This window comes from Mangrovactinospora gilvigrisea, assembly GCF_001879105.1.
Taxonomy (GTDB): Bacteria; Actinomycetota; Actinomycetes; order Streptomycetales; family Streptomycetaceae; genus Mangrovactinospora; species Mangrovactinospora gilvigrisea.
This window is the reverse complement of record NZ_MLCF01000009.1, coordinates 1-54,913: the sequence shown is the minus strand read 5'-3', so window position 1 is coordinate 54,913 and position 54,913 is coordinate 1. Positions and strand designations below refer to the sequence as shown.

The 54,913-nt window shown below is 74.1% G+C and carries 54 protein-coding genes; 22 read left to right on the top strand and 32 right to left on the bottom strand.

All coding sequences use genetic code 11. The annotated features are described in order from the left end of the window. Positions 1 to 70 precede the first annotated feature (70 nt). The 7 genes from thpD to BIV57_RS03155 all read right to left on the bottom strand — a co-directional run bounded on the left by thpD (position 71) and on the right by BIV57_RS03155 (position 6,613). On the bottom strand, positions 71 to 967 hold the full coding sequence (thpD, locus tag BIV57_RS03185; RefSeq protein WP_071655069.1) for an ectoine hydroxylase: 897 nt from the start codon (positions 965 to 967) through the stop codon (positions 71 to 73). A 4-nt stretch (positions 968 to 971) separates the two neighbouring features. Then, positions 972 to 1,370, bottom strand: a complete 399-nt coding sequence (locus tag BIV57_RS03180) for an ectoine synthase (protein ID WP_071655068.1) — start codon at positions 1,368 to 1,370, stop codon at positions 972 to 974. 41 nt (positions 1,371 to 1,411) lie between these two features. Next, the gene (gene ectB / locus BIV57_RS03175) at positions 1,412 to 2,698 is read right to left on the bottom strand and encodes a diaminobutyrate--2-oxoglutarate transaminase (protein ID WP_071655067.1); all 1,287 of its coding nucleotides are present in this window, start codon (positions 2,696 to 2,698) and stop codon (positions 1,412 to 1,414) included. Between the two features lie 87 nt (positions 2,699 to 2,785). Next, on the bottom strand, positions 2,786 to 3,325 hold the full coding sequence (gene ectA, locus BIV57_RS03170) for a diaminobutyrate acetyltransferase (protein ID WP_071655066.1): 540 nt from the start codon (positions 3,323 to 3,325) through the stop codon (positions 2,786 to 2,788). 373 nt (positions 3,326 to 3,698) lie between these two features. Further along, positions 3,699 to 4,466, bottom strand: coding sequence for a sugar phosphate isomerase/epimerase family protein (locus BIV57_RS03165; RefSeq protein ID WP_071655065.1), 768 nt, complete (start codon positions 4,464 to 4,466; stop codon positions 3,699 to 3,701). A 93-nt stretch (positions 4,467 to 4,559) separates the two neighbouring features. Next, entirely contained in the window at positions 4,560 to 5,483 is a 924-nt protein-coding gene (locus BIV57_RS03160; protein WP_071655064.1) for a sugar phosphate isomerase/epimerase family protein, read from the bottom strand. Next, positions 5,480 to 6,613, bottom strand: a complete 1,134-nt coding sequence (locus BIV57_RS03155) for a Gfo/Idh/MocA family protein (protein ID WP_071655063.1) — start codon at positions 6,611 to 6,613, stop codon at positions 5,480 to 5,482. Before BIV57_RS03155 ends, BIV57_RS03160 begins: the two co-directional genes overlap by 4 nt. Positions 6,614 to 6,785: 172 nt before the next feature. On the opposite strand from BIV57_RS03155, the gene BIV57_RS03150 reads away from it, so the two are divergent. Together BIV57_RS03150 and BIV57_RS03145 are read left to right on the top strand one after the other, a co-directional pair. Continuing rightward, complete coding sequence (locus BIV57_RS03150) at positions 6,786 to 8,030, top strand: ROK family transcriptional regulator (RefSeq protein ID WP_079169959.1); 1,245 nt, start codon at positions 6,786 to 6,788, stop codon at positions 8,028 to 8,030. A 109-nt stretch (positions 8,031 to 8,139) separates the two neighbouring features. Then, positions 8,140 to 9,237 carry a Gfo/Idh/MocA family protein gene (locus BIV57_RS03145; protein WP_071655062.1) on the top strand — a complete coding sequence of 366 codons (1,098 nt, stop codon included), beginning with the start codon at positions 8,140 to 8,142 and terminating at the stop codon, positions 9,235 to 9,237. Between the two features lie 270 nt (positions 9,238 to 9,507). Here the strand turns inward: BIV57_RS03145 and BIV57_RS03140 are convergent, their stop codons facing one another. After that, entirely contained in the window at positions 9,508 to 10,617 is a 1,110-nt protein-coding gene (locus BIV57_RS03140; RefSeq protein ID WP_071655061.1) for an aminotransferase class V-fold PLP-dependent enzyme, read from the bottom strand. A gap of 82 nt (positions 10,618 to 10,699) precedes the next feature. On the opposite strand from BIV57_RS03140, the gene BIV57_RS03135 reads away from it, so the two are divergent. The 3 genes from BIV57_RS03135 to BIV57_RS03125 all read left to right on the top strand — a co-directional run bounded on the left by BIV57_RS03135 (position 10,700) and on the right by BIV57_RS03125 (position 15,247). Beyond that, entirely contained in the window at positions 10,700 to 12,388 is a 1,689-nt protein-coding gene (locus BIV57_RS03135; protein ID WP_071655060.1) for an ABC-ATPase domain-containing protein, read from the top strand. 59 nt (positions 12,389 to 12,447) lie between these two features. Continuing rightward, positions 12,448 to 13,536: an amidohydrolase family protein gene (locus tag BIV57_RS03130; protein ID WP_071655059.1), complete on the top strand. Its 1,089-nt coding sequence runs from the start codon at positions 12,448 to 12,450 to the stop codon at positions 13,534 to 13,536. A gap of 256 nt (positions 13,537 to 13,792) precedes the next feature. Continuing rightward, entirely contained in the window at positions 13,793 to 15,247 is a 1,455-nt protein-coding gene (locus BIV57_RS03125; RefSeq protein ID WP_071655058.1) for an FGGY-family carbohydrate kinase, read from the top strand. 510 nt (positions 15,248 to 15,757) lie between these two features. On the opposite strand, the gene BIV57_RS03120 is transcribed toward BIV57_RS03125, so the two are convergent. Together BIV57_RS03120 and BIV57_RS03115 are read right to left on the bottom strand one after the other, a co-directional pair. Beyond that, on the bottom strand, positions 15,758 to 17,242 hold the full coding sequence (locus BIV57_RS03120; protein ID WP_245797397.1) for a hypothetical protein: 1,485 nt from the start codon (positions 17,240 to 17,242) through the stop codon (positions 15,758 to 15,760). A gap of 91 nt (positions 17,243 to 17,333) precedes the next feature. Continuing rightward, a complete protein-coding gene (locus BIV57_RS03115; RefSeq protein WP_071655057.1) occupies positions 17,334 to 18,461 on the bottom strand; it encodes an alpha/beta hydrolase in 1,128 nt (375 codons plus the stop codon). 113 nt (positions 18,462 to 18,574) lie between these two features. On the opposite strand from BIV57_RS03115, the gene BIV57_RS26720 reads away from it, so the two are divergent. The 3 genes from BIV57_RS26720 to BIV57_RS03095 all read left to right on the top strand — a co-directional run bounded on the left by BIV57_RS26720 (position 18,575) and on the right by BIV57_RS03095 (position 24,257). Continuing rightward, positions 18,575 to 20,011: a bifunctional adenosylcobinamide kinase/adenosylcobinamide-phosphate guanylyltransferase gene (locus tag BIV57_RS26720; RefSeq protein ID WP_217651677.1), complete on the top strand. Its 1,437-nt coding sequence runs from the start codon at positions 18,575 to 18,577 to the stop codon at positions 20,009 to 20,011. A gap of 42 nt (positions 20,012 to 20,053) precedes the next feature. Further along, positions 20,054 to 20,164 carry an adenosylcobinamide-GDP ribazoletransferase gene (locus BIV57_RS03100; RefSeq protein WP_071655099.1) on the top strand — a complete coding sequence of 37 codons (111 nt, stop codon included), beginning with the start codon at positions 20,054 to 20,056 and terminating at the stop codon, positions 20,162 to 20,164. Between the two features lie 346 nt (positions 20,165 to 20,510). Next, complete coding sequence (locus BIV57_RS03095; protein WP_071655056.1) at positions 20,511 to 24,257, top strand: ABC transporter ATP-binding protein; 3,747 nt, start codon at positions 20,511 to 20,513, stop codon at positions 24,255 to 24,257. Between the two features lie 41 nt (positions 24,258 to 24,298). On the opposite strand, the gene BIV57_RS03090 is transcribed toward BIV57_RS03095, so the two are convergent. Beyond that, complete coding sequence (locus BIV57_RS03090) at positions 24,299 to 24,631, bottom strand: YnfA family protein (protein ID WP_071655055.1); 333 nt, start codon at positions 24,629 to 24,631, stop codon at positions 24,299 to 24,301. Between the two features lie 105 nt (positions 24,632 to 24,736). Next, the gene (locus tag BIV57_RS03085; RefSeq protein WP_071655054.1) at positions 24,737 to 26,266 is read right to left on the bottom strand and encodes an MFS transporter; all 1,530 of its coding nucleotides are present in this window, start codon (positions 26,264 to 26,266) and stop codon (positions 24,737 to 24,739) included. 67 nt (positions 26,267 to 26,333) lie between these two features. Here BIV57_RS03085 and BIV57_RS03080 point away from each other — a divergent pair, with 67 nt between their 5' ends. The 4 genes from BIV57_RS03080 (at position 26,334) to BIV57_RS03065 (ending at position 30,097) form a co-directional block, all read left to right on the top strand. After that, positions 26,334 to 26,924 carry a TetR/AcrR family transcriptional regulator gene (locus BIV57_RS03080; RefSeq protein WP_071655053.1) on the top strand — a complete coding sequence of 197 codons (591 nt, stop codon included), beginning with the start codon at positions 26,334 to 26,336 and terminating at the stop codon, positions 26,922 to 26,924. Between the two features lie 202 nt (positions 26,925 to 27,126). Next, positions 27,127 to 28,725 (top strand): ribosomal protection-like ABC-F family protein, encoded by a 1,599-nt coding sequence (gene abc-f / locus BIV57_RS03075; protein ID WP_071655052.1) that lies wholly within the window; start codon positions 27,127 to 27,129, stop codon positions 28,723 to 28,725. A gap of 237 nt (positions 28,726 to 28,962) precedes the next feature. Beyond that, complete coding sequence (locus BIV57_RS03070) at positions 28,963 to 29,187, top strand: helix-turn-helix domain-containing protein (RefSeq protein WP_071655051.1); 225 nt, start codon at positions 28,963 to 28,965, stop codon at positions 29,185 to 29,187. Between the two features lie 124 nt (positions 29,188 to 29,311). After that, complete coding sequence (locus BIV57_RS03065; RefSeq protein ID WP_071655050.1) at positions 29,312 to 30,097, top strand: enoyl-CoA hydratase/isomerase family protein; 786 nt, start codon at positions 29,312 to 29,314, stop codon at positions 30,095 to 30,097. A 57-nt stretch (positions 30,098 to 30,154) separates the two neighbouring features. Here the strand turns inward: BIV57_RS03065 and BIV57_RS03060 are convergent, their stop codons facing one another. From BIV57_RS03060 to BIV57_RS03035, 6 genes are all read right to left on the bottom strand, one after another. Continuing rightward, positions 30,155 to 30,712 carry a hypothetical protein gene (locus BIV57_RS03060; protein ID WP_139275410.1) on the bottom strand — a complete coding sequence of 186 codons (558 nt, stop codon included), beginning with the start codon at positions 30,710 to 30,712 and terminating at the stop codon, positions 30,155 to 30,157. Between the two features lie 18 nt (positions 30,713 to 30,730). Next, positions 30,731 to 31,726: a DUF6286 domain-containing protein gene (locus tag BIV57_RS03055; RefSeq protein WP_079169957.1), complete on the bottom strand. Its 996-nt coding sequence runs from the start codon at positions 31,724 to 31,726 to the stop codon at positions 30,731 to 30,733. Between the two features lie 130 nt (positions 31,727 to 31,856). Further along, on the bottom strand, positions 31,857 to 32,618 hold the full coding sequence (locus BIV57_RS03050) for an SDR family oxidoreductase (protein WP_071655048.1): 762 nt from the start codon (positions 32,616 to 32,618) through the stop codon (positions 31,857 to 31,859). A 5-nt stretch (positions 32,619 to 32,623) separates the two neighbouring features. After that, positions 32,624 to 33,445: an SURF1 family cytochrome oxidase biogenesis protein gene (locus BIV57_RS03045; protein WP_071655047.1), complete on the bottom strand. Its 822-nt coding sequence runs from the start codon at positions 33,443 to 33,445 to the stop codon at positions 32,624 to 32,626. Between the two features lie 74 nt (positions 33,446 to 33,519). Next, positions 33,520 to 34,533: a DEDDh family exonuclease gene (locus tag BIV57_RS03040; protein WP_071655097.1), complete on the bottom strand. Its 1,014-nt coding sequence runs from the start codon at positions 34,531 to 34,533 to the stop codon at positions 33,520 to 33,522. A 44-nt stretch (positions 34,534 to 34,577) separates the two neighbouring features. After that, complete coding sequence (locus tag BIV57_RS03035; protein WP_071655046.1) at positions 34,578 to 34,781, bottom strand: hypothetical protein; 204 nt, start codon at positions 34,779 to 34,781, stop codon at positions 34,578 to 34,580. A gap of 151 nt (positions 34,782 to 34,932) precedes the next feature. Here BIV57_RS03035 and moaA point away from each other — a divergent pair, with 151 nt between their 5' ends. Then, positions 34,933 to 35,931, top strand: coding sequence for a GTP 3',8-cyclase MoaA (gene moaA, locus BIV57_RS03030; RefSeq protein WP_071655045.1), 999 nt, complete (start codon positions 34,933 to 34,935; stop codon positions 35,929 to 35,931). A gap of 41 nt (positions 35,932 to 35,972) precedes the next feature. On the opposite strand, the gene BIV57_RS03025 is transcribed toward moaA, so the two are convergent. After that, entirely contained in the window at positions 35,973 to 36,194 is a 222-nt protein-coding gene (locus tag BIV57_RS03025) for a hypothetical protein (protein WP_071655044.1), read from the bottom strand. A gap of 158 nt (positions 36,195 to 36,352) precedes the next feature. Further along, positions 36,353 to 36,661 (bottom strand): DUF3099 domain-containing protein, encoded by a 309-nt coding sequence (locus BIV57_RS03020; RefSeq protein WP_419185682.1) that lies wholly within the window; start codon positions 36,659 to 36,661, stop codon positions 36,353 to 36,355. A gap of 247 nt (positions 36,662 to 36,908) precedes the next feature. On the opposite strand from BIV57_RS03020, the gene fabG reads away from it, so the two are divergent. The 4 genes from fabG to BIV57_RS03000 all read left to right on the top strand — a co-directional run bounded on the left by fabG (position 36,909) and on the right by BIV57_RS03000 (position 39,465). Further along, positions 36,909 to 37,613 carry a 3-oxoacyl-[acyl-carrier-protein] reductase gene (gene fabG / locus BIV57_RS03015; protein ID WP_071655042.1) on the top strand — a complete coding sequence of 235 codons (705 nt, stop codon included), beginning with the start codon at positions 36,909 to 36,911 and terminating at the stop codon, positions 37,611 to 37,613. A 5-nt stretch (positions 37,614 to 37,618) separates the two neighbouring features. Next, positions 37,619 to 38,395 (top strand): enoyl-ACP reductase FabI, encoded by a 777-nt coding sequence (gene fabI / locus BIV57_RS03010; RefSeq protein WP_071655041.1) that lies wholly within the window; start codon positions 37,619 to 37,621, stop codon positions 38,393 to 38,395. 165 nt (positions 38,396 to 38,560) lie between these two features. Then, positions 38,561 to 38,749, top strand: coding sequence for a hypothetical protein (locus BIV57_RS03005; protein WP_071655040.1), 189 nt, complete (start codon positions 38,561 to 38,563; stop codon positions 38,747 to 38,749). Between the two features lie 194 nt (positions 38,750 to 38,943). Further along, positions 38,944 to 39,465, top strand: coding sequence for a SixA phosphatase family protein (locus BIV57_RS03000; RefSeq protein WP_071655039.1), 522 nt, complete (start codon positions 38,944 to 38,946; stop codon positions 39,463 to 39,465). Positions 39,466 to 39,480: 15 nt separating this feature from the next. Here the strand turns inward: BIV57_RS03000 and serB are convergent, their stop codons facing one another. Continuing rightward, a complete protein-coding gene (gene serB, locus BIV57_RS02995) occupies positions 39,481 to 40,701 on the bottom strand; it encodes a phosphoserine phosphatase SerB (RefSeq protein ID WP_071655038.1) in 1,221 nt (406 codons plus the stop codon). Positions 40,702 to 40,813: 112 nt separating this feature from the next. After that, on the bottom strand, positions 40,814 to 42,256 hold the full coding sequence (locus tag BIV57_RS02990; RefSeq protein WP_071655037.1) for a purine-cytosine permease family protein: 1,443 nt from the start codon (positions 42,254 to 42,256) through the stop codon (positions 40,814 to 40,816). A 68-nt stretch (positions 42,257 to 42,324) separates the two neighbouring features. On the opposite strand from BIV57_RS02990, the gene BIV57_RS02985 reads away from it, so the two are divergent. After that, positions 42,325 to 43,497, top strand: a complete 1,173-nt coding sequence (locus BIV57_RS02985) for an NADH-quinone oxidoreductase subunit D (RefSeq protein ID WP_071655036.1) — start codon at positions 42,325 to 42,327, stop codon at positions 43,495 to 43,497. An 84-nt stretch (positions 43,498 to 43,581) separates the two neighbouring features. Here BIV57_RS02985 and BIV57_RS24855 read toward each other — a convergent pair whose 3' ends face one another. From BIV57_RS24855 to BIV57_RS02960, 5 genes are all read right to left on the bottom strand, one after another. Then, complete coding sequence (locus BIV57_RS24855) at positions 43,582 to 44,421, bottom strand: hypothetical protein (protein ID WP_175548641.1); 840 nt, start codon at positions 44,419 to 44,421, stop codon at positions 43,582 to 43,584. A 301-nt stretch (positions 44,422 to 44,722) separates the two neighbouring features. Further along, positions 44,723 to 45,715 carry an ABC transporter substrate-binding protein gene (locus BIV57_RS02975; RefSeq protein ID WP_071655034.1) on the bottom strand — a complete coding sequence of 331 codons (993 nt, stop codon included), beginning with the start codon at positions 45,713 to 45,715 and terminating at the stop codon, positions 44,723 to 44,725. Then, positions 45,712 to 46,488: an ABC transporter permease gene (locus BIV57_RS02970; RefSeq protein WP_079169955.1), complete on the bottom strand. Its 777-nt coding sequence runs from the start codon at positions 46,486 to 46,488 to the stop codon at positions 45,712 to 45,714. Before BIV57_RS02970 ends, BIV57_RS02975 begins: the two co-directional genes overlap by 4 nt. Further along, on the bottom strand, positions 46,488 to 47,168 hold the full coding sequence (locus BIV57_RS02965) for an ABC transporter permease (protein WP_071655096.1): 681 nt from the start codon (positions 47,166 to 47,168) through the stop codon (positions 46,488 to 46,490). Before BIV57_RS02965 ends, BIV57_RS02970 begins: the two co-directional genes overlap by 1 nt. 70 nt (positions 47,169 to 47,238) lie before the next feature. After that, the gene (locus BIV57_RS02960; protein ID WP_071655033.1) at positions 47,239 to 48,762 is read right to left on the bottom strand and encodes an FAD-dependent monooxygenase; all 1,524 of its coding nucleotides are present in this window, start codon (positions 48,760 to 48,762) and stop codon (positions 47,239 to 47,241) included. A gap of 52 nt (positions 48,763 to 48,814) precedes the next feature. Between BIV57_RS02960 and BIV57_RS02955 the strand changes: the two genes are divergently transcribed. From BIV57_RS02955 to BIV57_RS02940, 4 genes are all read left to right on the top strand, one after another. Further along, entirely contained in the window at positions 48,815 to 49,048 is a 234-nt protein-coding gene (locus BIV57_RS02955; RefSeq protein WP_071655032.1) for an RNA polymerase sigma factor sigma-70 region 4 domain-containing protein, read from the top strand. A 2-nt stretch (positions 49,049 to 49,050) separates the two neighbouring features. After that, positions 49,051 to 49,506, top strand: coding sequence for a Clp protease N-terminal domain-containing protein (locus BIV57_RS02950; RefSeq protein ID WP_071655031.1), 456 nt, complete (start codon positions 49,051 to 49,053; stop codon positions 49,504 to 49,506). 11 nt (positions 49,507 to 49,517) lie between these two features. Next, a complete protein-coding gene (locus tag BIV57_RS02945; protein ID WP_071655030.1) occupies positions 49,518 to 50,693 on the top strand; it encodes a betaine/proline/choline family ABC transporter ATP-binding protein in 1,176 nt (391 codons plus the stop codon). Between the two features lie 224 nt (positions 50,694 to 50,917). Continuing rightward, positions 50,918 to 51,412 (top strand): SsgA family sporulation/cell division regulator, encoded by a 495-nt coding sequence (locus BIV57_RS02940; RefSeq protein WP_175548640.1) that lies wholly within the window; start codon positions 50,918 to 50,920, stop codon positions 51,410 to 51,412. 124 nt (positions 51,413 to 51,536) lie between these two features. Here the strand turns inward: BIV57_RS02940 and BIV57_RS02935 are convergent, their stop codons facing one another. From BIV57_RS02935 to folP, 5 genes are all read right to left on the bottom strand, one after another. Continuing rightward, complete coding sequence (locus tag BIV57_RS02935) at positions 51,537 to 52,019, bottom strand: DUF3180 domain-containing protein (RefSeq protein ID WP_071655028.1); 483 nt, start codon at positions 52,017 to 52,019, stop codon at positions 51,537 to 51,539. A gap of 10 nt (positions 52,020 to 52,029) precedes the next feature. Then, entirely contained in the window at positions 52,030 to 52,623 is a 594-nt protein-coding gene (folK, locus tag BIV57_RS02930) for a 2-amino-4-hydroxy-6-hydroxymethyldihydropteridine diphosphokinase (protein ID WP_071655027.1), read from the bottom strand. After that, entirely contained in the window at positions 52,620 to 53,006 is a 387-nt protein-coding gene (folB, locus tag BIV57_RS02925) for a dihydroneopterin aldolase (RefSeq protein ID WP_071655026.1), read from the bottom strand. The genes folK and folB overlap by 4 nt, the downstream gene beginning before the upstream one ends. Positions 53,007 to 53,362: 356 nt before the next feature. Then, complete coding sequence (locus tag BIV57_RS02920; protein WP_071655025.1) at positions 53,363 to 53,920, bottom strand: nuclear transport factor 2 family protein; 558 nt, start codon at positions 53,918 to 53,920, stop codon at positions 53,363 to 53,365. After that, on the bottom strand, positions 53,917 to 54,867 hold the full coding sequence (folP, locus tag BIV57_RS02915) for a dihydropteroate synthase (RefSeq protein WP_071655095.1): 951 nt from the start codon (positions 54,865 to 54,867) through the stop codon (positions 53,917 to 53,919). Before folP ends, BIV57_RS02920 begins: the two co-directional genes overlap by 4 nt. Positions 54,868 to 54,913 lie beyond the last annotated feature (46 nt).

Here is a 54,913-nt window from a genome sequence, read left to right as displayed (position 1 = left end):
CAGAGCATGACCGGCCGGGGAAGCGGCAACCCCGATGCCCTTCCCCGGCCGGTCGTTCAAGGGATCCGCGTCAGCGGATCGGTGTGAAGTCGCGCGCCCCGATGAAGTCGGGCCGCGGCACGGGCGCCGCGAACGGCTCCTCCGCCGCGTTCTCCACGCTGTTGAAGACGAGGAAGACGTTGCTGCGCGCGTACGGCGTGATGTTGTCGCCGGAGCCGTGCATGCAGTTGCAGTCGAACCAGGTCGCCGAGCCGGCGCTGCCGGTGAACTGCCGGATGCCGTAGTCCGAGGCGAGCGAGGTGAGCGCCTCGTTCGACGGGGTGCCGGCGTCCTGCATCTGCAGCGACCGCTTGTAGTTGTCCTTCGGGGTGGCCCCCGCGCAGCCCAGGAACGTCTTGTGCGACCCCGGCATGATCATCAGACTGCCGTTGGTCGGGTAGTTCTCGGTGAGTGCGACGGACACCGAGACCGCCCGCATCCGCGGCAGCCCGTCCTCGGCGTGCCAGGTCTCGAAGTCGGAGTGCCAGTAGAACCCGCTGGCCCCGAAGCCCGGCTTGAGGTTGATCCGGGACTGGTGGATGTAGACGTCCGAGCCGAGGATCTGCCGGGCGCGCTCCACCAGGCGCGGGTCCGAGGCGAGCCGGCCGAAGACCTCGCTGATCCGGTGGATCTCGAAGACCGAGCGGATCTCCTGGGACCGCGGCTCGACGATGGAGCGCTCGTCGGCCTTGATCCGCGGGTCCCCGGTGATCCGGTCCATCTCGGCCCGCAGCTCGGCCACCTCCTCCGGCCCGACCAGCTGGTCGACGGCGAGGAAGCCGTCCCGGTCGAAGGCGGAGAGGTCGTCGGCCGCGATCGGCCCCGGCGTGCCCGGCGCCGACCAGACGACCGGGTCCTGCCGAGGGGTCGTCTCCTCGGCCGCGCCGCGGGTGGGGTAGAGGTCGGTGCGTATCGGTGCGGTGGTCATTCGGTCAGCCCTCCTCGGTCATCAGCGGGTAGACGCCGTTCTCGTCGTGCACCTCCCGGCCGGTGACCGGGGGGTTGAAGACGCAGACGAAGTGCAGGTCGGTCTTGGGCCGCATGGTGTGTCGGTCGTGCTTGTCCAGCAGGTAGAGGGTGCCCGGCGTGATCCAGTGCTTCTCGCCGGTCTCCTCGTCGGTCAGCTCGCCCTCGCCCTGCACGCAGTAGACGGCCTCGATGTGGTTGGCGTACCACATCTCCGTCTCGGTCCCGGCGTACATGATCGTGTGGTGGACGGAGAAGCCGACGCCCTCCTTGGCGAGGATGATGCGGCGGCTGCGCCACGTGCCGGTCTCGGCGGTGACGTCGCGGTCGGTTCCGGTGACCTCGTCGAGGGAGCGTACGAGCACGGGGGTGAACCTCCAGGTTCTTCGGGGGACGTGGTGGCGGGTCAGGCGGCGACGGGCTCGCGGCGCCGGTCCACCGCGCTGCGGGCGGCGTCGGCGAGGATGTCCAGGCCGCGGTGGAGCTCCTCGGCGCTCACGGTGAGCGGCGGCAGCAGCTTGACGACCTCGCTGCGCGGGCCGGACGTCTCCAGCAGCAGCCCGTTGTCGAAGGCGGCGGAGCAGATCTCGTCGGCGATCTCCTCGTCGTCGAAGGCGAGGCCCCAGACCAGGCCGCGGCCGCGGACGTCGATGCCGAGCCCCGGGCGGGCGGCGTCCAGCTCCTCCTGGAGGGAGGTCAGCCGGTCGTGGACGAGCCGGCCCTTGGCGAGCGTCTGCTTCTCCATGGTGCCGTCGGCCCAGAAGTGGTCGAGCGCCGCGGTGGCGGTGACGAAGCTCGGGTTGGGCCCGCGGAAGGTGCCGTTGTGCTCGCCCGGCTCCCACACGTCCAGCTCGGGGCGGAAGAGGGTGAGGGCCAGCGGCAGGCCGTAGCCGCCGATGGACTTCGAGAGGGTGACGATGTCCGGGACGATCCCCGCCTCCTCGAAGGAGAAGAAGGCGCCGGTGCGGCCGCAGCCCATCTGCACGTCGTCGACGATCAGCAGCATGCCGCGCCGCTTGCACAGCTCGGAGAGGCCGCGCAGCCACTCGGCGCTGGCGACGTTGACGCCGCCCTCGCCCTGGACGGTCTCTACGATGACGGCGGCGGGCACGTCGATGCCGCTGCCGCTGTCGTCGAGCACCGACTCCAGCCACAGGAAGTCCGGGGTGCGGCCGTCGAGGAACCCGTCGAACGGCATGGCGACATGGTGGTCCAGCGGGACGCCCGCGCCGGAGCGCTTCATGGAGTTGCCGGTGACGGCGAGCGCGCCGAGCGTCATGCCGTGGAAGGCGTTGGTGAAGGAGATGACCGTCTCGCGCCCGGTGACCTTGCGGGCCAGTTTGAGCGCGGCCTCCACGGCGTTGGTGCCGGCCGGGCCGGGGAACTGCACCTTGTAGTCGAGGCCGCGGGGGTGCAGCACCACCTCGTGGAAGCGCTCCAGGAAGCTGCGCTTGGCGGCGCTGAACATGTCCAGGCTGTGGGTGATGCCGTCGCGCTGCAGGTAGTGCAGCAGCGCCTCCTTCAGCACCGGGTGGTTGTGGCCGTAGTTGAGGGTTCCGGCGCCGGCGAAGAAGTCGAGGTAGGCGCGGCCGTCCTCGTCGTGGATCCAGCTGCCCTGGGCGCGGTCGAAGACGGCAGGCCAGCCGCGGCAGTAGCTGCGGACCTCGGACTCGAGCGCTTCGAAGACGTTCATCGGGCGTGCGGCTCCTTCGGGGAGTCTCGGACGTGCGGGACGTGCGGATGTGCGTGGGGACGCGGGCTCGGGGCGGGCGCGGAGTCGTCAGTGGAGCGGGATGCGGTGCAGCTCCTCGGCCGGGTGGCCGTCGGGGAAGAGCGCGTCGTCGAAGAGCACGCGCCGTTCCACGGAGGTGCCGCGGCGCCGGGCGAAGGCGCTGAACAGGGCGATGGAGGCAGCGTTGTCGGCGGTGATGGTGGTCTCGATCTCCCGCACCGGCGAGCCGGGTTCGGCGTCGCCGGCGACCCGGTCGGCGAGGTGGTCGAGCATCCGGCCGGCGAGTCCCCGGCCGCGTTGCGCGGCGTCCACGGCGACCTGCCAGACCACCAGGGCGCGGGGCTCGTCGGGGCGGACGTAGCCGGTGATGAAGCCGGCCGGCTCGCCGTCGGCGGATCTGGCGATGACGGAGGTGCGGGCGAAGTCCCGGCACCACAGCAGGTAGCTGTAGGACGAGTTGAGGTCCAGGGTCTTCGAGTCGCGTGCCAGCCGCCAGATCGCGGCCCCGTCCTCGACCCCCGGAACGTCAAAAGAATCTGCGTCCGATGCGGCTTCGGGGGAGGTGATTTCGGGTCTTGCGGAGGTCATGCATAAAGAACTTACCGAGAGGATCGGGGGATTGCACCGCCAGGCGGGGTTCCGGAGGGCGGAGAATTGTGTTAACCGCCGGAAACATGGCAGTGTGGTGCCGGTCACAGCGACCACGAGTTTCTGGTCGGACATAGGGTGATTTGTCGCCGCCAACTCGGCATTAGGTCACGGTTCGGTAACAGCACTTGCCCGTTTGGGTGAGCCCTTTCATTCGTGTGAAGGAACCCGATGGTTTGGGGTTTTCGGATCGGGGCAGGAGAGCTGACGGCAATGCCCCTTCGTGGGGATTCACGCGGAAAACCACGGAGCCCGGTCCGCGCGACCGAAGGGCGCGGACCGGGCTCCGTGGGTGCCGGCAGGGGGGCGGGTGCTACGCCTTGGTGCCCAGCTCCAGCAGCTTGGCGCGGTTGGCGGCGAGCAGCTCCAGCTCGTCCTGCTCGGTGGTGTCGATCTCCGCGATGTGCCAGTCGAGCCACGGGGCGGCGGCGATGGCGGCGGGCACGTCGACATCGCCGGTGCCGATCGGCGTCTGCGGCTCGCCCTGCTTGGCGGGGCCGTCCTTGAGGTGCACGGCGACGCAGCGCTCGCCGAGCGCGGCGAGCAGCGCGGCCGGGTCCTGGCCGGCGACGGTCGCCCAGTAGACGTCCAGCTCGGCGAGGACGCGGTCGTCGGCCTGCGTCCAGAAGGACTCGTAGCCCGGCCACTCGAAGGCGTGGTTGTGGTAGCCGAGGCGGATGCCGGAGTCCGCGAGCTCGGCGGCGGCGGCGTTGACGCGGGCGGCGAAGGCGGAGAGCTTCTCGGCGTCGCCGAACACATCGCCCTCGAAGCCCTGGAGGAGGCCGGGGACCGGGATGAAGACGGTGTCGGTGCCGAGGATGCGGCACTCCTCGACCAGGCCGGAGAGGTCGCCCGCGGCGACACCGGCGTGCACGGAGGAGACGGAGAGGCCGGCGGCGTCCAGGTCGGCCTTGAGGCCGCGGGCCTCCTCGGCGCGGACCTCGGCGGGCTTGTCGAAGCTGCCGAGCCCGAAGGGCTCGACGGTGCGGTAGCCGATCTCGGCGACGCGCTTGAGCGTGGCCGCCCGGTCGGCGGAGAGGTGGTCGCGGATGCTGTACAGCTGAAGCGAGAGGGTCGACATGCGCAGTCGGATCCTTTGGTTGCGATGGTTCGGCGGCTCGCGGTTGAGTTCACTCACCCGCGCAGTTCCTCGCGCCCCTGACGGGGCATGCGGTCACGCGACGATCAGCGGCCGCAGCGTGCGGTGGGCGATCTCCAGGCCCTGCGTCACCTTCTCGGGCGTGCCGCCCCAGACCGGGTCCTCGTGCTCGACGGAGAGCGTGCCGGTGAAGCCGGCCTCGTAGAGGCGGTCGACGACCGCGGACCAGTCGACCTGGCCCAGGCCCGGCACGCGGTAGCGCCACCAGCCCATGTCCCACGGGTTGCCGGTGCGGTCCAGCGCCGGGCCGAAGTGGCCGTAGCGGTTGCGGTCGCGCGGCCGCAGCTCGACGTCCTTCGCCTGGGCGTGCACGATGCGGTCGATGTACGGCGCGATCGTCTCCACCGGGTCGATGCCGATCCAGGTGAGGTGCGACGGGTCCCAGTTGAGGTAGAGGCCCAGCCCGAACATCCACTCCCACAGCTCGGGGGAGTAGGCGAGGTTGCCCGGGTAGCCGTCCGGGTGCCACCCCTCCATCACGCAGTTCTCGACGATGATCTTGACGTCGCGCTCGCCCGCGTACTCCACCAGCTCCGGCAGGATCCGCTCGGCCTCGCGGAGGTTGTCGGCGACCGGCTTCGTCCAGTCGCGGCCCACGAACGTCCCGACATAGGGGACGCCCAGCAGCTGCGCCGCGTCGATGGCGTGCTTGAGGTGGGTGCGGATCTCACCGCGCCGGTCGAGGTCCGGGTGCAGGTTGTTCTCGTAGTAGGCGAAGGCGGAGAGCTCCAGCCCGTGCTTGTCGAAGAGCGCGCGGGTCTCGTCCGCCTCCTTCTCGCCGAAGGAGGCCACCGGCAGGTGCGAGGCCTCGAAGTCGCGTCCGCCGGTGCCCGGCCAGACGGCGACCTCCAGGGCCTGGTAGCCCTGGCCCGCCGCCCACTTGGCGATCGTGTCGAGGTCCCACTGCGGGAGGCAGGCGGTCAGCATGCCGAGCTTCATGAGGCAGTCACCTTGGTCCAGTTGCCGGTTGCGGAGGAGGAGAGGAAGGCGTCGACGATGCGGGCGGAGCGCAGCCCGTCCGCGAACGTCGGCAGGCCCTCGGGGGCGGAGCCGGTGGCGATCGCCGCGAGCACGTCGGCCACGAAGGCGTTGAAGCAGTCGGTGTAGCCCTGCGGGTGCCCGGCGGGGAGCACGGAGTACGGCCCGTGCACGGTGTCGCGGTGCACGATCCGGTCGCCCTCGGGGCCGGCGCCGCCCAGCCACACCGTCTCCGGGTTCTCCTGGTCGAAGACCGCGCTGCCGCGCTCGCCGTCGACCTCGAACCAGAGCCGGTTCTTGCGGCCGGCCGAGACCTGGGAGACGGTCGCGGTGGCCAGCGTGCCGCCCGTGGTGCGCAGCAGCAGGGCGGCCGCGTCCTCGGTGGTGACGGCGGAGGTGGGGGCGTCGCCCGCGCCGGCCGCGCCGCTGAAGGACTTGGCGGTCGCCGCGGGCCGCTCGGCGACCACCGTGGAGCGGGCCGCGCTCAGCTCGGCGAACCGCTCGCCGGTGACGAACTCCACCAGGTCGCACCAGTGCGAGCCGATGTCGGCGAACGCCCGCGAGGCGCCGCCCAGTTCGGGGGCGACGCGCCAGCCGGACGCCTCCGGGGCGAGCATCCAGTCCTGGAGGTAGCTGCCGTGGATGAGGTGCCAGGCGCCGAACTCGCCGCTCTCGCGGCGCGCCCGCAGCTCCCGCACCAGCGGGTGGTAGCGGTAGACGAACGGGACGGCGGCCACCTTGCCGGCGCGCTCGGCGGCCGCGGCGAGGCGCTCGGCCTCGGCGGCGGAGACGCCCAGCGGCTTCTCGCACACCACGTGCCTGCCGGCGTCCAGGGCGCGTTCGGCCTGCTCGGCGTGGAGGTGGTTGGGGGTGCAGACGTGCACCACGGCGACGGAGTCGTCGGCGAGCAGCTCCTCCAGGGAGGCGTAGCCGCGGGTGCCCCAGGCGGCGGCCGTCTCGGCGGAGCGTTCGGGGGTGGACGCGAGCACGCCGGCGAGCTCGGCGCCGGCGGCGCGCAGGGCGCGCCGGTGCACCTCGGCGATCATCCCGGCGCCGATGACGGCCGCGCGGGGCGGTGGGTATGGGGCCACGGCGGGGGTGTTCCCTTCGGTGGGTCCTGCGGATGCAGATGCGGAAGCTGTCGCTCCGGCTTGGTGTCTCGTCCCGCGAGAACCATAAATCGGGCGCATTAGCGCTATCAAGGGGGAATATTCTGCATCTTGAGAGTCGTAATCATGTACGGCGGGACGTACAGTTGCGGTCATGGACGACAGCCCCGCGCCCCGACTCACCGTGCCCGCCCTGCGCTTCCGGGACGGCGGCGGTCTGCTCTACTCCACGCTCGCCCGGCTCGTCGCCTCCGACGCCGCCGCCAGCCGCGCCGAACTCGTCACCGCCGCCGGGCTGGCCCGCTCCACCGTCACCCGGCACCTCGACGCGCTGATCGAGGCCGGGGTGATCACCGAGGGCGGGCCGGTGCGCCGCGGCACCCGCGGCCGGCCCGCCGCCCGCCTCGCCCTCAACCCGCGCGCCGGGCTGGTCGCCTCGGCGGACGTCGGCGCCCGGGACGCCCGGGTCGCCGTCCTCGACCTCGGCCAGGACCTGCTCGCCGAGACCACCGTCGCACTCGACCTGGAGTCCGGCCCCGACGCCGTCCTCGGCCGACTCGCCGACACCGTCCGGGAGTTGCTCGACCGTGCCGCCGAGCGCACCGCGGCCGCCCGGCTCTGCGCGCTCGCCGTCGGGCTGCCCGGCCCCGTCGACCACGCCGCCGGCACCCCCGTCCGGCCGCCGATCATGCCCGGCTGGGACGGCCACCCCGTCGGCCGCGACCTCTCCGCCCGCCTCGGCTGCGCCGTCCTCGTCGACAACGACGTGAACCTGATGGCGCTCGGCGAGGCCCGCACCCTGCCGGCCGGCCAGACGCCGCTGCTCTTCCTCAAGGTCGGCACCGGCATCGGCGGCGGCCTGGTCTCCGCCGGCGGCGAGCTGCACCGCGGCGCGGACGGCGCCGCCGGCGACATCGGCCACATGCCCGCGCCCGGCGCCGAGGGCGTCGCCTGCCGCTGCGGCAAGACCGGCTGCGTGGAGGCCGTCGCCTCCACCGCCGCGATGCTCGACCGGCTGCGGCAGGACGGCGCCGTCCAGGACGCGGACGGCCTCGCCGGCACCGGCGACCTGGTGCGGCTGGTCCGCCACGGGGACGCGGCCGCGCTGCGCGTGGTCCGCGCGGCCGCCGAGCGGATCGGCGAGGTCGCCGCGCTGCTGGTGCACGTCTACAACCCGGCCCGGCTGGCGATAGGCGGGGCGCTCGCCGCGGCCGGCGACGAGCTGATCGCCGGGGTGCGGGCGGTGGTCTACCGGCGCGCGCTGCCGCTGGCCACACGCCACCTGGAGCTGGCGCCCAGCGAGCTGGGCAAGCGCGCGGGGTACGTCGGCGGCGGGGTGCTGGCGGTGGAGCAGGTGCTCTCCCCGGACGGCATCACGGGGCTGATGGGGCCGGGTTGACCGGGCCGACCGGGTTGACCGGGAGCGGCCGAAGGTGCTTGCATGAGGGCCGCTCCCGGCCGGGTCTCGTCCCCCCTTGACCCGATCTTCTGCGCAGGAGCACCAACCCATGGGCGAGACCCGCACGTTCAATGTCGGCATCGTCGGCACCGGATCCATCTTCAAGGCGTACGCCAACGGCCTGGCGGGCATGCCGCACCTGCCCGTGGTGCGCGTCGCCGACCTCGACCAGGAGCGCGCCCGCGCCGCGGCCGAGCAGTACTCCATCCCCAACTGGGGCACCACCGACGAGCTGCTCGCCGACGAGTCGATCGACATCGTCGTCAACATCACCCCGCCCGCCGCGCACGCCGCGGTGACGGACGCTGCGCTGCGCGCCGGCAAGCACGTCTACGTCGAGAAGCCGGTCGCGGCGACGGCCGAGGCGGCCCGCCGCAACATCGCGACCGCGGACGAGGTGGGCCGGGTGCTCGGCGGCGCGCCGGACACCTTCCTGGGCTCCGCCGGGCAGACCGCCCGCGCGGCGATCGACAAGGGCCTGATCGGGCGGCCGTTCGCGGCCACCAGCTTCGTGCGCTCCAGCCGGGTGCAGGTCTGGCACCCGGACCCGGCGTTCTTCTTCCAGCCCGGCGGCGGCCCGGTCCTCGACTGGGGGCCGTACCACGTGGCGGCGCTGGTCAACCTGCTCGGGCCGGTGGCGGAGGTGGCCGGCGCGTCGGTCATCGCGGAGCCGGAGCTGCCGGTGACGTCGCCGGAGGCGAAGGTGTCGAGCGTGCCGGTGAACGTGCCGACGCACGCGACGTCGCTGCTGCGGTTCGCGTCGGGGGCGCTGGCCACCACCATGTACAGCTTCGACGTGTGGGACACCGAGCTGCCGCACATGGAGATCTACGGGACCGAGGGCACGCTGCAGGTGCCGGACCCGAACGTCTTCGACGCGCCGGTGAAGGTGAAGCGGCGCGGGGACGAGGAGTGGACGGAGGTGACGCCGGCGATCGCGCGGGTGTCGCCGGTGGACCAGCCGTTCCGCGGGGCGGGCGTGGCCGACCTGGCGTCGCATGTGGCGTCGGGGACGCCGCATCGCGCGTCGGCGGGGTTCGCGTACCACGTGCTCGAGGTTCTGGAGGCGATGGAGGGGGCGTCGCTGGAGGCGGGCGCGGTCAAGATCGCCAGCGCGCCCGAGCGGCCTGCCCCGGCGGCGGGCTGACGCGCTGCCGCTCCGCTGGGGGCGGCCGGCGCGGTGCGGGCGCCGTCGTCGGCTGACGGGCCGGCGCGGTGCCGTGTTGCCGCCCCTCCGCCCCGGCACCCCACCCGGGACCGGCCCGGTGCGGACGCCGCCGGTGCCCGACGGGCCGGCGTGGAGCGCTCGGCCTGAGGCCCGCCCGGGGTGTCCGGCTGACGGCCCGTCGGTCCCTCTGTCCCGCCACCCCACCCGCCCCGCTCTGCGGGGCGTTGGTGGGGGCGGGGGTTTCGGGTGCTACTCGGACTTGTGCCAGGCGGATTCGGCGGCGGTGAGGGAGGCGGAGGGGTCCGTGGCGAGCGCGGCGGCGAGGGACTTGAGGGCGGTGGCGACCAGCGGGAGCGTCGCGTGGGGGCCGTAGTGGTTGAGGCGCAGGGAGGGGGCGCCCATCGCCGTGAGAGGGAGCCCCGGGAACGCCGACGTCGCGGCAGCGACGACCTCGCGGGCGTCGGTGCCGTCCGGCGTCCGCAGGGTCGTGGCGACCGGCGCCGCGTCCTGGTCGCGGACCACGTACGGCGTCACCCCCAGCGCCCGCGCCCCCGCGCGCGTCGCCGCGGCCGCCGCGCGGTGACGCGCCATCAGCGCGTCCACCCCGCCGCCCGCCGCGATGCGGTCCAGCGCCGCCTCCAGCCCCAGCGTCTCCAGCGCGCTCGGCGCCGCCAGGAACGCCGAGCGCCCCCCGTCGAACCAGCGCTCCTTCCAGTCCAGCAGGGAGAGGAACGAGCCCCGCGGCGCCGCCGGATTGTCGGCCATGCGCTGCCAGGCCGCCTCGCTCACCGACACCGCCGAGACCCCCGACGGCCCGCCCAGCGCCTTCTGCGGGCCGATCACGCACAGGTCCACGCCCCACTCGTCGACCAGCACCGGCTCCGCGCCCACCGAGGCCACCGCGTCCAGATAGAAGAGCGCGCCGTGCGCCCGCACCGCCTCCGCGACCGCGCCCACCGGGTTGGTGTTGCCGGTCGCCGCCTCCGCGTGCACCAGGCTGACGAAGTCCACGTCCGGATGGGCCTCCAGCGCGACCTCCACCTCGCTGCTGGAGACCGCCCGCTCGTACGGCACCTCCAGGTCGACCACCTGCGCCCCGCAGGACCGCATCCACCGCCCGAAGGTCTGCCCGTAGGGCCCGGTGACGATGTTCAGCGCCACCGACCCGGGATGCACCGCCCCGCGGATCGCCGCCTCCAGCGGCAGCAGCGCCTCCGCCTGCATCAGCGCCACGTCGTGGGCCGTGCCCATCAGCCCCGCCACCCGACGCTCCAGCGCGGCGAAACGCGCCGTCGTCAGCGGCTCGTGGTCCAGCAGGGGATGCGCCGAGCGGTCCTCGGCCCCAGGAGTGATCGTCATGTCCACGAGGGTAGTCGCCGCCCCCCGGCCCCTACGATGGCCATCGGTACCAGGAGCGGGAACAACGAGGTGAGGGGCGCAGATGCGTGACGGGCTGTCCGGAGAACTGCTGCGGATGGACGGCGCCTCCTACGGCCGCTACAAGTCCCTCGCCGGCGAGTGGCGGCTCGACGGCGGCGGCGTCCTGGAGGTGGTCCGCGCCCAGTCCGACCCCTTCGCCCCGCCCAGCCGGATCGCCGTCCACCTCGGCGGCGAGGAGGCCGGCTTCCCCGCCGCGCTGACCGAGACCCCCGTCCGCCGCCGCGCCCTCGCCTCCTACCTCGCCCGCCGCGCCCGCGCCGAACTGCGCGCGCCCTTCCGGGTGGACGCCGGCGGCCAGCAGGTGCTGGACCGCGCCTCCTGCCAGGTCGGCGCCGACGGCTCCGTCACCCTCCGGCTCGGAGCCGAACTCCCCGGCCGGGGACGGCGGATCGACGGCCGCGCCGCCGAGCGCGCGCTCTGCCGCGCCCTCCCCGACGCCGTCGACCGCGCCCTCTACCACGACGCCCTGGACGCCAAGGACGTCCAGCGGTTCGTCGACACCGTGGAGGACACCGACGCGCTGCGCCGCGCCCTGCCCGGCCTCGGCCTCGTCGCCTTCGTCGCCGAGGGCGCGATCCTGCCCCGCGCCAGCGGCGTCGACGACCGGCCGCTGGGCGGCGGCCGGGCGGTGCCCTTCACCGCGCCGCCCGAGCTGCGCACCGAGATCGAACTCCCGCACGCCGGGCGGGTGTCGGGGATGGGCATCCCCGAGGGCGTCACCCTGATCGTCGGCGGCGGCTTCCACGGCAAGTCGACGCTGCTGCGCGCCCTGGAGGCCGGCGTCTGGGACCACGTCCCCGGCGACGGCCGCGAACTGGCCGCCGCCCGCGCCGACACCGTCAAGATCCGCGCCGAGGACGGGCGCCGGGTGCAGCGCAGCGACGTGCACGCCTTCGTCGACCACCTGCCCTCCGGCGGCGACACCGCCGACTTCTCCACCGAGAACGCCTCCGGCTCCACCTCCCAGGCCGCCTCGCTGGTCGAGGCCGTCGAGGCGGGGGCCCGGGTGCTGCTCATCGACGAGGACACCGCCGCCACCAACCTGATGATCCGCGACGCCCGGATGCAGGCCCTGGTCGCCAAGGACCGCGAGCCGCTCACCCCCTTCGTCGACCTGGTGCGCTCCCTGCACCGCGACCGCGGCGTCTCGACGGTGCTGGTCATGGGCGGTTCCGGCGATTACATCGACGTCGCCGACCGGGTGGTGATGATGGACGCCTACCACCCGGAGGACGTCACCGCCCGGGCCCGCGCCCTCGCCGAGACGCCCACCGGCCGCACCGCCGAGGCGGACGCGTTCCCGCCCGTCCGGCACCGCGTCGTCGACCCGGCGTCGGTGGACTCCGCGGGGCGCAAGGGCCGCTCCCGGATCCGCCCGCACGGCACCGACGGCCTCACCTTCGGCGAGCAGGACATCGACCTGCGCTCGGTGGAGCAGATCACCGATCCGGGGCAGGCGGTCGGCATCGGCCTCGCGCTGGAACTCGCGGTGCGGCGCGGCCACCTCGACGGCCGCCGGACGCTGGCCGCGGCGCTCGACCTGCTCGACCGCGACCTGGCGGCGGGCGCGGCCGGGCTGCTGCGGGTGCGGGACGAGGACTTCGCGGTGCCGCGCCGCCACGAGGTGGCGGCGGCGCTCAACCGGCTGCGGTCGCTGCGCGTCAGCGGGCTGCGCGACGCGGGCGCGTGACCCGGGCGCGTGACCCGGGTGCGTGACACGGAGGCGTGAACGGTCGTTAAGGTGCGGCCATGGGTGAGCATCGAGTGCTGCGGGTGCGGGGCAGGATCCTGGTCGGGCCGGAGGACGTCCGCGACGAGCTGTGGGTCGTCGACGGGAAGGTGACGTTCGAGCGGCCGACGGGCGAGCCGGACGCCGTCCTGGACGGGTGGGTGCTGCCCGGGCTCGTCGACGCGCACTGCCACATCGGCCTCGACGCGCACGGCGCGGTCGACGAGGCGACGACCGAGGCCCAGGCGCTGCGGGAGCGGGCCGCCGGCACGCTGCTGGTGCGGGACGCCGGCTCGGCGGCGGACACCCGCTGGGTGGACGACCGCGAGGACCTGCCGCGGATCGTCCGCGCCGGCCGCCACATCGCCCGCACCCGCCGCTACATCCGCAACTACGCGCACGAGATCGAGCCGGGGGACCTGGCCGCGTACGTGCGGCGGGAGGCGCGGCGCGGCGACGGCTGGGTCAAGCTCGTCGGCGACTGGATCGACCGGGAGAGCGGCGACCTCGCCGAGTGCTGGCCCCGCTGGGCGCTGGACGAGGCGATCGCGGCGGCGCACGAGGAGGGCGCGCGGGTCACCGCGCACTGCTTCGCGGAGGCGTCGCTGGCACCGCTGGTCGAGGCGGGCATCGACTGCGTCGAGCACGCGACGGGCCTCACGGAGGAGACGATCCCGCTGTTCGCGGAGCGGGGCGTCGCGATCGTGCCGACGCTGATCAACATCGACACCTTCCCGGGGATCGCGGCGCAGGCGGAGGCGAAGTTCCCCGCCTACGCCGGGCACATGAGGGACCTTCACCGGCGCCGCTACGCGACGGTCGCCGCGGCGCATGAGGCGGGGCTGCCGGTGTTCGCGGGGACGGACGCGGGGGGCGGGCTGGGGCACGGGCAGGTGGCCCGGGAGGTCGTGGAGCTGGAGCGGGCGGGGCTGCCGGCGGTGGAGGCGGTGGGGGCCGCGTCGTGGCGCGCGCGGGCCTGGTTGGGGCGGCCCGGCATCGAGGAGGGGGCGTCGGCGGACTTCCTCGTCGTCGACGGGGACCCCCGCAAGGACGTGCGGGTGCTGGGCGCGCCCTCGGCGGTCGTGCTGCGCGGCCGCGTCTACGCCTGACGGTCCGTCGCGGCGCCGGGTCCGCCGCCCTTCTGCCCGGCACCCGACCCGGGGTGGGCGCAGTGCGAGTTTCGTCGGTGGCCGCCGGGCCCGCGCGCGGAGCGCTGCGGCTTCGCCCGGCGCCGCGCGCCCGGCGGAGCCGGGCGGGTGGGATACCGGGCCGTTCGGTGGCCGGGGGCGGCGAACCTGACGCCGCGCCAGCCGAAAGCGTTCACACGGGCGCGACCGCGTGGCACACTCGGCGCCGGAGGCGCCCATGTTGATCGGACTCGACGTCGGCACGTCCCTCACGAAGGCCGTCGCCTTCGACCGCCGTGCCCGGGCGCTCGCGCCCCCCGTCCGCCGCACCAGCCGCCTCTCCAAGCTGCCCGGCGGCCACGTCGAGCAGGACCTCGAAGAGGTGCTCGACACCGTCGCGCAGGTGGTGCGCGAGGTCTCCGCCGCCGCCCCGCCCGACGATCCCGTCGAGGCCCTCGCCATCACCGGCCAGGGCGACGGCCTCTGGCTCCGCGACGACACCGGCCGCGCCGTCCGCCCCCCGATCTCCTGGATGGACGGCCGCGCCGCCGCCCTCGTCCAGCGGTGGTGGGAGGACGGCGTGCTGCGCGCCGTCTTCGACCGCACCGGCTCCGGCCTCTTCCCCGGCTGCCACGCCCCCCTCCTCGCCCACCTCCGCGAGCACGAGCCCGACGCCCTCGCCCGCGCCTCCGTCGCCGGCTACTGCGTCGACGCCGTGCTGCAGCGCCTCACCGGCGAGATCACCGTCGACGCCTCCGACGCGTCGCTGCCGTTCCTCGACCCGCGCACCCGCCGCTACGACCTCGACGCCATGGCCGCCTGCGGCGTCGAGGACTGCGCGCCGCTGCTGCCGCCGCCCGCCGAGCCCGGCACCGTCCACCGGCTCGGCAAGGACGGCGCCGAACTCCTCGGCCTGCCCGTCGGACTCCCCGTCACCGCCGGGCCGTTCGACCTGCCCGCCTCCGCGATCGGCGCCGGGGTGCGCCGCACCGGCGACGGCCTGCTGATCGTCGGCACCACCCTCGCCTCCCAGGTCCTCACCGACCGCGTCGACCTCGACCCGGCCGCCGAACCGGCCGGCATGTGGCTCTGCATGCCCGAGCCGGACCGCTGGCTGCGGGCCATGCCCGCGATGGTCGGGACGGCCGCCTTCGACTGGCTCGCCGGCCTGCTCGGCATCGACCTGGACGGCGGCGAGCTGGACGAGCTGCTCACCGCGTCCCCGCCCGGCGCACGGGGGGTGACGGCCCGTCCGTACTTCTCGCCGGCGGGGGAGCGGGCACCGTTCGTCAACCCGGCCGCCCGCGGCGCCTTCGACGGCCTCACCCTCGCCGCGGACCGCGCCGACCTGGCGCGCGGCCTCTGCGAGGCGACCGGCTACGCGGCCCGCCACTGCCTGACGGCGGCCGGCCTCGGCCCGGACGGCGCGCTGGCGGCGTGCGGGGGAGGGACGCGCTCGCGCGAGCTGGTCCAGCTCTTCGCGGACATCCTGGAGCGCCCGGTGACGGTCCCGTCCGAGGAGGAGATCGGCGCACGCGGCGCGGTCGCCGTCGCCCTGTCGGCGATGGGCACCCCCGCGGACGCGTCCCAGTGGGACGCGGACGCCGTCAGGTACGAACCGCGGCGCGAGAACCGCCACCGCTACGCCGACGGCTACGAGCAGTTCCTCGCCGCGGTCCCGTACGCGAGCTGACCCGCCGCGGGCCAACAGCCTCGCGTGCGCGGATCAGGGGGGAACTGCGCGAGTGAGCACGACGATGCCGTGACGCGCCGGCCATCACCTCAGGGCGTGAGGTAGCGGTCGTGCGTGCGCCGATCAGGGGCGCGGGGAACTGCGCGAGTGAGCGCGACGATGCCGCGACGTTCCGACCATCACCTCGGGGCGCGAGGTGGCGGCCGTGCGTGCGCGGATCAGGGGGGAACTGCGCGAGTGAGCGCGACGATGCCGTGACACGCCGACCATCACCGCACCGTGCGGCGCTACGCACCTGACGGGGGCGCGGTAGCGGCCGTGCGTGCGCCGGTCGGCGAGGGGCGCGGGGAACTGCGCGAGTGAGCGCGACGATGTCGCGACGTGCCGACCATCACCGCATCGTGCGGCGGTACGCCTCTGACGGGGCGCGCGGTAGCGGTCGTGCGTGCGGCGATCGGCGAGGGGAACTGCGCGAGTGAGCGCGACGATGCCGCGGGCCGGGAACCGGCCCTACGCACCGCCGTCGTGAACCGTCAGCGCCGCGCGCCGCAGCGCCCGCGCCAGGCGGGGGTCGGGATGCGCCGACGCCGCGGCCATCAGGACGTCCGCCAGCCGCGGGTGCTCCACCCTCCGCAGCTCCACCAGCAGCTGCTCGGGGCCGCCCGGCATGCCCGTCTCGACGTGCTGCACCAGCAGCTCCTCGCCGCCGTGGTCGACGACGGCCGCCGCGGTGTCCACCCACAACCAGGTCGTCTCCGCCGGGCTCAGCGCGTCCGCGCCCTCGCCGTCCCCGCCGGTACTCCGCTCGGCGAGCCACAGCAGCGCGTACGGCCGCAGCACCGGAACGCCGGCCGCCTCCCGGACGGCCTGCTCCGCCGGGGTGCCGATGACGCGCAGCGCCTCGAAGGCCATGCCGCGCAGCAGCGGGTCCTCCCCGCAGGCGACGTCGAGGAGCTCGGCCACCGCCCGGTCCGTCGGACGGGCCCCCGACCACGCCCGGTACTCCGCGCGGGCGGCGCCCGGCGCATAGCCGGCGCAGGCCCGCAGCAGGCCGTCCGCGGCCAGCTCGGTGTGGCCGCCGGGGCTCTGCGAGACCGCGCAGATCTCGTCGATCCGGTCCCGCACCACCCAGTTGCCCAGCGGGCTGAGCGTCGCCGAGTCGGCCTCCCGGCGCACCGCGTGGGCGGCGCTCATGCCGTCCAGCATCCAGTCCAGCGCCACCGACAGCTCGTCGTGGCCGGTGATCCGGTGCGCGGTGGAGTTGCCGTAGAGGAACGCCGCCTCCTCCTCGTCGATCAGCAGCCGGCGCAGCACCTCCAGCGGCACCGGGTCCTCGGCGAGGTGCATCACCGACAGCACCTGGGCTGAGTGCTCGGCGACCGCGGCCAGCAGGTCCTTCGGGACGGCCGGCTGCGGCACCAGCCGCGCCCAGGCGTCGAAGAGCGCCCGCCAGCCGCGCAGCACCGCGCCGTCGTCCCGCGGCCAGGCGTGGTGGCGCCAGCCGGGGGAGGCCTCCCGAGCCGAGTCCTCGCCGGACTCGCGGATCTCCACCAGCCCGGCGAGCAGCGCCCGGCGCCAGGACGCGGCGACCCGCTCCGGCGGCTGCTCCAGGGCGCGGGCGGCCTCGCGCAGGCATTCGGGTTCCAGACGTCCGTCCGCGCCGACCCGCCGGTCGGCGCCCGCCCAGCCGGCCACCAGCACGGCGTCGGCGAGCAGTTCGCGGGCGAGGGCGGCGAGCGCGGCGGTGCCGCCGGCGCGGGCTCCGGCCGGGCCGCGGCGCCGCTCGGGGCGCGGCGCCGGACGGCGGCGCTGCACCGGGAGGGGAGCGGCGGGGGGTGTGGGCCGGGGGAGCCGGGTGACGGCCGCGGTGCCGTGCTCGGCGCCGCGGGCGGCTGCCGCGGCGTCGATGGGGGCGTGGGCGGTGTCGTCCGGCGGCGGCGCGGCGCGGCGCGCGTCCAGACGCGAGGTGATGTCCCGCAGATTCCCGGAGGTCACGCTCGCTAGTCTTCCCGCCACGGGGCGTTGTTGTCACATCGGCCTGTTGACGGGCTGTCGGGATTGCCCGGAGGGGCCGCGTCCGGTCGATTCAGACCAGCGGGGTGAGGAACCGCCGGAGGGTTTCCTCGTAGCGCTCGGGGGCCGCGTTCCAGGCGCCCTCGTGGATTCCGCCGGCCACCGGGAGGTAGGTGGCGAGGGACGGGAAGCGGGCGGCGAGCTCGGCGGTGGCCAGCGGGCCGGTGAGGGCGTCGGCCGAGCCCTGCACGAGCAGCGTGGGGACGGTGAGCTCGGCCTTGGCGGGCGCGGTCGAGGGTGACGGCCCGGCGGGCAGCCCGGCGCGGCCCTCGGCGCTCCACTCGCCGAGCTTGGTGAGCAGCCGGGGCACCCCGCGGCGGTCGGCCCGGCCGCGCAGCACGGTGCGCCAGTCGAGGATCGGGGCGTCCAGCACCAGCCCGGCGAGGACGGCCCGCACCTCGGGGTCGGCGGAGGCGCGCAGCGCCATGGTGGCGCCGGTCGACCAGCCGTAGAGGATCACCCGGCGGGCGCCCCGGGCGCGGGCGGCGCGCACCGCGGCGGCGAGGTCGCGCCACTCGGTGGCGCCCAGGTGGTCGAGGCCGTCGGGGGAGGGCGGGGCGCCGGGGTCGCCGCGCTTGCTGACGACCAGCGCGGGCACCTCGAACGCGGCGATCTGGCGCAGCACGTTGAGGGCGAGGGCGCGGGTGGTGCCCAGGCCGTGGGCGAGGATCACCCAGGTGGTGCGGGTGCCCAGGACGTGCCAGGCGGGCAGCGGCCCGGTCTCGCCGGTGACGGTGATGTCCCGGTGCAGCAGGTCGAGGGCGGAGCGCGGGTCGCCGGTGTGCAGCTCGACGGAGAGGCGGACGGGGAGCCCGGGGCGCAGCGGGTCGTCGCCCTCGACCGAGCGGACCGGCCGGACGGCGGCGCCGTCCTCCAGGATGTCGGTGGGCGGGCCGACGAGCGCGCGGCCGTCGCGCCCCCACCGCAGCGCGTAGTCGCCGGGGGCGTCGGCGGCGGCGCCGGAGAGGGTGATGCTGCCGGGGCCGGCGTCCTCGACGGTGAGGGCGGGTCCGCCGCTGCCCGGGATGCGGACGGCGAGGTCCGAGACGCGGCGCCCGGCCAGCAGGAGGGCGGCGCCGGCGCCGGTGATCGCGCCGGCCAGCGCGGCGGTCCTGGCGACCGCGTGGGTTCCCCATCGCATAATGTGACAATTCTTCCCGGTTATGGGGATTCGATGCGGTTTCGGTAGGGGGTTCGGGTGACCTGCCGTCACCCGATTGGGAGCGGGCGGCGGCCGGACCGCAGAATGGCCCGGTGGCGGAGGAACGGGCGGACGGACGCGAGGCGGCGCGGCGGCGCCGCACCCTGGTGCTGGGCGGAGCCCGCTCGGGCAAGTCCGAGACGGCGGAGGCGCTGCTGGCGGACCGTCCGGACGTGCTCTACGTGGCGACGGGCGGCGAGGCCGGCGGGGACGCGGAGTGGGCGGCGCGGATCGCCCGGCACCGCGAGCGCCGGCCGGCGGGCTGGGGGACGGCGGAGACGCTCGACCTGGAGGCGCTGCTGCGGGCGGACGACACGGAGCCGCTGCTGGTGGACAGCGTCACCACCTGGCTGACAGGGGTGATGGACGAGCTGGGCGCGTGGGACGACGCGGTGTGGGCGGACGGCGCGGAGGCGGCGCTGCGGCGGCGGGTCGCCGCGCTGGCGGAGGCGTGGGGGTCGACGCGGCGGACGGCCGTCGCGGTCAGCGACGAGGTGGGCGGCGGCATCGTCCCCGCGACGGCCTCCGGCCGCCGCTTCCGCGACGAGCTCGGCCGCGTCAACGCCGCGCTCGCGGCGGCGTCCGACGAGGTCCTCCTCGTGGTGGCCGGCCGCCCCCTCCCCCTCCCGGCGGCGACCCGCCGGCCACCGACCCACCCCTCACCGACGCCGCCCCGGACGGAGTCCGGGGGAGGAGGGGCGGCGACGGCGACCGCCGCGGACGGCGCGCGGTTCGCGGTCGGCGCCCTCAGCGTCCTCCCCGCCGACGCCACCCGCTGGGACCGCGCCGCCGCCCGCAGGGGCATGCCATGGGCCCCCGCGGTCGGCGCCCTCCTCGGCGTGCTGGCCGCGGTCCCCGCCGTGCTCCTGCTGCTCGCCGGCGGAGGCCCCCTCCTCGCCGCCGTCGCGGGCGTCGCCGCCACCGCCGCCCTCACCCGCGGACTCCACCTCGACGGCCTCGCCGACACCGCCGACGGCCTCGGCAGCGCCAAGCCCGCTGCCGCGGCCCTGCGCATCATGAAGGCCTCGGACATCGGACCCTTCGGCGTGGTGACGCTCCTGCTGGTGCTGCTCGGCCAAGTCGCCGCGCTGGACCGCGCGTTCGCGGACGGCGGCTGGCTGCGCGGCGCGGCCGCGCTGGTCGCCTCCGCGGCGGCCGCGCGTGCCGTGATGCTGCTCGCCTGCGGTCCGGCGGTCCCCGCGGCCCGTCCCGGCGGGCTCGGCGCGACGGTCGCGGGGACCGTCCCGCGGGGCGTCGCCGCCGCCGCGGTGGCGCTGGTGGGAATTGCTGGGGCCGCGCTGGGTTATGCAGATGACGGTGTTCTCGGTGCGGTCCGCGGCGCGGGTGCCACCGCCGCGGCGGCCCTCGCGGGGGCGGCGCTGCTGCGGCACACCGTGCGGCGCTTCGGCGGGATCACCGGCGACGTGCTCGGCGGCGTCGTCGAGGCGGGCGCGACGGCCTCGCTCGTGGTCTGGGCGCTCGGCGGCTGACCGGCCGCCGGCGGTCGCCGCTGCCGCCCCTCGACCCCGGCGCTGCTGCGGCACACCGTACGGCGGTTCGGCGGGATCACCGGCGACGTGCTCGGCGGCGTCGTCGAGGCGGGCGCGACCGCCTCGCTCGTGGTCTGGGCGCTCGGCGGCTGACCGGCCGCCGGCGGTCGCCGCTGCCGCCCCTCGACCCCGGCACCCCACCCGCTCGCTTCGCGAGCGAGGGGGCCGCCCGCCGCGAAGGCAAGGGCGCGTCTCGGCCACATTGGCGGGGTGTCAAAAATACCGATAACCGGACAGTCTGACCGGTCGTTAACCGTTTCCCGGGCTGGCGAGCTGGGACGTCGTGTGCGCCCCCGGCGTGCCCCCGTGCCCCGTCTCACGATGTGAAAAGCACCCGGCATCGATCTCGGGGGCGACTAAGCTCCCGAAACGCCTTATGGCGTTCTCTGGGGGTCTCGTGCGTAAGCGAACTAAGCGTCACAAACCTGAGCCGGCCCCGATGGCCGGCAGCATCCCGCAACAATCGACGAATCATCCGACCAACCCGGAAGTCAGCGTCGACTTCCCCGATGAAGCGTCCGCGCCGCAGGCAGGCTCCGCGATCAAGCTGCTGCTCCGCGCAGTCCGGCCGCACCGGCGGGCGCTGTCCTGGTCGATCGTCCTGGTCCTGATCTGGACCGCCGCACTCGTCGTCGTCCCCATCCTGCAGAAGCTCGTCGTCGACGACTCCGTCATCGGCCACAAGCTGCCGCTGGTGCCCATGGTGCTGGCGCTGCTCGGCGTGGGCGCCGTCCGCTGGGCCGGCGGCGCCGGATGGCGCTACCTCGGCGCCAAGGTCTCGTTCCTGGTGCAGCAGGACATGCGCACCGACGTCTACCGCCGGCTCCAGCGCCTGGACGCCCGCGGCCACGCGGAGGTCCGCAGCGGTGAGGTGGTGGCCCGCCTCAACACCGACGTCCAGCTGGTCCAGCAGCTCACCTCGTGGGCCCCGCTGGTGGTGCACGGCGTCGTCTACGTGGGCGCCTGCCTCGCCGTCATGCTGGTGCTCTCACCGCTGATGTCGGCGGTGGTCGCCGCGGTGATGGCGGTCGTCGTCCTCGTCGTCCGGCGCACCGGCCGCAAGCTGCACGCCTCCGGCTGGGACAGCCAGCAGCGCGAGGCCGACATGACCTCCGCCGTGGAGGAGGCCGTCACCGGCATCCGCGTGGTGCGCAGCTTCGGCCAGGAGTCGGCCGAGACCGGCCGCGTCCGGCACCTGATCGCCGTGCTCTTCGGCGCCCGGGTGCGCGCCGTCCGGCTCCGCGCCCCGTTCCTGGCCTGGCTGCAGACCGTGCCGCTGGCCGGGCAGGCCGCGGTGCTGCTGGTCGGCGGCTGGCTGGCGATGCACGGCCAGCTGAGCCTCGGCACCCTGCTGAGCTTCTTCAGCTACCTGGCATCGTTGTCAGGTACCTCGCGGATGATCGGCATGATCCTCACGGGCGCCCCGCAGGCGTTCGCCGCCACCACCCGGGTCGGCGATCTGCTGCGGCTGCGTCCCACCGTCACCGAGCCGGACCCGGACCTCACCCCGGACGGGTACCGCTCCCGCACCCGCGGCGAACTCGCCTTCCGCAAGGTGGTCTTCGCCCACCCGGACGGCGGGCGGGACCGTCCCGTGCTGGACGGCTTCGACCTGACCATCCGCCCCGGCGAGCGCGTCGCCCTGGTCGGCCGCTCCGGCGCCGGCAAGTCCACCGCGCTCAACCTCGCACCGCGGGTGTGGGACGTCGACGAGGGGTCGATCACCCTCGACGGCGCCGACATCCGCGAGCTGCCGCTGCACGAACTGCGCCGCCGCATCGCGGTGGTCTCGGAGGACCGCTTCCTGTTCTCCGACAGCGTCGCCGCCAACATCGCCTGGGGGCGGCCGGAGGCCACCCGCGAGGAGATCGAGGAGGTGGCGAAGGCCGCGGCCGCCCACGAGTTCATCATGGAGCTCCCGGACGGCTACGACACCGTCATCGGCGAGCAGGGCCTGACCCTGTCCGGCGGCCAGCGCCAGCGCCTCACCCTGGCCCGCGCGCTGCTGGTGGACGCGGACGTGCTGCTGCTGGACGACGCCACCTCGGCCATCGACGAGCACGTCGAGCGGATCATCCACGAGAACCTCGAACCGCAACTGGCCGGGCGCAGCGTCCTGCTGATCGCCTATCGGGAGTCCACCCTGCGCACCGCCGACCGCATCGTGGTGGTCGACGAGGGCCGGGTGGTCGCCGAGGGCGCCCACGAGGACCTGCTGCGCACCTCGCCGCTGTACGCGCACCTGTTCGGCGACAGCGACGAGGGGTTCGAGGGGTTCGGGTCCTCCGACGACGCGGCGCGCGGCCCGGGCGTGCTGCACATGGCCCGGTCCGGCGAGTACCGGCGGGAGGAGGACTCCTGGCCGGAGCCCGACCCCACCGCGCTGGGGCAGCGGCCGCCGGCCGTGCGCCAGCCGTCCCCGGAGATCGCCGCCGTGCTGGGGACGCTCCCGGCGGTGGCCGAGCAGCGCGACCCGGCGGTCGAGGAGGAGCTGGACCGGGAGAACCTCTCCCAGGGCGCGTTCCGGATGGGCGAGTTCCTCCGCCCCTACATGGGCGCGATCGCCATCGGGATGCTCTTCGTGGTCCTGGACGCGATCGGCACCATCGTCGGCCCCAAGCTGATCGAGGTCGGGGTGGACTCGGGCGTGCGCACGCACCACGCCGGGGTGCTCCTCGCGGTGTCGGCGGCGGCGCTGGCAGTCACCGTGTTCCTGTGGTGGGACATGCAGCAGGAGACGCTGTGGACGAACCGCACCGCGGAGCGCGCCCTGGCGGCGCTGCGGATGCGGATCTTCGTCCATCTGCAGCGGCTCGGCGTCGACTACTTCGACCGCACCAAGGCGGGCTGGGTGATGAGCCGCATCACCTCGGACGTCTCGACGGTGGCGCAGCTGCTGCAGGCCGGTCTCGTCAACGCCCTGGTGGGCGGCGTCACCTTCGCCGGCATGACGGTGATGGTGGTGCTGCTGGACGCGCGGCTGGCGCTGGTGCTGGCGGCCGTCGTGGTGCCGGTGGCCGGGGCCACCCTGTGGTACCAGCGCAAGGCGCACCGCAACTACAAGCTGCTCCGCGAGCGGATCTCCCTGATGACGGCCGCGCTCCACGAGGGCGTCAACGGGGTCCGCACCTCGCAGCTGTTCCGCCGCGAGGAGCGCAACACCGCGGAGTTCGACGAGAAGTGCGCCGATGTGCGGCTCGCCGCGCAGCGCGCGCAGGTCGCCAACACCCTGTACGGCGGGTTCATCGAGTTCCTGGCGGTGGCCGCGATCGCGCTGGGTGTGCTGGCCGGGGCGTGGCTGATGCGCCGGGGGACGCTGGAGGCCGGCGCGCTGCTGGCGTTCCTGCTCTACCTCGCGCAGGCGTTCGCACCGGTGCAGCAGCTCGCCCAGGTGTTCGACGTCTACCAGCAGGCGCGGGCCGGACTCGTCCGGATCCGCTCGCTGCTGGGACAGGTCAGCTCCACCCCGCAGCCCGAACGGCCGCGGATGGTGGGGGAGATCGAGGGCGATGTGCGGCTGGAGCAGGTGCGGCTGCGCTACCACGGCGCCGAGACGGACGCGCTGCGCACGGTCGACCTGCATGTCCCCGCGGGGCAGCGGGTGGCCTTCGTGGGGCGGACGGGCGCCGGGAAGTCGACGATCGCCAAGCTGGTGACCCGCTTCTACGACCCCACGGAGGGGCGGGTGCTGGTGGACGGCCAGCCGCTGACCGCACTGGACGTGCGCGGGTACCGGTCGAGGCTGGGGTACGTCCCCCAGGAGCCGATGCTCTTCTCGCGCTCGGTCCGGGACAACATCGCCTACGGCCGGCCGGACGCGTCCGACGAGGAGGTGGAGGCGGCGGCGGTCGCGGTCGGGGCCCATGGCTTCATCCGCGAGCTGCCCGGCGGCTACCGCCACATCCTCGGGACGGGCGGCGGCTCGCTCTCGGCGGGCCAGCGCCAACTGCTGTGCCTGGCGCGGGCGCTCCTCGTCGACCCGGGGATCCTGGTGCTCGACGAGGCGACGTCCAACCTGGACCTGGCCGGCGAGCGGCGCGTCAACCGCGCCATGCGGGCCGTCTCGGCGGGGCGCACCACGCTGGTGGTGACGCACCGTCCGCAGGCGCTGGCCTGGGTGGACCGCGTCGTCCGGGTGCACCAGGGCGAAGTGGTCGAGGACAAGGTGAAGGAGCGGGCGGCCTGACGGCCGGCTGATCCCAAGGGGCCGAAGGGGCGGCGGGACGCCTAGCCGCGGGGCGCGTACATGATGAGCGCGACTCCGGCGAGGCAGACCGCCGCCCCTGCCATGTCCCAGACGGTGGGGCGGAAGCCGTCCACCACGACGCCCCAGGCGAGCGAGCCCGCCACGAAGACGCCGCCGTAGGCGGCGAGGACGCGGCCGAACTCGGCGGAGGGCTGGAGGGCGGCGACGAAGCCGTAGCCGCCGAGGGCGACGACGCCGAGCAGGGCGAACCACCACGCGCGGTGTTCTCGGGCGAACTGCCAGACGAGCCAGCATCCGCCGATCTCCGCGAGGGCCGCGAGGACGAACAACAGGATGGATCGAGCTACGGTCACGCGATCATCCTGCCGCAGGTTCGCCGCCCCTTTGCCCCGGCGCCCCACCCGCCCAGCGGGCGCGAAGCGCCCGGGCGTAGGGGCGGCGGACAGTGCCCCGCGCGCTCAGCGGGACTGCTTCCGCAGCAGCACCCCCGCCATCACCGCCGCCGCGACGACGACCACCACGCCGACGAGCGCCGCGACGTGCATCCCCGACGCGAACGCCTCCCGCGCCGACGACAGCACCGCCCCGCCCGCCGAACCGCCCAGGTGCCGCGCCGCGTCCACCGCGCCGCCCAGCGTCTCGCGCGCCGACTCCGGCACGTCCGCCGCGAGGCGACCGCGGTAGACGGCCATCACCACACTGCCCAGCAGCGCCGTGCCCAGCGCCGCCCCCAGCTCGTACGCCGTCTCCGAGATCGCCGACGCCGCCCCCGCCCGCTCCGGCGGCACCGCCGCCAGGATCGCGTCGTTGGTGAGCGTCTCCGCGATCCCGATGCCGCTGCCGATCAGCGCGAACGCCGCCACCATCACCCCCGCCGGCGTCCCCGCGCCCAGCGTCACCACCAGCGCGTAGCCCGCCGCGGCGACCAGCAGCCCGCAGGTGATCAGCACCGGCAGCGGGAAGCGCCGCACCAGCCGCACCACCAGCAGCGACGCCACCACCGAGCAGGCCAGCCCGGGCAGCAGCAGCACGCCCGAGGCGAGCGGCGAGCGGCCCTGCACCAGCTGCAGGTACTGCGTCAGGAAGAACAGGCACCCGACGAGCGCGAAGACCGCCATCAGGTTCGTCGACACCGCCACCGAGAACGTCCGGTTCCGGAAGAGCGCCATGTCGAGCATCGGGTCCTTCAGCCGCAGCTGCCGCCGGACGAAGACCACGCCCAGCGCCACGCCGACCAGCAGCGCGCCGACGCCGAGCGGCGTCACGCCGTTCTCCGCCATCGACTTGACGCCGTAGACGGCGGGCAGCATCGCGGCCAGCGACAGCCCGGCGCTGAGCAGGTCGTAGCGGCCCGGCCGGGGGTCGCGCGACTCGGGCAGCAGCAGCCGGCCGGCGATCAGCAGCGCGATCGTCACCGGCAGGTTGATCAGGAAGATCGAGCCCCACCAGAAGTGCTCCAGCAGCCAGCCGCCGACGATCGGCCCGAGCGCCGAACCGCCCGCGAAGGCCGAGCCCCAGACCGCGATGGCCAGGGTGCGCTGCTGCCGGTCCGCGAAGAGGTTGCGGATGATCGACAGCGTCGAGGGCATCAGGGTGGCGCCGGCGAGCCCCAGCAGGGCCCGCGCGCCGATCAGCACCGCGGGGGTGTGGGCGTAGGCGGCGAGCACCGAGGCGAGGCCGAAGCCGGCGGTGCCGATCAGCAGCAGCCGGCGCCGGCCTATCCGGTCGCCGAGTGTGCCCATCGTCACCAGCAGGCCGGCCAGCACGAACGAGTAGATGTCGATGATCCACAGCAGCTGCGACGAGCTGGGCGCGAGATCCTCGGAGATGAAGGGGACGGCGAAGCCCAGCACGGTGGAGTCGACCGAGATCATCAGCACCGGGAGCACCAGCACGGCCAGCGCCGCCCAGGCGGAGCGCCCGGCCCGGGGCGCCGCCCCGCCGGGGGTGGTCGCGCCGTCGCGCGTGTGGAGTTCGGTGCCGGCCATGGGTCCCTCGCAGATTACTAAACCGTCCAGACGGTACAGTAACCGTCCGGACGGTACAGTGGCAACCGTGACCACTGCGAAGACCGCGAAGACGGGTGCCCGGGAGCGGATCCTGCACGCCCTCCAGCGGATCATCGTCGACAAGGGCCCGAGCGCCGTGACCCTGGAGGCGGTGGCCGCGCAGGCCGGCGTCTCCAAGGGCGGGCTGCTCTACCACTTCCCCAGCAAGGAGGCGCTCCTCGACGGGCTGGTGCAGCGCCTCGCCGAGGAGTCCTCGGACGAGGTCGCCCGCGCCCGCTCCGCCGAGGGCGGCGCCGTCCGCTTCTACCTCGAGACCTCGGTGCCCGGCAGCGAGGAGGCCGAGCTCTACTGGGGCGTGCTGGCCGTGCTGCGCGCCTCGGACGGCACCCGCACCGGGGCGGCCGCCCGGCTCGGCGAGATCTTCGACAAGTGGACGAGCCTGATCCGCGAGGAGGTGGACGACCCGGTGCTCGCCGAGACGATCCGCCTCGTCAGCGACGGCCTCTACCTCAGCGCCGTCGCCGGGCTGCCGCAGCCCGACCCCGCATTGATCGCCCAGGTCCGCGACCGGCTGCTGGCCCAGGTCGCGGCGGCCGCCCCGGAGCACCGGCGCGGCGAGCACACCCCGCTGGAGTGAGCGGCCGGGCCCACCGACTCCCCGCGGCCGGTGCGAAAACCGGTTGCGCGCCCCGCTAGACTGCCCCACATGGCAGTTCACCTCTGTGCGTAGCCCGGGGGCGCGCCGGGTCCGTCGTCGGCCCCGCGCATCCGCTGACGCCCCCCGCCCCCGCTGACGGCGCCTCAGGCGTGCCGTCCATTCCCGGAGACCACGAACACAGATGATCACTGCCAGCAAGGTCGAGCTGCGCGCCGGTGCCCGCATTCTCATCGAGTCCGCCAGCTTCCGCGTCGGTCCGGGCGACCGCATCGGCCTGGTCGGCCGCAACGGCGCCGGCAAGACCACCCTCACCAAGGTCCTCGCCGGCGAGGGCCTGCCCGCCGCGGGCGACGTCACCCGCAGCGGCCAGATCGGCTACCTCCCGCAGGACTCCCGCACCGGAGACCTGGAGGAGCTGGCCCGCGACCGCATCCTCGGCGCCCGCGGGCTGGACCGCGTGCTGCGCCAGATGCAGGAGAACGAGCAGCGCATCGCCACCGGCAAGGGGGCGACGCGGGAGAAGGCGATGAAGCGCTACTCCCGGCTGGAGACCGAGTTCCTCACCAAGGGCGGCTACGCCGCCGAGGCCGAGGCGGCCACCATCGCCGCCAGCCTCGGCCTGCCCGACCGGGTGCTCGGCCAGCCGCTCGGCACCCTCTCCGGCGGCCAGCGCCGCCGCGTGGAGCTGGCCCGCATTCTCTTCTCCGACTCCGACACCCTGCTGCTCGACGAGCCCACCAACCACCTCGACGCCGACTCGGTGGTCTGGCTCCGCGACTTCCTCAAGACGTACAAGGGCGGATTCATCGTGATCTCTCACGATGTCAACCTCGTGGAGGAATGCGTCAACAAGGTGTTCCTTCTCGACGCCAATCGCACCTGTATCGACATCTACAACATGGGGTGGAAGCAGTATCTCGCGCAGCGCGAGGCCGATGAGCGCCGCCGCCGCCGGGAGCGCGCCAACGCCGAGAAGAAGGCCGGGGCGCTGATGGCCCAGGCCGACAAGATGCGCGCGAAGGCGACGAAGACGGTCGCGGCGCAGAACATGGCGCGTCGCGCGGAGAAACTCCTCTCCGGGCTGGAGGAGCAGCGCCGCGCCGACAAGGTGGCGAAGCTGCGCTTCCCCGAGCCGGCGCCCTGCGGCAAGACCCCGCTCACCGCGTCCGGGCTCTCCAAGTCCTACGGCTCGCTGGAGATCTTCACGGATGTCGAGCTGGCCATCGACAAGGGCTCCCGCGTGGTGGTGCTCGGCCTCAACGGCGCCGGCAAGACGACGCTGCTGCGGCTGCTGGCCGGCATCGAGAAGCCGGACACCGGCGAGGTCGAGCCCGGCCACGGGCTGAAGCTCGGCTACTACGCCCAGGAGCACGAGACGCTCGATCCGGAGCGCACCGTTCTGGAGAACATGCGCACCGCCGCGCCGGACATGGATCTGGTGGAGATCCGGAAGATCCTCGGATCTTTCCTCTTCTCCGGCGATGATGTCGACAAACCGGCCTCGGTGCTCTCCGGCGGCGAGAAGACCCGTCTCGCGCTGGCCACTCTGGTCGTCTCCAGCGCCAATGTGCTGCTCCTCGACGAGCCCACCAACAACCTCGACCCCGCCAGTCGCGAGGAGATCCTCTCGGCGCTGCGCTCCTTCAGCGGGGCCGTCGTCCTGGTGACCCACGACGAGGGCGCGGTCTTCGCGCTCCAGCCGGAACGCGTCATTCTCCTCCCCGACGCGGTCGAGGATCTGTGGAACGAGAGCTACGCGGATCTCGTCTCCCTCGCCTGAGTCCGCTACCTTGCCATCCAAGAACACCGAATGGTGATCACAGCATTAGCTTGTTCTGCTACTCTCCAGCGATCAGCGTTGGGAGTTGGCAACGGCGCCGAGTGTCCTACGCATGTCTGGACATGACCCGGCGTCGGCGCGGAATTTCCTGCACCGACCTTTGCCGAATGGGTGGCCATGGGACCCGCAAGGGGTGATCATGGGAACTCAGAGCGCACTTCCTTAGAGGAGGCACGGGTGGCCGAGACTCTGAAAAAGGGCAGCCGGGTGACCGGAGCCGCGCGCGAGAAGCTCGCGGCTGACCTCAAGAAGAAGTACGACTCCGGTGCGAGCATCCGCGCGCTGGCCGAAGAGACCGGCCGGTCGTACGGATTCGTGCACCGGATGCTGAGCGAGTCCGGAGTGACGCTCAGGGGGCGGGGTGGCGCGACGCGGGGCAAGTCCAAGTCGTCGACATCCTGAGCCACTTGAAGCACTGCGTACTTCGGCGTACGGCCCGCTCCCGGGCCCAGGACCCTCAGGGGATCCCGGGAGCGGGCCGCACGCATGTCCGGGGCCGGCCCGGAGTGAATGGGAAGGAAAGAGCGTGACCGAAGCGACCGATGAGAAGGACTCCGTCCGGTGGGAGCGGGAGGGCGAACTCGCCGTCGTCACTTTGACGGATCCGGACCGCAGCAATGCGCAGACGCCCGCGATGTGGCGGCGGCTCGCCGCGATCGGGCGCGAACTGCCCGGCGATGTGCGGGTGGTGCTGTTGCGCGCGGAGGGGCGGAACTTCTCGGCGGGGCTCGATCGCGCGGCGTTCACGCCCGAGGGGATCCCCGGAGAGCGGCCGTTCCTGGAGCTGGCGCGGTTGGACGACGCCGAACTGGACGCCGCGATCGGGGAGTTCCAGGAGGCGTTCACCTGGTGGCGCCGCCCGGACGTGGTGAGCGTGGCCGCGGTGCGGGGCGCGGCGGTCGGCGCGGGCTTCCAGCTGGCGCTGGGGTGCGATGTGCGGGTGTGCGCGGAGGACGCGCGGTTCGCGATGCGGGAGACGACGCTGGGGCTGGTGCCGGATCTGGCGGGGACCAAGCCGCTGGTGGACGCGGTGGGGCGGTCCCGGGCGCTGGAGATGTGCCTGACGGGGCGCTGGGTCTCGGCGGAGGAGGCCGCGCGGGTGGGGCTGGCGGCGGTGGTCGTGCCGGGCGCCGAACTGGACGCGGCGGCGCGGGAGTTGTGCGCGGCGCTGCTGGCGGCGCCGCGGGATGCGGTGGTGGAGACCAAGGCGCTGCTCGACGGGGCGGGGGCGCGGTCGTACGACGAGCAGCGCGCGGCGGAGCGGGCCGCGCAGGCGCGCCGGTTGCGGGACCTGGCGGGGCTGGGCGAGTAGCGGTCCCCTTTGTTCGCCGCCGCCGGGGGCGAAGGGGCGGCGAACAACGCGCCGCGCTCAGCGGTAGGCGCTCTGGGCCTTTATGCGGGTGCCGCGGATGGGGTGGGCGCCGGTGAAGCGCACGACGGTCGGCATCTCGGGACGGTGCGCCTGCGCCCGCGCCTCCGCGAGGGGGCCGCGCCACAGCGCGGCGAGCACCTCCGCCGGGTCGGCGTCCTCGGTGAGTTCGAGCTCCAGCACGGCCCGCGGCCGCCGCCGGCTGCCCGCGGTGCGCACCGTCGCCGACGCCGTGCCCGGCAGCCGTCCCGCCTGACCGGCGAGGACCGCGCGGGCGGCCGCGTCGAAGCCCTGGACGTGCGGACGGCGGTCCCGCCACTGCCAGACGAGCCAGACCAGGCCCAGCAGCGCCAGCGCGCCGAGCGCGATCTCGGCATCCGTCCAGAAGCCGTGGCGGTGCGACCAGTGCGCCCGGTCCGCCGCCGAGAGCACCGAGCCGTGCCGGGCGCCCGCGTCGCCGCGGAACCCGCGGTAGAGCACCCATCCGCCGCCGGCGATCGCCGCGAGCCCGATCAGGCCCACCAGGACCCGGTTCAGAACCCCACGGAAAGTCGACATTCCGTCAAACCCCTTTGTCTACCGCCGCACCGGGCGGAGCTTCAGCGTCAGCCGCGGGGTCCACCCCGGGCCCATCCGTTCCATCCGATCGAAGAGCGCGTTGGACAGCTCGTCCCGCGCCTCGCCCAGATCGCGCAGCCGCACATACGCCAGCACCACCGCGCGCCGCCGCTTCACCCGCACCTCGGCGCGGATGATGGAGTCCACCCGGAGCGCCGACTCCTGCAGCAGGCCCTCGGCGGTGTCCCGCTCGATCGCGCCGCGCAGGGTGCCGGACGGCACCCGCAGCGGCAGCAGCGCGCGCAGGCCGGGGGTGAGCGCCAGCACCAGCAGCCAGAGCCCCAGCAGGGCCAGCACCGCGGCCCCGCCCCGCACCCAGGTGTCGTCGGGGTGCCGGACCGCCAACTGGTGGGCGAAGTCCCGCCGCCAGGCCATGGCGTGCTCGCCGCCGCGCACCCGCACCACGTCGTAGAGGAGCACCCCGCTCGCGGCCATCACCACGAAGGCCACCAGGCCGGAGGTGAGCCGCCGCTCGGAGCGGAAGCGGCGCGGGCGGCGGCGGGGCGGAACGGACGGCACCGAGTCAGGCCGGACGTACGGGGCGCCGGGCAGGCCGCCGCCGGACGGCAGTATGTGCGAGGGAGGCCGGCGCGCGGCGGCCCCGGCCTCGGGGAGGACGGGCGTCCCGGCGACCGGGGTGATGTCCGGTTCATCGGAGGAATCGGCCCCGGCGGACGTCTCGGCCCTGGTCTCCGCGTCCGGGTCGGCGCCCGGGGCGGCGTCCGGCTCCGGGTGGGGCTCCGCCGCGGTCTCCGCCGCGGTCGAGGCCGGCTCCGCGTCCTTCGCCGGCGACGCGTCCCCGCCGCCGTCCGGCTTCTCCGCCAACTCCGCGTCCGCCGTGGGGCGCTGCAGGTCGTAGGGGTCGTCCGGGCGGGCCGGGAGGCGGATCGACTGGGTGTCCTCCGCGTCGGGGCCGCCGTCGTCCTCCTCGCGCTCCTTGCGCGTCCCGCTCACCGCTCCAGCCTTCGCCGCATCCGTGCCTCCTGGTCCGTCAGGGCGCCGCGCCGGGCACCGCCCTGATGTCTACCATCCCGGCGGCACCCGGCGCGCGAGGCACCGGTGCTGAGCGTCCGTCAGCGGCGCGTCACACGCCGTGCGTTGCTCCGCCGTCGACCGGGAGTGCGACCCCGGTGAGGTAGGAGGCGGCGGGGGAGAGGAGGAACGCGGCGGCGCGCCCGAACTCCTCGGGGCGGCCGTAGCGGCGCAGCGGGATGGTCGCCGAGGAGCGGGCCTTCGCCGCCTCCGGGTCGCCGGAGAGCGCGTCCAGCTCCTTGACGCGGTCGGTCTCGATGCGGCCGGGCAGCAGCGAGACGACGCGGATGCCGCGCGGCCCCAGCTCGCGGGAGAGCGACTTGGCGATCATCGCCAGCCCGGGGCGCAGGCCGTTGGAGATGTCCAGCCCGCCCAGCGGCTCCTTCACCGAGCCGGAGAGGACGAAGCCGATCACGCCGCCCTCGCCGAGGCCGGCGGCCGCGGCCCGGGCCAGCCGCACCGCGCCGAGCAGCACCGCCTCGAAGCCCTGGTGCCACTGCTCGTCGGTGAGGTCGGCGAGCTTGCCGGCCGGCGGGCCGCCGACGCTCACCAGCACCCCGTCGAGGCGGCCGTACGTCTCGCGCGCGGCGGCGAGCAGGCGCTCCGCGGCGGCGGGGTCGGCGTTGTCGGCGGCGACGCCGACGGCGTGCGCCGGGCCGCCCAGCCCGGCGGCGGCGCGCTCCACGGCGGCGGCGTCCCGGGAGGAGAGCACGACCCTCGCGCCGTCCGCCACCAGCGCCTCGGCGGTGGCGAGGCCGAGGCCCCGCGACGCGCCGGTCGCCACGTACACACGGTCCCGAAGTCCAAGATCCATGGCTGTCATCCTGCCATCGACGGCTGAGGCTTCGAGTCCGGCTCGTTCTTCTCCTTCTTCGGGCGGCGGCCGGCGCGCTCGTCGCGCTCCCGGGTCATCAGCTTCCACCAGGCCACCGGGACGCCGAGGACGAAGACCCACCAGTTGACCGTGTAGGCGACGTGCAGGCCGGTGTCGGCGCCGCCGGGGACCTCCGGGATCTCCAGCGAGGAGGAGGCCTTGGGCGTGGTGGACGTCAGGTCCATCCGGCCGGGCAGCGGCTGCGCGCCCAGGCCGGTGGACTTCGCGAGGTGCTCGGCGTTGACCTCCAGCACCTGCTTGTCCGGCAGGCCGATCTGCGCGCCGACGCCGCGCTTGGCACCGCCCTCGTCCGGGCGGAGCCGGCCGGTGACCGTCAGGGTGCCGGTGGGCGCGGCCGGGACCTTGGGGTCGGCGGTCGGGGAGGTGTCCGGCTGCTCGACCCAGCCGCGGTTGACCCACAGCACATCGCCCCGGGTGGTGACGAACGGTGTGACGACGTAGAAGCCGACCGCGCCCTCGTTGCTCATCCGGCGGCGCGCCAGCACCTCGTGGGTCTCGTCGAAGTGCCCGCGCGCGGTGACCGTGCGCCACCACAGGTCCTGGCCGATGCGGTGGCCCCGGCCCGGCACGGCCGACGCGTAGTCGATCGGCTTGGCGGCCAGGTTGCGGCTCTGCATCTGGTTGCTGTGGTGCGCGTGCTCGTAGCGGTGCCACTGCCAGAACCCCAGCCAGATCATCAGCGGCATGAGGGCCAGGCAGAACAGGTGGATCCCGATCCAGCGGCGCGTCAACAGGAAGCGGTACACGGCAAAGTACGCTACCCCGCACCCTTCGGACACCGACGGCCGGGTGGGCCCCGAGGGGTTCCGGCCGGGTGGGCTCAGGCCGGGCGGCCCGGGGCGACGTCCTCCAGCAGCTTCAGGAAGGTCGGCTCGTCCACGACCGGGGTGGACAGCTCGCGGGCGCGGCGGGCCTTGGTGGTGCGGTCGGCGCGGTCGTTGGTGACCAGCAGGCTGGTGCGGCCGCTGACGCTGGTGGCGACCTTGAGGCCGGCGCGCTCGGCGCGGTCCTCCAGCACCTCCCGGTCTATGGCGGTGTCGCCCGTGAAGGCGATCCGCATGCCCTGGACCAGCCGGCTCTCCGGCTGCCAGGCGCCCGGGTTCGCGTACGGGCAGGCGGCGCGCGTCCGGCGGGGCCGCCACTGCCGGAAGGCGGTGGCGCCGTTGGGGCCGGTCGGCGAGGGCGGCAGCGAGGCGGGCGCCTCGTTCTCGTACGGGGTCGGGTCGGCCATCGGACGGCAGCGCTGCAGGGGCAGCTCCAGCCCGGCGTCGGCGGCCATCCGCAGGCTGGGGCGGAAGACCTCGGCGAGCACCCGGGCGTCGTCCAGCGCGTGGTGGGCGTGCCGGGGGCGGACGCCGAAGTGCGCGGCGAGGGTGGGCAGCTTGTGGTCGCGGAGCGGCAGGGCCAGCTCCTTGGAGAGCACGATGGTGCACAGCCGCTCCTCGACCGCGGCCTCGCCGCCGCAGCGGGCGAACTCGCGGGCGAGCATCGTCCAGTCGAAGCGGGCGTTGTGCGCGACCAGCACCCGGCCGGCGAGGCGGGCGGTGAGCTCCTCGGCCACCTCCGGGAAGGTGGGGGCGTCGGCGAGGAGCTCGCTGGTCAGGCCGTGGATCCACACCGGGCCGGGATCGCGCAGCGGGTTGACCGGGCTGTACCAGTGGTCGACGACCTCGCCGTGCCCGTCGAGCCGGTAGACGGCCGCGGAGACGATCCGGTCGGTGCGGCTCAGGCCGGTGGTCTCGACGTCGACGACGGCGTACCCGGCGGGGTAGTGGGCGGGCCACTCGGGTCGGGCTCCCGCGCCGGGCGGTTGGCCGGTGATCGACGTGTGCATGGTGCACCAGGATACGGGGCGGAGCGACATGCGCCGTCGCCGCGTCAGATCGGTCTGCGGAGGCTGCTGATGGAGAGCAGCGGGAGGGCCACCTCCGGGCCGAACCGGGCGTCGCCGGCCGAGGGCCGCGGGCCGGTGGCGGGGCGCGCGGGGGAGGGGCGCGCGGCGGGCAGGGGGGCGGCGAGGCGGACGGCGCCGTAGGGGCGCCGGCCCTGCTCGGGGCCGCCCTGGGCGGTGTTGTGGGTCATGGCGGGGGTCCTGGCTTCCGCTTCCGCGACGGGTGCTTGCGCAGTGTCCAACGATGCGGGCGCGCGGCGGTGTCGGCCGGACGGGGATGTCCGATGTCCGTCCCGCGGAATAAGGTGTCCGAAACCCTGGAGACGGGGAAGGGAGAGGACTGTGTCTTCGGCGCTGATCGACACCTACGGGCGGGTGGCCACGGATCTCCGTGTGTCCCTCACCGACAAGTGCAACCTCCGCTGCACCTACTGCATGCCCGCGGAGGGCCTGCCCTGGCTGCCCAAGGACGAGCTGCTCTCCGACGACGAGGTGGTCCGGCTGGTGCGGCTGGCCGTGCAGCGGCTGGGGGTGCGCGAGGTGCGGTTCACCGGGGGCGAGCCGCTGCTGCGGCCCGGGCTGCCGGGGATCGTGGAGCGGGTCGCCGCGCTGGATCCGCGTCCCGAGATCTCCCTCACCACCAACGGCATCGGGCTGGCGAGGACGGCGCCGGCGCTGCGCGCGGCCGGGCTGGACCGGATCAACGTCTCGCTGGACACGCTGCGGCCGGAGGTCTTCCGCCGGCTCGCCCGGCGCGACCGGCTGGCGGACGTGGTCGCCGGGCTGGCGGCGGCGGAGGCGGCCGGGCTGGGGCCCGTCAAGGTGAACGCGGTGCTGATGCGCGGTGTCAACGAGGCGGAGGCGCCGGAGCTGCTGGAGTGGTGCCTGGAGCGCGGGTACGAGCTGCGCTTCATCGAGCAGATGCCGCTCGACGCCCAGCACGGCTGGACGCGGCGGGACATGATCACCGCTCAGGAGATCCTGGGCCTGCTGGGCGAGCGGTTCCGGCTGACGCCGGAGGAGCCGGAGGAGCGCGGCGCGGCCCCGGCCGAGCGCTGGCTGGTGGACGGCGGGCCGGCCCGGGTGGGCGTGATCGCCAGCGTGACGCGGCCGTTCTGCCGGGCGTGCGACCGCACGCGGCTGACGGCGGACGGGCAGGTGCGCAACTGCCTGTTCGCCACGGAGGAGACGGACCTGCGGGGGGCGCTGCGCGGCGGCGCGCCGGACGAGGACGTGGCGGAGCTGTGGCGGAAGGCGATGTGGGGCAAGCGGGCCGGCGGCGGCCTGGACGACCCTTCCTTCCTGCAGCCGTCCCGCCCGATGTCCGCGATCGGCGGCTGACGGGGCCGGCCCCGCCCCCGGTCCGGGCCGGTGACGGGGCGTCAGGCCCCGTACTCGGCCAGCGGGACGGTCTCCTTGAGGAAGCCGCGGACGGAGAGGAACTCCCCCAGGTGGTCGCGGTGCTCGCCGCACGCCACCCACGTCTTGCGCCGGTCGGGCGTGTGCAGCTTGGGGTTGTTCCACACCAGGACCCATTCCGCGGCTCGGCGGCAGCCCTTCGCGGAGCAGATCACGGTCGCGGGCGGGGCATCTGCGGTGCTCATGGAACCCAGCGTAAAGGGCGACGCCGGGCAGCCACGGGGGGAGCTGCCCGGCGTCGGTCCGTCGCTCCGACGGGGGATGCGGAGCGCGTATGAAAGTATGTCACGTACGGGCGTCGGCCGTGACCCCGCTCCGCACAATTGAGTTGACGAATTTTCCCCTACTCGCGTAGATCCCCAGGGCCGTCCAACGTGCGGGAACCGGCCTCCAGCTCGGGCGGTCCGGACTGGTAGATGAACGTCGTCGGAGTCTCCTGCGGCTGCTCCCGCCCGGCGTTCGCGTAGACCACCGCGATGTACGGAAGCAGCAGTCCGCCGGCCAGGGTGGCCCATGCCAGCCACATGTTGACGTGCCACAGCATCACGGTCGCGATCACGCACAGCGTCCGGATGCCCATGGAGATCACGTACCGTCGCTGCCGGCCGCGGACGTCCTCCGCCAGGCTCGCCCGCGCACCCGTGATCCGCACCACGCCACCATGGCGTCCGTGCAAGCGCATTGCCTCACCACCCGAGTAGGGCCCGCGTGACAGGACGAATCGAGCAGGAACGGCAGGTGCGGACCCGCCTCTTAACGTACCTCTGTGGGGTTCCCACAGAACCCATCGGGGTGAGCCTGTCGCGACCCGATGGGGGATCATGGTCCGGCGCACGGTAGTTTCCGGTAGGCAAAGCGCAAAGACCACAGCACAGCACGACACGGCGGAAGGTGGTGCGGTGAGCCGCTCGGTTCTCGTCACAGGAGGCAACCGGGGCATCGGCCTCGCGGTCGCGAGGGCGTTCGCCGCGAACGGCGACAAGGTCGCGGTGACCCACCGCTCGGGGGAGGTGCCGGAGGGCCTGCTCGGGGTGCGGTGCGACATCACCGACGCCGAGCAGGTGGAGGCGGCCTTCAAGCAGGTCGAGGAGGCGCACGGCCCGGTCGAGGTGCTGGTGGCGAACGCCGGCATCACCAACGACCAGCTGCTGCTGCGGATGAGCGAGGAGGACTTCTCGCGGGTCCTCGACACCAACCTGGTCGGCACCTTCCGCACCGTCAAGCGCGCGGTGCGCGGCATGCTCCGCGCCCGCAAGGGCCGCGTGGTGCTGATCTCCTCGGTGGTGGCGCTGCTCGGCTCGGCCGGGCAGACCAACTACGCGGCCTCCAAGGCCGGGCTGATCGGCTTCGGCCGCTCGCTCGCCCGCGAGGTCGGCTCCCGCAACATCACCGTCAACGTCGTGGCGCCCGGGTTCGTCGACACCGACATGACGCGCGCCCTCACCGAGGAGCAGCGCGAGGCGTACGCCAAGCAGGTGCCGCTGGGGCGGGCCGCCGCGCCCGAGGAGATCGCCGCAACGGTGCGGTTCCTCTCCTCCGACGACGCCGCGTACATCACTGGAGCCGTCATTCCCGTTGACGGTGGATTGGGCATGGGTCACTGAACGACATGAGCGGACTTCTCAACGGCAAGCGGATCCTGGTCACCGGCGTCATCACCGACGGCTCGATGGCCTTCCACAGCGCGAAGCTGGCGCAGGAGCAGGGCGCCGAGGTGGTGCTCACCGGCTTCGGCCGGCTGAGCCTGGTGAACCGCATCGCCAACCGGCTGCCCAAGCCGGCCCCGGTGATCGAGCTGGACGTCTCCGACCAGGAGCACCTGGACGGGCTCGCCGGCAAGGTGCGCGAGCACGTCGACGGCCTGGACGGCGTGGTGCACTCCATCGCCTTCGCGCCGCAGGACGCGCTGGGCGGCAACTTCCTCAACACCCCCTGGGAGTCGGTGGCCACCGCCGTCCAGGTGTCGGCGTACTCGCTGAAGTCGCTGGCGATGGCGGCGCTGCCGCTGATGGAGAACGAGGGCCGCGGCGGCTCGATCGTCGGCATGGACTTCGACGCGCAGGTGGCGTGGCCGAAGTACGACTGGATGGGCGTCGCCAAGGCCGCCCTGGAGTCGACCTCCCGCTACCTCGCCCGCGACCTCGGCCCGAAGAACATCCGGGTGAACCTGGTCTCGGCCGGCCCGGTGGGCACGATGGCCGCCAAGTCCATCCCGGGCTTCACCGAGCTGGCGGACGTCTGGGACAGCCGCTCCCCGCTGAAGTGGGAGATGTCCGACCCCGAGCCGCCGGCGCGCGGCGTGGTGGCGCTGCTCTCCGACTGGTTCCCCAAGACCACCGGCGAGATCGTGCACGTCGACGGCGGTCTGCACGCGATCGGCGCCTGAGCGCTCCGGGAGCTTCCGAGGGCCGGGTGGGGGCAACCCCCGCCCGGCCCTCCGGGTTTCCTCAGGGGCGGCTCGGGAGTTCACCTGATGGGCGCGGGACGGCGCGCGGACTAGCGTCAAAGGCGTCAGGTGGAGCGGATCGTCCGAGGGAGTTGAGGGGCCGTCATGAACGGCGCGGGGGTGCGGCGCACGCCGCGGTGGCTGCTGGCCGTACCGGTGCTGGTGTTCTGTCTGCTGCTGGCGCTGGCGTGGGTCTCGCGGCCCGGCACGGGTCCGGAGGCGCCGGGCGGCGGGGCGTCGGGGGACACCCACACCGTCACGGTGGTGCGGGTGGTGGACGACCTCACCCACTGAGTGTTTCGGGGAAAACGCTCAGCTGGGGGGCGCGCGTCGTGGAACGCGCGCCCGCTCGGCGCGCTGTGCACCGGCGCGCATCACGGTGACACTCCGGGCGCCGGGCCGGTCCAACCCGCACGCCGCCGGGCACCGTTGCCGGCTCCTCCGCGGGCGGCGCGCAGGGCGCACGTTTTTCTGGAAAGCTGGGCGCCATGACTGCTGTGCCGCCTCGCAGGATTGTCGTACTCCGCCATGCCAAGGCCGACTGGCCGGCCGTCGCGGATCACGATCGGCCGCTGGCCGAGAGAGGCCGGCGGGAGGCCCCGGCCGCCGGGCAGTGGCTGGCCGGCGCGGGCATCGTCCCTGATCTCACCCTCTGCTCGACCGCGGCCCGCACCCGGGAGACCTGGAAGCTGGTGGCCCACGAGCTGCCCCGGCGCCCCAAGAAGACCCTCTACGAGGACCGCCTCTACGAGGCCTCCACCGGCGAGCTGATCGCGCTGATCAACCAGGCGCCCGAGGAGGTCCACGACCTGATGCTGGTCGGCCACAACCCGGGCGTGCAGGGCCTGACGGAGCTGCTCGCCGGCAGCTCGGAGGGGGACACCCTCGCCCAGGTGCGCCGCGGCTTCCCCACCGCGGCGGTGGCCGTGCTCAGCGTGGACGGGCCGTGGAAGTCCGTGGAGCCCGGCTCGGCGCGGCTGGTCTCCTTCGCCGCGCCCGACTCGGTGTAGGGGTGGATGTAGGGGTCAGGCGGGGAGCCGGCCGGAGTCGGCCTCCTCGACCTCTTCCCGGGTGACGCCCAGCAGATACAGCACGGTGTCGAGGAACGGCACATTGACGGCCGTGTCGGCCTCGGCGCGCACCACCGGCTTGGCGTTGAACGCCACGCCCAGGCCGGCCGCCTGGAGCATGTCCAGGTCGTTGGCGCCGTCGCCGATCGCCACGGTCTGCGCCAGCGGCACCCCGGCGCGCTCGGCGAACCGGGAGAGCCAGGCGGCCTTGCCGGCCCGGTCCACCACCTCGCCGACGACCCGCCCGGTGAGCCGGCCGTCCACCACCTCCAGGGTGTTGGCCGCGGCGAAGTCCAGCCCGAGGCGGTCCGCGAGGTCCTCCGTCACCTGGGTGAACCCGCCCGAGACGATGCCGACCTGGTAGCCCAGCCGCTTCAGGGTGCGGACGAGGGTGCGCGCGCCGGGCGTGAACCGCACCTCGGCGCGCACCTTCTCGACGACGCCCGCGTCCAGCCCGGCGAGGAGGGCGACCCGCGCCTCCAGCGACTGCCGGAAGTCCAGCTCGCCGCGCATCGCCGCGGCGGTCACCTCGGCGACCTCGGCCTGGCAGCCGGCGTGCGCGGCGAAGAGCTCGATGACCTCGTCCTGGATGAGGGTGGAGTCGACGTCCATCACCACCAGCCGCTTGGCGCGGCGCTGCAGGCCGCTGCGCATCACGGCGACGTCGATGCCCAGCTCGCGGGCGGCGAGCGAGAGCGCGCGGCGCAGCTCGGCGGTCTCGGCGCCGGAGACGTCCAGCTCGACGGCGGTGACGGGGTACTTGGCGAGCCGGAACATCCGGTCGATGTTGCCGCCCTGCTCGCTGATGCGGGAGGCGACGGCGGCGACGGACTCGGCGGAGAGCGGGTTGCCCAGGAGCGTGACGTGGGACCGGCCGGCGGCGCGCGGACGGTTGTCGCCGACGCCGGACTCCACCTCGGCGCCGAGGCGCTGCTGCTCGGCCCAGGTGTGGACGGCGGCGCGCAGCTCGCCTTCGCTCGCGTTGGCGGGGGCGGTGACGAGGGCGCAGAGCATGAGGCGGCCGCGGGTGACGACCTGTTCCAGGTCGGCGACCTGGACGCGGAAGGTGGAGAGCAGGTCGAAGAGCGCGGCGGTGATGCCGGGGCGGTCCTTGCCGAAGACCTTGACGAGCAGGGTGGGGGAGGGGCTGTCGGCGGTGCCGTTCGGGTGGGTCACTGCTTCACGGTATCCACTGCGGTTGAACACCACACAAACGGTCCGCGATATGGTCCGCCCCTCGTCGCCGCCCCTCCGCCCCGGCACCCCAACCGCCCCGCCGCGCCCGGCTTCAGCGGCGGTGGGTGGCCTTCAGGAGGACGGCGTAGAGCGCCGCGGCGAGCGGCAGCGCGGCGACGACGCCGAGGTTGGCGGCGCCCCAGGTGCCGGACTTGGCGCCGGGCGTCAGCAGGTAGCCCACCGCGTGCGCGAGGTTCTCGTCGGTGGAGGTGATCAGCCCCAGCCCCACCGCCGTCGCCGCGACCATCGCCGCCACCGCCGGCCAGCCCACCCGCCTGGCCAGCTCCGGCGGCGGCCAGGACTCCCCGTCGCGGCCCCGGAACCGCCAGACGTCCACCAGGAACACCGCGCACCACGCCGCCATCGCCACCCCGATGATGGACAGGAACGCCTGGAAGGTGGCGAAGAAGCTGTCCGAGACGAAGAGCAGGTAGAACCCGCCCGCCGTCATCAGCACCCCGTCCACCAGCACCGCGAGGTGACGCCGTATCGGCACGCCCAGCGCCAGCATCGACATCCCGGAGCTGTAGATGTCCATGATCGCGCCGGAGACGAACCCGCCGATCGCGGTGAGCAGGTACGGCACCAGGAACCAGGTCGGCAGCCGCTCGGCGAGCGCGCCCACCGGGTCCGCCGAGGCGGCCGCCGCCAGCTTGGGGTCGCCGGCCGTCATCAGCACCCCGAAGACCAGCAGCACCAGCGGCGCCAGCACCCCGCCGAACGTCGTCCATCCGGCGATCGGGCCGGCGGCCGTCCGGCGCGGCAGGTAACGGCTGTAGTCGGCACCGCAGTTGACCCAGCCCAGCCCGAGCAGCGTCATGGCCAGCACGATCCCGCCGAGGAACGCGGCGGGACCGCCGCCGTGCAGCGAGCCCAGCCGGCCCAGGTCCAGCTTGGGGATCATGATCACCAGATAGGCGACGGTGAAGACGGCGATGACGACCGTCAGCCACGCCTGCACCCGCATGATCAGCGCGTGCCCGAACATCCCCACCAGGACGACGGAGAGCGCGGTGACGGCGAAGCAGAGCGCGGTCGCCGCGGTGGTGGGCGCGCTGCCGGAGCCGTGCGTCGCGAACGCGGACGGCGCGGTGCGCGCCAGGATCGCCGCCCCGCCCATCGCGGAGAGCGTCACCAGCACCGTCTCCCAGCCCACGTTGGACAGATAGGAGAACGCGGTGGGCAGCTTGTTGCCCTGCCGCCCGAACGGCAGCCGGCTCACCGCCATGGTCGGCGCCCCGGTGCGCGGGCCGGCCACCGAGACGGCCCCGACCAGCAGGAAGGAGAGCAGATAGCCGACGGCCCCGGCGGTGAGCGCCTGCCAGGCGCTCAGGCCCAGCCCGACGATGTAGACGCCGAAGGCGATGCCGGCGAGCGAGAGGTTGGAGGCGGCCCAGGGCCAGAAGAGGCCGGCGGGACGGCCGTGGCGCTCGGCGTCGGGGACGGTGTTGATGCCGTTGGTCTCTATAGCGGCGGGCGAGGTATTGGCCGACATGGAGGGGGTGATGCCCTCTCCGGAGCGGATTCAACGCCCTCGGCCCCCGGACTTCTAGACTGGCCCTCATGACTTCAGCGGGACCGGTGCGCGGTGAGACCTCGGCGGTGGTGGGGCTCGGGGCGGGCGACTCCGCCGACACCGACATGGTCCTCAACATCGGCCCCCAGCACCCCTCCACCCACGGGGTGCTGCGGCTGCGGCTGCGCATGCAGGGCGAGCGGATCACCGCCGCCGAGCCGGTCGTCGGCTACATGCACCGCGGCGCGGAGAAGCTCTTCGAGGCGCGCGACTACCGGCAGATCGTGGTGCTGGCGAACCGCCACGACTGGCTCTCGGCGTTCTCCAACGAGCTCGGCGTCGTGCACGCGGTGGAGACCATGCTCGGCATGGAGGTGCCGGTGCGGGCGGTGTGGCTGCGCACGCTGCTCGCCGAGCTGAACCGGGTCCTCAACCACCTGATGTTCCTCGGCTCGTACCCGCTCGAACTGGGCGGGATGACGCCGGTGTTCTACGCCTTCCGGGAGCGGGAGGAGCTGCAGGCTGTGATGGAGGAGGTCTCCGGCGGCCGGATGCACTACATGTTCAACCGGGTCGGCGGGCTCAAGGAGGACCTGCCGGCCGGCTGGACGCGGCGCGCCGCCGCAGCGGTGGCCGCGGTGCGCTCGCGCATGGGCGTCTTCGACGACCTGGTGCTCGGCAACGAGATCTTCCGGGCGCGGACGCGCGGCGTCGGGGTGCTGCCCCGGGAGACGGCGCAGGCCTACGGGGTGAGCGGGCCGGTGGCGCGGGCGTCCGGGCTCGACTTCGACCTGCGCCGGGACGAGCCGTACCTGGCCTACGGCGAGCTGGCGGACGTGCTGCGGGTGGCGGTCCGTCAGGAGGGCGACTGCCTGGCCCGCTTCGAGTGCCTGCTGGAGCAGACGCACAATGCGCTGGAGCTGGCCGAGGCGTGCCTGGGCCGGCTGGCTGAGCTGCCGCCGGGGCCGGTGAACCAGCGGCTGCCGAAGGTGCTGAAGGCCCCGGAGGGGCACGTCTACACCTGGACGGAGAACCCGCTGGGGCTCAACGGGTACCACCTGGTGTCGCGGGGGGAGAAGACGCCGTGGCGGCTGAAGCTGCGCTCGGCGTCCTTCAACAATGTGCAGGCGCTGACGGAGCTGCTGCCGGGCTGCCTGGTCGCCGACATGGTGGCGATCCTGGGCTCGCTCTTCTTCGTCGTCGGCGACATCGACAAGTAGCCGGCAACGCCCCCGCCCAGCCCGCGTCCGACCCACTCCGGGCGGGGCGGAGGGGCGGAGGGGCGGCGAGGGGACCGGGCGGCGCTACGCGTGCTCGCGCCGCAGGGAGACCACGTTGAGCGTCTCCGTCTCGTCGTGCGCCGTCAGATCCACGACCTCGTCGTGGTCCCGCGCCGGCGCCGGCTCCCCGAAGTAGTCGAAGCCCTCCGAGGCGTCCACCGAGACCTCGCCGGCCTTGCGCAGCTCCACCCGCGCGACCCGCTCCACGTGCTCGGCCTGCTCCGCGCCGCGCTTCTCCAGCGCGCGCAGCGCGTTGTAGGCCCGCAGGTACAGCTCCGGCGTCGGCATCACCCGGGGCTCGGCCGCCACCGCCGCACGTGCGGCCTCCGCCGCCTCGACCGCCTCGGCGGCGACCGCCGCGAGCCGCTCCGCCTCGGCCTCGGCCGCGCGCCGCGCGGCCGCCTCCTCGGCGCGGCCCTGCAGCGCCGCGACATGGTCGACGCTCAGCCGGTCGACCTCGCCCCGCAGCTTGACCGTTTCTGCACGGACCCGGCGCAGCTCGGCCGCGCCCGCCGCCAACTCGTCGCGCTGCCGCGCCAGCTGGCGCTCCAGCCGGCCGCGGGTCGCCTCGGCGACCTCGGACTCCGCCTCCAGCCCGGAGATCCGCTGGGCGGAGGTGGACTCGGAGCGGGACCGGGCGGCCTGCTCGGTCTCGAGTTCGTAGGCGGCGGCGCGGTCCCGCACGCGAAGCAGGACCGCGGCCGCCAGGGCGGCCAGCGCCGCGCAGCCCACAGCCACGCGGAGCAGGCGCGGATCGTCGGTGAGCGCGGCAACCGCCGCGCAGAGCACGGCGAGCGCTCCGGCGATGGCGGGGGGAAGCAGCCTGCGCAGCGGTGACGAGTTGCGATGGCGTCCACGTGGCATGGGACAGAACCTATCGTGCGTGACGGGGGAACGGCGGGAAACCCCCGCCTTTGCCCGTGTTTTGACCCTGGATCGAGACATTTGGGCTCATGGGGGCCCCGCCGGCGACTCGGCCATGCCGCGCGCTCCGGTCCCGATCCGCGTTGCGGGACCGGAGCGCGGCATCCCCCCGAGTGGCCTCTCCGGTGCGGCGGTGGCCCGCGCACGACCGGAGGGCGGACCAACACTTTGCCGCGCGGAGCGATCCGGAGTCTTGGACAAATCCGAACCGCCCCGCGTCTGAGCGCCGGGCGCTACCCGATCAGAGCAGCCCCTTCTGGGTGAGGTAGGTCTTGGCGACGTCCGCCGGCTTCTGCCGCTGGGCGTCCACGTCCCGGTTGAGGGTCGCCAGGTCCTGGGTGGTCAGCACCGAGGTGAGCTTCTCCAGAGCGGCGGCGATGTCCGGCTTGTTGGCCTTCTTGGTGTTGAGCACCGGCACCACGTTGTCCGCGTTCTGCAGCTTCTTGTCGTCCTGCAGCAGCGTCAGCTTGAAGTCGGGCAGCGTGGCGTCGGTGGAGACGGTGAGCACCAACTGGTCGGTGCCGCGCTGCACGGCCTGCTTGCTGGGCACGGTGCCGACGCCCTTGGGGTCGATGCCCTTGACCTTGATGCCGTACTTCTTCTCCAGGCCGGGGGCGCAGAACGGGCGGGTCTTGCACTCCTCGCCGGCCGCGATGGTGACCGGCACGCCGGCCCTGCCCAGGTCGCTCAGCGTCTTCAGGTGGTACTTGGCGGCGAACGTCTGGGAGACCGCGAAGGCGTTCTGGTCGACGGCCTTGCCGGGGGCGAGCGCGGTGAGCCCCTTCTGGGCGGCGAGCTTCTTCAGGTTCGCCTCGGTGGAGTTGATGTCCGGGGAGGCGACGGGGTGCTGCTCGGTCGCCTTCGGCCCGTTGATCTTGGTGTTGAGGAACTCCGCCATGGTGGCGGCGTACTCGGGGACGACCGCCAGGTCGCCCTTCTCCAGCGCGGGCTCGTAGATCTCGCGGTCGGAGACCGTCTGCACGCTGGTGGTGTAGCCGGCCTTCTGCAGCACCAGGGCGTACATGTTGGCCAGCACCTTGCTCTCGGTGAAGCCGGCCGAGCCGACCACCAGGGTGCCCTTGCTCTTGGAGCCGGCCTTGGAGGACCCGGAGCCGGAGCCGCCGGACTTCTCCAGCGAGTTGCCGCTGCCGCAGGCGGCGAGGCCGCCGGCGAGCAGGACGGCGGTGGCGGCCGCCAGCACGGATCTGCTGCGTATCGGAAGAGTGCGCTTCATGCGGGTTCGGTTTCCGTTTCTCGAGGCGCGGTCGCGCGGTCGTCGGTCGGGGGGTTCTGCCGGTCGAGGCCCCGGACGTCCTTGGCGGACTTGCCCGGGCGCCGCGCGGCGCCGTGCGGGTCGGTGATGCGCTGCAGGATCGCGAAGACGACCTCGACGGCGAGCGCGAGCAGCGCCACCAGGACGGCTCCGGCGACCACCTGGGCGGTGTCGCGGAGCGCGAAGCCGGCGGTGATGATGCGGCCGAGGCCGCCGCCGCCGGGCAGCGCGGCGAGGGTGGCGGTGGCGATCAGCTGGACGGCTCCGGTGCGGATGCCGGTCATCACCAGGGGCGCGGCGAGCGGCAGCTCGACGCGCCACAGCAGCTGCCCGCCCGTCATGCCCATGCCGCGTGCGGCCTCCCGGGCGTCCGGGTCCACCTCGCGCATGCCGACGTAGGCGTTGGTGAGGATGGGCGGGATGGCGAAGAGCACCAGGGCGATGACGGTCGGCAGGGTGTTGCCGCTGTTGCCGAGCGGGCTGATGAAGAGCAGCACGAGCACCGCGAAGGTGGGCACCGCCCGTCCGGCGTTGGCGATGTTGGCGGCGAGCGCGCCGCCGCGGCCGAGGTGGCCGAGGACCAGCGCGACGGGCAGCGCCAGCGCGCAGCTGATGACGAGGCAGACGGCGGTGAGCCACAGGTGCTCGCCGAACCGGTGCCACACCCCGTCCGTCCCGCTCCAGTGCGAGGGGTCGGCGAACCACTGCGCGGTCCGGGTGAAGATGTCGCCCATCAGCGGGCCACCGCCTTCCGCCACGGCGCCAGCAGCCGCTGCACGGTCAGCAGCAGCAGGTCCGCGCCGACCGCGATGATCACGCAGAGCACCGAGGCGGTGAGCACCTCGGCCTTGAAGTCGCTGCTCATGCCGTCGTAGATGAGGTTGCCGAGGCCGCCGTGGTCGATGATGCCGCCGACCGTCACCAGCGAGACCGTGGAGACGGTGGCGATCCGCAGGCCGGCCATCACCGCCGGCAGCGCCAGCGGCAGTTCGACGGAGAGCAGCAGCCGGGCCGGCCCGTAGCCGAGGCCGCGCGCCGCCTCCCGCACCTCCTCCGGCACCCCGTCCAGCCCGGCGAGGATGTTCCGCACCAGAACGGTGAGCGAGTAGAGCGCCATCGCCGCCACGATCCCGGACGCCGACAGCCCGAAGACCGGCAGCAGCAGCGAGAACATGGCGAGCGAGGGGATGGTGTAGAGGACGGTGGCGACCCCCAGCACCGGCGTCTGCAGCACCCGCACCCGGCGGGCCAGCAGCGCCAGCGGGAAGGCGAGCACCAGCCCCAGCAGCACGGAGGCGGCGGTCAGTTCGACGTGCTCGGCCACCGCGGAGGCGAGGTCGCCCGCGCGGGTGCGCAGATAGGTGCCGCAGATCCAGTCGTTCCGGATCAGGCAGTCGGCCGCTGGCGCGGCCAGGCTCGACGGGTCGTTCACGCGCCGCCTCCTATCCGCGTCCGCGGCGGGGAAACCCTCCGTGACCCGACCGTCATGTGGGGGTTGTCACGACCACCTGCCCGAACCATCGTTCGAGCGCGGTGCGCAGTCCCTCGGCATCCTCCTCGGGGTCCCCGTCCCAGGCAACGTATCCGTCGGGTCGGACAAGGAGCGAACGCCCCTCCGCCGTGGGCGTGATGTCCACGCGGTCCCGCCATGCGCCCCAGTCCCCCGTCTCGCGGTGCAGCAGCAGCACGCCCCGTGCGGCCGCCAGGGACGGCCGCGCCTCGTCGGGGAGCGGGTCGGCCCAGCGGCCGGTCGACCCCGCGCCCTGCCCGTAGCGGACGTCCGCGCCGGAGAGCAGGTCGGCGACCCTGCGCCGGTTGTCGGCGCTCTCCAGCAGTTCCCCCAACACCGCCCGCACCGCGGTGATTCCCTCGCCGGGCCGCATCAGCTGCATCTGGGCGCGGGTGTGCACCAGGACGCGGCGGCTGACCGGGGCGCGCTCCGCCTCGTAGCTGTCCAGCAGATCGTCGGGGGCGGTGCCGCGGACCGCGGCGGCCAGCTTCCAGCCGAGGTTGAGGGCGTCCTGGAGGCCGAGGTTGAGGCCGGGGCCGCCGATCGCGGAGTGCACATGGGCGGCGTCGCCGAGCAGCACCAGCCGGCGGTCGCGGTAGCGGTCGGCCTGGCGGGAGTTGAAGCCGGGGTTGCGGCGCAGCAGGTGCGGGCCGTCGCCGGCGGGCGGGCCGAAGGGCAGCTCGTGGCCGAGGACGCGGCGGGTGGCGGCGCGCAGTTCGTCGAGGGTGGCGGGGACCTCGTCGCCGGGGACGTCGGTGCGGTCCCACTCCATGGTGGCGAGGATGGTGTAGCCGGCGGGGAAGGGCGCCAGCGCGATGCCGCCGCCGTCGGTGCGGTGGTGGCGGAAGGCCGGGACGACGAGGCCGCCGGGGAAGCGCACCACTCCGGCGGCCCGGTCGATCTCGGCGCCGTCCAGGGAGACATGGGCGGCCAGCGAGACGAAGCCGTCGTCGGTGAGGCCGGGGAAGCCGATGCCGGCGAGCTTGCGGACAGCCGACTTGCCGCCGTCCGCGCCGACCAGGTAGCGGGCCCGCAGCCGGACGGGCGCGCCGCCCGATGCCGGCGCGGCCTCCACATCGACGCCGTCCTCGTCCTGGGCGAAGCCGGTGAGCGCCAGGCCGCGCCGGATCTCGGCGCCCAGCTCCAGGGCGCGCGCCTCCAGCACCTCCTCGATGCGGGTCTGCGGAACCATCAGCGTGGTCAGCGGGTTGGGGTCGAGGTCGTTCAGGGCGAGCGGCAGCCCGCCGAAGGTGAAGCCGGGCGCGGGGTCGGGCGGGCCGGGACGGCCGGCCAGCGGCTCGTAGAGGCCGCGGCGGTCGAGGGCGCCGACGACCTGGCCGACCAGGCCGTTGGCGCGGGGCACCCGGGTGCGCTCCGCCAGGGGTTCGAGCACCGTGGCGCGCACTCCGGCGAGGCGCAGCTCGGCGGCGAGGAGCAGGCCGTTGGGGCCCGCACCGGCTATCAGCACATCCGTCGGAAGGTCCTGAGAGTCCGTCATGTCCGTCAGCCTGGATTGACAGTCGGCCATCTGTCAAGCCAGACTGACAGGCATGGGGACGAGCAACACCGACGCCGGCACCGAGGACGACCTGGACGCCCGGATCAGATCGCAGGACCCGGCCGTGGCGCTGCGCGCGGTCGGCGCGCTGCACCGGCTCGCCGAGCGGGTCGAGGCGACGGCCGTCGACCTCGCCCGCACGAAGGGCTGGTCGTGGGAGCAGATCGGGGACGCCCTGGGCGTCTCCCGGCAGTCCGCGCACACCAAGCACGGGAAGGGGCACTGACCATGCCGTTCGCCGGCATTCGCGAGTCGAGGGCCGCGGTGCGGGCCGCCCTCCAGGAGGTGCGGGCCCGCGGCGACCGCCGGATCGGCACCGAGCACCTGCTCATCGGCGTGCTCCAGGACCCCCTGCTGGCCAAGGCGTTCGGCCGGGAGCCGGCCGAGGCGCGCGAGCTGCTGGAGGCGCTGGACCGGGAGGCGCTCGGAGTGATCGGGCTCGACGCGGCGGGGCTGCCCGCCCGGCCTGTCGCGCTCTCCCGCAAGCGCACCCCGCTCACCTCCGGCGCCCGCGCGGCCTTCCACCGCGCCAACCGCCACCCGGAGTGCGGCGCCGCCGCGCTGCTGCTGGCGCTGCTCTCCTGCCAGGCCCCGGATCCCGCGGCCGAGCTGACGGACCGGCTGGGCGTCGACCGGGCCGCGGTCCGCAGGACGCTGCTGGCCGATGTCGGTGACCCCGGGTAGCGTGGCGCGACATGGCCGCAATTGGGTTCGAGAACGTCGGCAAGCGGTACCCGGACGGGACCGTGGCCGTCCGCGACCTCTCTTTCGAGGTGGCGGAGGGCGAACTGGTGACGCTGGTCGGGCCGTCGGGCTGCGGCAAGACCACCACCATGAAGATGGTGAACCGCCTCATCGACCCCACCTCGGGCACGATCCGGCTGGGCGGCGAGGACATCGCCGCCGCCGACCCCGTCCAACTGCGCCGCTCCATCGGCTATGTGATCCAGCAGGTCGGCCTCTTCCCGCACCGCACGGTGCTCGACAACGCCGCCGCGGTGCCGGTGCTGATGGGCAGGCCGCGCCGGGAGGCGCGCAAGCGGGCCGCCGAACTGCTGGAGCTGGTCGGCCTCGACCCGGCGGTGCACGGCCCCCGCTACCCCGAGCAGCTCTCCGGCGGCCAGCGGCAGCGGGTCGGGGTGGCCCGGGCGCTCGCCGCCGATCCGCCGGTGCTGCTGATGGACGAGCCCTTCGGCGCCGTCGACCCGGTGGTCCGCGAGCGGCTGCAGACCGAGTTCCTCGGCCTCCAGCGGTCGCTGCACAAGACGGTCCTGTTCGTCACCCACGACCTGGAGGAGGCCGTCCGGCTCGGCGACCGGATGGCCGTCTACGGGCAAGGGGCGATCGAGCAGTTGGACACCCCCTCGACCGTGCTGGGCGCCCCCGCCAACCCCTATGTCGCCGACTTCGTCGGCGCCGACCGGGCGCTGAAGCGGCTGTCGGTGACGTCCATCGAGCCGGACGACCTGGAGCAGCCGCCCACCGTCCGGCTGGACGACCCGGCGCCGCGCGCCGTCGCCGCCATGAGCGCCGAGGACGTGCGCTGGTCGGTGGTCCTGGACGACGCCGGCGAGCTGCACGGCTTCGTCTTCCGCGACGACCTGGAGGGGCTCGGCGAGGACGGGAAGGTGCGCGGGGCGGCGCGCCGGATGGAGGCGTGGGTGCCGGTGGGCGCCCCGCTGAAGCAGGCCTTCAGCGTGATGCTCCAGCACGACGCCGGCTGGGTCGCGGTGCTGGACGGCGCGCGGTTCCTCGGCGTGCTCACCCCCGCCCTGCTGCACGAGGCGCTGCGCGCCTCGATCGGCGCGGCCGAGGAGGGCACCGAGCGCGCCCGGGTGACCGTCGAATCGGTCTCCGCGGCCGCGTTCTAGGGCCCGCGGCGCGGGCCGGCCGGGCGGCGTTCGCCCAGTTCGGACCGTTCCGTCCCCAACACCCGCGACACGGCGGGGGAATTCGCCGGACCTGCCGATACACGTGCACGTTCCGTGAGAGCATCATCACACTGTGCATCGTGCTGCAACGCTTGCCGATGGACACGCATTGTTGAAAGGTGGCAACTGCCAGTCAGCAGGTGCAACGTTGGAGGAGCACACGCGTGCCATTCGAGGACAATCCGGGAGCAGCCCCCGTGCGCGGGCCGCTCGACCGCCGTGAGAAGGCCGAACCCCGCACCGCAGCCGCCGAGTTGACCCTGCGCCACATCCTGTCCGCCCGGGTCTCCACCCCGGTCCCGACCCGCATCGGCTACCGCACCGACGACCCCTTCGCGGTGAGCGTCGAGTTCCGGCCGCCCGGGGAGGTGCCGGTGCTCTGGGTCTTCTCCCGCGAGCTGCTCGCCTCCGGCCTGCACCGCGCGGTCGGCCGCGGCGACGTGCGGATCTGGCCGACCGGCAAGGACGGCTCCGCGACGGTCTGCCTGGCCTTCGAATCCCCCGCCGGCCGCGCGCTGTTCGAGGCGGACGCGGTCCCGCTGCGGATCTGGCTGGCCCGGACCTTCCGCCTCGTCCCCCCGGGGAGCGAGCCGTCGCACATCTCGTGGGACGCGGCGATCGCCGCGCTGCTGGCCGGGGGCGCGGACGCTTCGGAGTAGGAGCGGGTGGGCGAGGCTCCGGCCGTCCGCCCGGCCCGCTCGACTCGCCCGCGCCGACCCCGCGGAGCCGCACATCGACTGCCGCCCCGCGCCCGTGCCCCCAGTGCCGTGACCGGACACGGCCCTAGCGGGGCGCCCCCGCGTCTTCGCCCTCGCCGTCGTCGGGGAGCTTGCAGACGCGCTGGACGAAGAAGGCGGCCAGCACCACCGCCACCGCGCCGAGCACCGACGCCCCGGCGAGGTAGGCGTCCTCGTGACGGGAGGCCAGCGCCGAACTCGTCACCAGGAACACCCCCATGCCCCCGTAGATCCCGGCGACCAGCGCCGCCACGATCGCGCTGGCATGCCCGAAGACCACCGCCCGGGCCGCCACCATCGGATCGACCCCCTTGGCGCCCGGAACCCGGTCGCGCTGCTGCTGCAGCCGCGTGCGCAGCCCCATCCCGGTGGCGAAGAGCACCACCGCGATCAGGAAGAGCACCACCGGAGCCGCCACCGGAACACCCGGCAGCGAGCCCATCGAGTCCCACAGCTTCGAGCCCGCCCAGGACAGCGCCCCGACCAGCACGGCCGTACCGATCAGCCAGGTCGTACGGAGGGGTCTCATGCCGCCAACCCTACCGGGGCAGCACCAGCGCCAGGTCCTCCCGGCGGCGCACCCCGGCGGTGTCCACCGCGGCGGCCAGGTCCTTGATCGGACCGTGCCCGGGCAGCTCCGCCATCGGGTCCGCGTCCAGCCACGGCACCAGCACAAAGGCGCGCTCGTGCGCCCTGGGGTGAGGCAGGGTCAGCCGGGCGTCCTCGCTGGTGCGGCCGTCGAAGTTGATGATGTCGACGTCCAGCGTCCGCGGGCCCCAGCGCTCCTCCCGCACCCGGCCGTAGGCGTCCTCGATGGCGTTGGCCCGCTCCAGGAGCGCGGAGGCCGGCAGCGTCGTCTTCAGCAGCACCACCGCGTTGAAGAACGCGGGCTGCTCGTCCGGGCCGCCCAGCGGCTCCGTCTCGTAGACCGCGGAGACGGCTTTGACGCGCACCCCCGGGGTGTCCTCCAGCGCGTCGACCGCGCCCTGCAGGTTCTCCAGCCGGTTGCCGAGGTTGGCGCCCAGCGCGAGCACCGCCCGACGCGGGTTCTGCAGCGTGGAGTCGGCCGCGTCGACGGCCTCCTCGATCTTCGGGTGGACCGGGCTGGTGCTGGTGATGCGGTCGCTGCTCATGCGCGGCTCCGGGTGATGGTGATGGTCACATCGTCGAACGGGACAGTGATCGGGGCATCCGGCTTGTGGACCGTGACCTCCACCTCCTGTACCGCCTCGTGCTTCAGGCACTGGTCCGCGATGCGCTGGGCCAGCGTCTCGATCAGGTCGACCGGCTCGCCCGCGACGATTCCGACGACCTCCTCCGAGACGACGCCGTAGTGCACCGTGCGGGCGAGGTCGTCGCCGGCGGCGGCCGGCCGGGTGTCCAGCGAGAGCACCAGGTCGACGGCGAACTCCTGGCCGTCGCGCCGCTCCTCGGGGAAGACCCCGTGGTGCCCGCGGGCCCGCAGCCCGCGAAGCGTGATGCGGTCCGGGGACCGGCCCTGGGTGCGGTCGGACACGTGGCTCCTCCTGGACGACAACGAAAAGTACGACGGCGACGGATGGATACAACAGCCGATCATTGAATCTACCCGGCGCCCCGGACACCCGGACACGCGGACTCCGCTCACCGGGTGCTGTTTGCGGGTCCATGACGGGTGCTCCGTCCGCGGGCCCCTACCCGGTAGCAACGCCCCTGGAACATGCGTCTTCCCGACCCGCCGGAAAGGGTGACCGGAATCACTGGTTCCCGGCGGGAACGGGATGTCGTCGCAGGTCGGGGCTGGTCAAGGGGACGTCAAGGATTGGTCATCGACGCCCAGTTGACGTTCAGCGGTTGACAGCCGGACGTTCATGTCCGCGGTGTTGACGCGCCTCACGCCGCCGCGTCGTCGTCGCCCGGCTCGTCCTCGCCGAGCAGCACCGGCGAGCCGTGGTGCGCCCACAGCCGCCACTCCCCCGCCACCCGGTGGAAGACGTTGGTGGCCACCACCAGGCCGCCGATCAGCGGGCCCGGGCCGCCGGGGTCGTCGTCCGCGCCGCCGAGGTCCTCCTCCGGATCCGGCTCGGCGTCGGCCGGCGCCCCGGTGAGGATGTTCTCGGTGCAGGTGACGACCGCGGTGTCGGCGTCCGCGCCCGCGACGGAGACCTCCACGTCCGTCAGGAAGAACTGGATGTACTCGGTGTTCGCCATGATCAGTGCGAAGGAGCGGAGCACCTCGGCGCGGCCGCGCAGCACCGGCCAGCCGGCGTGCACGCACGAGACGGACTCCCCGCCGTCGTCCTCCGGCAGCCAGACGCGGGCCATGGCGTCCATGTCGCCGTGCTCGATGGCGTCGTAGAAGCGGGCGTTGGCGGCGGCGACGGCCTCGTCGGCGGAGGGCGAACGCGCGCCGGGACGGCGGCCCTTGCCGTCGTCGTGCGAATCGGTCACTCAGCAGCTCCGGTTCGGGTGGGGGTGGAGGGTGCGGAAGGGGTGGTGCTCGCTGCGCGCTCGGGACGGGCGTGGGTGTGGACGGCGGCCATCACCCGGACCGCGTCCGCGCTGGCCGGGACGTCGTGGACGCGCACCGCCCAGGCGCCGTCCCGCGCGGCGAGCGCGGTGAGGGCGTGGGTGGCGGCGTCCCGCCCCTCCGGGGAGCGGCGCTCGCCCTCATCGTCCGTCAAGAGCCTGCCCAAGAAGCCCTTGCGGCTCGCCGCGACGAGCAGCGGGACGCCCAGGGCGGTGAGCTCGGGGAGGGCGGCGAGCAGCGCCCAGTTGTGCTCGGGGGTCTTGGCGAAGCCCAGGCCGGGGTCGACGATCAGCCGCTCGGGGGCGAGGCCCTGGCCGACGACCGCGTGGATGCGCTCCCGCAGTTCGTCGGCGACCTCGGCGACCACGTCGGAGTAGACCGCGCGGCGGTACATGTCGGCGCTCCACCCCCTCCAGTGCATCACCACGAACGGGACCTCCAGCGCGGCCACGGCCTGGACCATGTCCGGGTCGGCGAGTCCCCCGCTCACATCGTTCACCACACGGGCCCCTGCCCGCACGGCCTCCTCGGCAACCCTCGCGCGCATGGTGTCCACGCTCACCACGGCGCCGTCGGCGGCGAGTTGGCGGACGACGGGGAGGACGCGGCGCAGCTCCTCGTCCTCCGGGACGCGTTCGGCACCGGGACGGGTGGACTCGCCGCCCACGTCGAGGATGTCGGCGCCTTGCGCGGCGAGCGCGCGGCCGTGGGCGATCGCGGTGTCCGCGTCGAACCAGCGCCCGCCGTCGGAGAAGGAGTCCGGCGTGACGTTGACGACGCCCATGACCGCGGTGCGGTCCAGCGCGGGCAGGCCGAGCGGGGCGCGCCGGGGCGTCACCGCGGCGTCGGGGACAGGATGCGCTCGCATGCCCACAAGGTTAAGCGCCCACCCACCCCCACGTTCGCCGCCCCCA

Excerpts from the sequence above, each read along its gene's own strand:
- BIV57_RS02945 (WP_071655030.1), top strand. The coding sequence starts at position 49,518 with ATGGCCGCAATTGGGTTCGAGAACGTCGGCAAGCGGTACCCGGACGGG.
- BIV57_RS02960 (WP_071655033.1), bottom strand. The coding sequence starts at position 48,762 with ATGACGGACTCTCAGGACCTTCCGACGGATGTGCTGATAGCCGGTGCG.
- ectA (WP_071655066.1), bottom strand. The coding sequence starts at position 3,325 with ATGACCTCCGCAAGACCCGAAATCACCTCCCCCGAAGCCGCATCGGAC.
- BIV57_RS03140 (WP_071655061.1), bottom strand. The coding sequence starts at position 10,617 with ATGACGATCACTCCTGGGGCCGAGGACCGCTCGGCGCATCCCCTGCTG.
- folK (WP_071655027.1), bottom strand. The coding sequence starts at position 52,623 with ATGAGCAGCGACCGCATCACCAGCACCAGCCCGGTCCACCCGAAGATC.
- BIV57_RS03085 (WP_071655054.1), bottom strand. The coding sequence starts at position 26,266 with ATGGCCGGCACCGAACTCCACACGCGCGACGGCGCGACCACCCCCGGC.
- BIV57_RS03040 (WP_071655097.1), bottom strand. The coding sequence starts at position 34,533 with ATGCACACGTCGATCACCGGCCAACCGCCCGGCGCGGGAGCCCGACCC.
- BIV57_RS03150 (WP_079169959.1), top strand. The coding sequence starts at position 6,786 with ATGGACGACAGCCCCGCGCCCCGACTCACCGTGCCCGCCCTGCGCTTC.
- BIV57_RS03160 (WP_071655064.1), bottom strand. The coding sequence starts at position 5,483 with ATGAAGCTCGGCATGCTGACCGCCTGCCTCCCGCAGTGGGACCTCGAC.
- BIV57_RS03025 (WP_071655044.1), bottom strand. The coding sequence starts at position 36,194 with ATGAGCACCGCAGATGCCCCGCCCGCGACCGTGATCTGCTCCGCGAAG.
- BIV57_RS02950 (WP_071655031.1), top strand. The coding sequence starts at position 49,051 with ATGCCGTTCGCCGGCATTCGCGAGTCGAGGGCCGCGGTGCGGGCCGCC.
- BIV57_RS03005 (WP_071655040.1), top strand. The coding sequence starts at position 38,561 with ATGAACGGCGCGGGGGTGCGGCGCACGCCGCGGTGGCTGCTGGCCGTA.
- BIV57_RS02955 (WP_071655032.1), top strand. The coding sequence starts at position 48,815 with ATGGGGACGAGCAACACCGACGCCGGCACCGAGGACGACCTGGACGCC.
- BIV57_RS02990 (WP_071655037.1), bottom strand. The coding sequence starts at position 42,256 with ATGTCGGCCAATACCTCGCCCGCCGCTATAGAGACCAACGGCATCAAC.
- ectB (WP_071655067.1), bottom strand. The coding sequence starts at position 2,698 with ATGAACGTCTTCGAAGCGCTCGAGTCCGAGGTCCGCAGCTACTGCCGC.
- fabI (WP_071655041.1), top strand. The coding sequence starts at position 37,619 with ATGAGCGGACTTCTCAACGGCAAGCGGATCCTGGTCACCGGCGTCATC.
- BIV57_RS03035 (WP_071655046.1), bottom strand. The coding sequence starts at position 34,781 with ATGACCCACAACACCGCCCAGGGCGGCCCCGAGCAGGGCCGGCGCCCC.
- thpD (WP_071655069.1), bottom strand. The coding sequence starts at position 967 with ATGACCACCGCACCGATACGCACCGACCTCTACCCCACCCGCGGCGCG.
- BIV57_RS03115 (WP_071655057.1), bottom strand. The coding sequence starts at position 18,461 with ATGCGATGGGGAACCCACGCGGTCGCCAGGACCGCCGCGCTGGCCGGC.
- BIV57_RS03060 (WP_139275410.1), bottom strand. The coding sequence starts at position 30,712 with ATGTCGACTTTCCGTGGGGTTCTGAACCGGGTCCTGGTGGGCCTGATC.
- BIV57_RS03125 (WP_071655058.1), top strand. The coding sequence starts at position 13,793 with ATGTTGATCGGACTCGACGTCGGCACGTCCCTCACGAAGGCCGTCGCC.
- BIV57_RS02970 (WP_079169955.1), bottom strand. The coding sequence starts at position 46,488 with ATGGGCGACATCTTCACCCGGACCGCGCAGTGGTTCGCCGACCCCTCG.
- BIV57_RS24855 (WP_175548641.1), bottom strand. The coding sequence starts at position 44,421 with ATGCCACGTGGACGCCATCGCAACTCGTCACCGCTGCGCAGGCTGCTT.
- BIV57_RS02985 (WP_071655036.1), top strand. The coding sequence starts at position 42,325 with ATGACTTCAGCGGGACCGGTGCGCGGTGAGACCTCGGCGGTGGTGGGG.
- BIV57_RS03130 (WP_071655059.1), top strand. The coding sequence starts at position 12,448 with ATGGGTGAGCATCGAGTGCTGCGGGTGCGGGGCAGGATCCTGGTCGGG.
- BIV57_RS03050 (WP_071655048.1), bottom strand. The coding sequence starts at position 32,618 with ATGGATCTTGGACTTCGGGACCGTGTGTACGTGGCGACCGGCGCGTCG.
- BIV57_RS03095 (WP_071655056.1), top strand. The coding sequence starts at position 20,511 with ATGGCCGGCAGCATCCCGCAACAATCGACGAATCATCCGACCAACCCG.
- folP (WP_071655095.1), bottom strand. The coding sequence starts at position 54,867 with ATGCGAGCGCATCCTGTCCCCGACGCCGCGGTGACGCCCCGGCGCGCC.
- BIV57_RS03145 (WP_071655062.1), top strand. The coding sequence starts at position 8,140 with ATGGGCGAGACCCGCACGTTCAATGTCGGCATCGTCGGCACCGGATCC.
- BIV57_RS03000 (WP_071655039.1), top strand. The coding sequence starts at position 38,944 with ATGACTGCTGTGCCGCCTCGCAGGATTGTCGTACTCCGCCATGCCAAG.
- BIV57_RS02975 (WP_071655034.1), bottom strand. The coding sequence starts at position 45,715 with ATGAAGCGCACTCTTCCGATACGCAGCAGATCCGTGCTGGCGGCCGCC.
- BIV57_RS02935 (WP_071655028.1), bottom strand. The coding sequence starts at position 52,019 with ATGAGACCCCTCCGTACGACCTGGCTGATCGGTACGGCCGTGCTGGTC.
- BIV57_RS03135 (WP_071655060.1), top strand. The coding sequence starts at position 10,700 with ATGCGTGACGGGCTGTCCGGAGAACTGCTGCGGATGGACGGCGCCTCC.
- BIV57_RS03165 (WP_071655065.1), bottom strand. The coding sequence starts at position 4,466 with ATGTCGACCCTCTCGCTTCAGCTGTACAGCATCCGCGACCACCTCTCC.
- abc-f (WP_071655052.1), top strand. The coding sequence starts at position 27,127 with ATGATCACTGCCAGCAAGGTCGAGCTGCGCGCCGGTGCCCGCATTCTC.